We start from the raw sequence: 57,671 nt of genomic DNA on the forward strand, positions 1-57,671 counted from the left end.
TACATAATTTATTTAACTATGCATCATATGACGATTTTATGCTGAAAGGGTGGCTTATCCATGACAATCACACCCACGATACGCGCAGAATTAGAAAAATACCTCAGAAAAAATGGCTTAAGCAAAACTGAATTTGGACACATCGCAGGTTTGAATCCGGGTACAGTAAGCGGTATTGTGACGGGTAATAAGTCCATTTCCGTTCACCAGTTGGATCGTATTACTGGAGGTATGGGTTTAGAACCAGACCATTTTCATGAACGTTACATTGAAGAGTGCATTATGGAAGAACCGCTGAACTGGAAAAGAATTAGGCCTTTTTTGTATAGATGTGTACAGTTTAATCGACTGGATTGCTTGCAGCGAGTTGTAGGCATGTTGCTAGATAATCCGGGCTATTTTCCTCATCTCTTTGTAATAGCAGAGGATGCTTTCAAAAAAGGTTATAATGAAGCAGCGGCTTACCTATACGAGAACATCGCTGAGGGCGAGAAGTACCAACATTCTGATCGCTTGGCAGTCTGCCATTATCGTATATTCATAATTCAGGTTGGTGACGATCAGAATCGTAATCTCAAGGCAGCTACAAAATTTGAGGATTTTGTTGAACGCCTAGATGAAATAGATCAGCTTGACGCATTGAAGGACTTGGCGAACGTGTACAGGTCTTTGCGTCAATGGGACAAAGTTGATGAAACAGCTAAAAAAATGAAGCAGAAAGCGAAAGTTCAATATTCAATGAAACATCAACAGAAGAGCCGAGAGCGTGAGGAACCTGATAAGAAGCTGAGTCGCCCCCTGTTTGTGTACATCAGTTATGCCGATTTACTGCGTGCCAGTGTATGTGAAGCGCAAGGCGATTATCAACAAGCTCTACAATATACATACGCCTACGCTAATTTAGATTGGGTTAGGGAGACCGATGAGGATACCAAACACTGGATCGGTTTGTTTAAACACTGGTCACAAGCTAATATACTTGCATATAGGCTTTTATCTGGAGATGTAGGTGTGCTTCATGAATATCTAAACAGTATTGATGTATCATCTGATACAATTCAAGAAGATAGGGTCACTCAACTACTTAACATTATGACAGCAGCTAACCGCTATAAGCTAGGTGTAAATGATATACTTAAACGATTTGAAACTGAGATTGCGTCTTTCTCTCAGCGACCATCGTCTTCCGACATGTATACCCAGCAAGTAATACCAGACTACTCGGCATTATGTGGATATGAATTGGCTTATTATTATTTAAATCAAGGGATGTACGATGATGGTTTTAATCAGTTGTTTGGTGCAATGGTAAAAGCGCATATACTAAATAATGAAACATATTTTATAAATTGTATAGGTTTGTTTGTGCGCTTCAAAGTCCATGCGGTTCCCGAAACCAAAACAGAGTTTTACAATTTCATTGAAAAGGTGTGGTTACACAATGTTGAAAAAAGTGGTAATGCTGATCGTAGCGAGTAGTTTTTTGTTTACCTTAATAATGCCCATTCATCTGGACAGTCATAATGAGATATTTCAAACTTTTGCAACACATGGAGGAGCTTAAACGTGACTCAAAATTTATATGAAAAAGGTTTTTAATTACTACACTCCTAAAAAGGGTCTAGTTACGAAACAACAGGTCACCACGGGGGAATTTAATCTTTCATAATATGGATCAATGGGAAACAAGGCAGAACACTAAATCATATAAAATTTAAGAGAAGGTTAGATGGGATTGTCCGTCTAGCCTTTTTGATTTGCATGGAGTTAGAGAGGATTTATGGGATTGAACATGGAGGAGATAGGGGAAATCAGTATGTATCAAAAGAGGCAGACCAAAATAATTTTGGTCAGCAAAAAACACAAGCCGATATTGCACAAGAGTTAAACATAACAACTCAGCAACTTAGAAATTACAAAAAACTCCTGACACTTATTCCTGAATTACAGGATATGGTTGAGGAGCAGGATGTGTTTTGAACTTGTTTGCATAATTAACACACCTGAATAAAGGGGGATGTGATTTGCATACACCTTGCTTCAATATCCACCGTGACAAATTGTTGTGCTTGGGTAGGTGATCAAAGCGCCCGATAAAATGGCGAAATGTCCATCTGAAAGACATTGCAGAATCTATTGGCGAAAATGAATAGAGTAGGATCAATTAGACTGAAATAATAGCGGATCAAATTTATTTCTTCATTATAAGTATCTCTGGTTGTACTTGCTGGTAAAACGTAAGTTTCCTCCAATATCTTTTTTTTGAAAAATATTCGTTGACAGTATCGTAGGACAGTGTTATATTATGAATACACCATTTGAACGTAGCGAATTCAGTTGGAATCACAAAGAAATGGAGATACAAAATGAAGCGAAAAGTATTGCGAAGGTAAAACGGAATCGAAGAGTGTGAAAGTTAAGTAGTTGACAATACATATTGCATTACCACGAATACAATTAACACAGCAGATTTAAAACACAGTAAGTAGATGAGATGAATACTAGATTAGATAGTCGAAATAAAATTATTTTTAGGATTGGCAAACTTAATATTGTTTTATTTGTTCTGTCAAATTGGATAGTTAAGTTTATTTGTTGTGCGATCTTTGAAAACTGAAAAACAACGGGAGTGGTTTATATTTCTGCGGAGATAACGGTCATTCATTCGCTAAAATATTCATTTATCTTTGAATGAAGATATTTTTTGTTGAGTGCTGTGACTTATTTAGCTTGAAATATATTTGAATGAATAGATAATAACATATAAAACGAAGGGAGTAGTATGTACTTTTGGCTTTTGTAGAGACGCGAGATTTTATTCAAGTTACTGCTAACAACGGTAAGACTAATTTTTCATACATATTTGAAGGTAATGAAGACGAACGCTTATTTAATAGTAAGATTCATAAAAGTAAAATGAAATACTACATCAAAGAAGCTGTCAATGAATTTGAGGAATGGAATAAAAAGGGCTATGGAATTTATTTTTTGCCTAATGGTGGCGGTTACAAAAATGATGAGATAACAGAATTTCGTGCGTGTTTTATCGACATGGATATCAAGGATGAGATTGAACATGAATTTGTTGCTGCTGGATTTACTGGAACCCCCAATGAATTACATGAGCTTGTAAAATCTAAGTTTTATTCGCTGAATAATACCGAGCAACTTAACTATAAACAGATATTCAGGTGTCGTGTTTCAGAATTAAAAAAACGCGGGATTCCTTCAAGCGCTATTGTAGAGACAAAGAACGGGTTCCATGTGTATTATTTACTCAATAACGACACACAGAGACACCAATTTGAAACGCTAGAAGGATTTTTGATTTACATATTTAATGCAGATATGGCTGTGAAGAATCCAGCCCGATTACTACGAGTACCAGATACTATACACCTGAAAGATTCAAATGACCCATTTACAATAAAACTTGAGGAATGGAATCGAAGTATTCGGTATGATTCAGAAGATTTGATAGTTCGTCTTAGGAAAGTTGTTGAGAAGGTACATGCTCAAAAAGATTCGTTGTTATGCGTCAATTCACGTAAAGCGCCAACACATAATACTAAGCTACTGTCCAAAAAGAATGGTCTTCCCCTCAGAGTAGGAATAGATTATTCTTCAATGACTATCGGGAATATTCCTCTAATCAGTAAAGGGTTCGAAGGACTTTCAGAGCTAAAGAGAAGGCTAGGATTAGACAATCAAGACGATCTGTGCTATATAGACCGGGATGATATCAGACAATTCTTGAAGAAACAAAATTTAAAGCAATTGCTTGGGGTGGAGGCTGACAGGTTTTATTGCATATTCCATAACAGTACCAATTCTACCAGTGGAAATATATACCCTTTTGATGATAAATGGTTTTATAAGTGCCATAGTTCACGGTGTGGTGTTCATTACGATATTGTTCAGACTATAGAGAGAATAACAAGGCTTCCTATACATAAAGCATTCGATTATTTAAAAGAACTCTACAATATAGCTGAGATTAAAACAGATTGGCAATTAGACCAAGAAAGGCTCATTGAGTTCAACATTGAGTTTCTGGAACGTTTTAAATATGATGTGGATTTACAAGAGAACTATCCATATCTAACGAAGTTTCTGAAAACTAAAGGTACGTTAGGATTGCTGATACAAATACATGAAGTTGCAAGGAGGAAGCTTCCCCAACTCGCTAAAATGAGAAATATGGATTCAAGCAATGCTATTGTGTTTGCACCTATGAGGAAGGTCATAGAGGAGTTATTGAGCGAAAATTCTGATATACGTAACATTAATAAGGCCAATACAAAAGTAGTGATCATGATATTTATGTATCTGCTTAATTGTGTTGGAATTGATCAATTACCTGATGAAATGCAGAGGAGAATTGAACAGTATCAAAAGGAGTCTCGTAAGAATAGTAATATCCATTACAATAATATAGCGAGATATTATGAAATAGTCAGCATGGATACTGAACGGCTTATACTGGCTGAAGAGATGAGCAAATTCTTTTATCAGAATCATCTAACAATTTTAAACTTTAATCGTGAACAGTTGATCAGCTTGTGTGGAGTAGAAGAGGGCAATCGTGTCTTCCCTGATCGCTCAGATGAAGAAATACCGGGCTTAAACCAATCCATCTCACAGGAGATTAAACGAGTAGTAAATAAGCTAATTCAGGTCAAGGGATGGACATATGACCATGAAGTTATTGAGAATATAGATATCTCAGATTTCGATATGAAGCAACGATACAAAGACAGCTTCAAGTACATACCTAAAAAGAAGTCAGTTGAATTGGATTCATTAACTGTACTGGATAATGATGTAGGATTTCAGAAGTGGCGTTATGGGTTTCTGGCTAAAAAACTAGCTATGAACATACCAGCAATTATTTCTAATCAGGAGTACCGTAAGGCAAGAGTAAATAAGCTATTGAGAAAGCAGTTTGACATTCCTATACATATTAAAGGTTTCGTTTATCATCAAGAAATTTCAGAACAAGGGATACAATTAGAAGACAAGGCTTCACATATCCTACGATTAAAGCAACATGATTTAAGTCTATCTAATGCTAAGATAGCTTCAATAGTTGGATGTTCAAGACAATATGTATCTAATATTCTTAAATGCAGAGATTAAACTTTATATTGATAATCTGATTATAAAAGTGTCAACTAAATGGTCATCTTTAAGCACCTCATATCATTAGACTAAAGAGTAGTAACATTATGAGGTGCTTTAATAGGCATATTTAGTTGACAGGTGGATAACAGAATAAACAAAGTATTGGTCAAAAGTGGATTATTATTGGCTTGTCTTCAGTACATCCTTTTTCTGAATAATCTATTAGGAAATTAAGATGTTTCTTCATAGACAAGGTATTTGTAAGGGGAAGGACAATAACTGTTATTCATAGATAATAGTACAGAGATTAGAGTGTCAGAATGGATATGAAAGGGGTGATGTGGATTGAGCTAGTGTTGGATTGTCTTCACATGAAGTAAGGCAGATTTATATAAAATAATACATATAAAAAGGAGCGATTAAATGAATAGTACAATAAATATCCCTGCTAAAATGCAGGTCGATGCAGGTGTAATGTACGAAAAATTCTTGAAAACTATTGAAAGAACAGAAGGGATTATGCAAAAGGCTGACTTTTCTATTAACAATGAATTGCAAATGCTACGCAACAAAGGGAAACAAGTGGCAGAAAGCATGACCGTTCAATTGAAGAAGATGACTAAAGGATCAATTGATTTAAATTTGACTCTAAGCGACTTGGAGAATTTCACAGAAGTTTTTGATAATTATATTGATGAACAAGAAAAGCTCATAGATGATTACTTAGATTTAATGAATAAATTTTGTAGAAAATAATTCGATAATCTGAGAAGTACAGGCAAGTAATATATACATAAGGGAGAAATATTAAATGAACAAAAATTTTGAAATCAAAAAACAATTCAACAAGCTTGATGACTGTATGATGCAGATGATATGTGCTTTTGAGGATTTAAAGGCAGATCGAAAGTTCACAGTGTCTCAATCTGGTTTAATCAGAACATCCAAGGAAGCCGTAGAATTAATGACAGATGTATCTTATAGGATACCAAGAATAAAAACAACAAGCGCCATCATTTATCTGAACAACATGGTCAACAAAGTTGATCAATATGAAAGAATTTTTAAAAAGGCTTCAAATGAAGCTAAACGTATTTGTACATATATTCGTGATAATTTGGATGAAGTAACCAAACAGGTTAAGAATGATTTTGAAAATAAGAAGGCCATGATGCTTGATATTGATTCCAGTTTAAAGGAAGCTTTTGAGAAGAATTATCCTAGCCTACAACACTATATAATCTTTTTCGATATGCACCCTCTTACGAAAGACGAATTCCTTGGATTGTTTTCCTTCAATCGGGATAAAGATAGGGACGATTGGAGCAGATTGAACTATAAAGGAACGATTGAAGCAATTGAGGATTTGCCAGATGTAATTGATGGAAGTGCATTCTTAGATTTTGCTGCTACAGATAGTGTTTTATTGAATGACAGTGCTGTATCGGGATACCTCATGCATGAATGTATTAAATTGATGAAGCAACAGGGCTTTGACGTTCTGGATATGGTTCAGGATATTGTTGGACAGCCGCTACCATCATTCACAAGTACAGTGGATGAGCTTGGGAATATCACAGACATGAAATTGAATAAGCCAAATTTGAAGTTAGTGTAAATATTTGCAGAATGATTATGTGGGGAGGTGAATCCGATGTAACATTAAATTGAGTTGGCCTGTCGGATTAGTTGATGAGTTGGTAAAAGTGGAGTGAATGTAAAAAAACTCAAATCAGAGAGGATAAAATGAAATGAAATTAGGGGTACTTTTCAATTTTAAAGATGGAGAGAAATACAAGGCTAATGGCAGTTTTAATTACAACAACACTCAAGCAGAGCAGGATAAATTGTTGGAATGGATAAGTGGCTTTTCAATGGGAATGGAAAATAACTCAGAAATTGATGTCATGCTGGATGATGAGCAGGTAACGAAACGATATTCTAACCTATATTCCGTGGAATTTATTGTAGAAAGTGAGGTACATTAAATTGAAGATTCAGAATCAGCAGCTTGAATGGCTGGTGCAATTTTGCTTGAAATTTGAAATGAATGCTAAGGGCAGTCGTCAGCGTTCTAAGTTTATTAAAATCCTTCAGGATAAGGTAGAAGACTATCGGAATCATCGACAGGAGTTAATTGAACTGTACGCTTCAAAGGATGAGAATGGGAACCCGTTAATAATTCTTGATAATGGAGAGCGTTGTTATGATGTGGAAGATAAGAACGGCTATATGAAAGAATTTATAGAGTTACAATTGGAATATAATTACATAAATCAGACAGAAGAAAATATTAAGATGCTAAAAATAGTAGGAGACGCTTATCTAAACCATGAGGACATGTTCTTGGGTATTGAGGGCGATTTTTATCACTATATTTGCATAGAGTTCGAGGAATTTTTCGAGAAGCAAGGTAAGGAAATTAGCAGCAAGTAGAATATACCAGTAAATTAATACATAACAAAGGTGGATAAAATAATATGAGTTTATGTGTAGCAGCTTCATTTGAAAGAGAGCATTATTTGGCGGTTGATACGGCAGTATCATTTCATAAAAATGGTCTTGTTTATCGTAACGTAGATGGATTTTCGGAGAAGATAAAAATTATTGACGGAGAAGCGTATTTTTTCAGTGGAGACGTTGAATTGTGTTTGATGCTTCAAGTTAATTTTATGGAGCAGAAGGACAGGAACTTTGCTAAGTTAACTGAGATAGCAAAAGATTTGTTTGATAAGTATGCTGATCCCGGCGATAAATTGGCCTTCTCTAAATATGGATTTGATAAAGATGGGAAGGCAACTATGGAGTTCAATAATAGTGAGTTAGGCTTTAAACCTCAGCCAATATATTATGGGAGTTCGAATATTCAGTTTACTACCTATGGATCAAAAATGAGACAAGCTGGAAGTCATATTGATCTAAAAACCACATATATTACTCCTGATTTCTTCATTCCTATTTACGAAGCTGTAGCAGATGAAGGTATCGGAAGATCAATCTACATGTATCATATTAAGTTCGATGAACACGGACGGACAGAAGAAATTCCTATTGCTGACCCTGTATATATTCGTAAGGCAAGTATGAAAAAGGTTAGAAATCATTCAACATTCGTTGGTGAAGGTGAGGACGCTTTTCCCGTAACAATTATGGGTGAAGGTGATGGAGCAAAGAAATTCGACTCATCCAATGCATTCGACCCAGCAATGATTGGTGAGCCAATGAGTAGCAAAGGATTTCTGGTCAAGCCCAAGGGAAGTTACAGTATGATGTACTTCTCCTCCAACACTGGTTTTGAAAGGAGCATTACGCTAAACGATCAAGATATCACTATATTCGCTGATAAGGGGGCTATAACGTTAAAAGGAAAATCCTTTAATTTTATAACTCAAGGAGGGTCATTATTCGAAATGGCAGAGAATGGAGATATTAATTTTAAAACTAAAGGTAAAATTAGCTTTAACGGTACTCGATTCGACTTTAACACCCCTGACACACATTAGTTTATATTCCCCACTCTCCTATCCGATATATATTGTAAGTGTATGTAAATCATATACTAATCGAATAATTGGAGGATATACAATGAAAAAGCGGATTCCAACGTTCCTTGCTGGTGCAATAGTCGGTGCAGCGGTAGTATTAAGTAGCGTAGCAGGTGCAAGTACATACTTAAAAGCAACATTAACTCCAAACACTAAAATTGTGGTTAACGGAGAGCAAGCCACGCTAAGTGATAGTCCCATAAATCTGAACGGCAAAGCCTATCTCCCTCTTAGAGATACAGCAAGTGCAATGGGTTTTAAAGTAGCAAGTGCAAGCAGTGGGAAAATTGAGTTGGTGAAAAGTAATGGAACGGTGTCTACTCCCTCCTCTACCCCATCGACTGCAACAAGTACAAAAAGTGAGCCAGTAACAACAGCGGTTAAGCAAGGAGGTAAAACTTTTAACGTGGATCAATACACAAAAGGAGATAAGCTGGACTCAGAGAAGATTGCAGCAGCCATTGCTAGTGGTGAGTTGACGATTAATTCACAGGATGCAAACGGTGATAGTATTCTGCATTGGGTAATACGCAAGGATGACTACGCAACTTGGTTGATTATTAAGAAGAACGGATTGAACGTGAATATTTTAAATAATAAGAAGCAATCTCCATTACATGAGGCAGCTTTACAAAATAGTAACTTTTATATTGGAGAACTGGAATCACTTCATGCCAATCCTAAATTGATGGATATTGAAGGAAAGAAACCAATTGAATATATCCGTTTAAATTCTTCGAATTATATCTCTTTAGAGGTTTATATGATGAAAACAGATTGAATTGATTTGAGCGTCCATTGTTATTGGGCGCTCTACCCTTCTCCTATTTGAAGAGAACAGCAAATAAAACCAACATTTTACATGGAGGCAGATAATTTGAGTAAAAAATTAGGAAGACCATTTAAAGTTAAGCCAGAGGTTATTGATAAGTGGATTCAAAAATATGGAGATCATAATTATGTGGATTATAAAATTAGGGCAATTAATTTCACTGAAAAGTTAATATCTAAAAAAGTTGTGAAATATGAACATGAATATGCAGCCTACCTTTTACATTGCAGCCTCTATTGCCGAATTGTTAATTGTCGCCACGGTGCTGGTATATATAAGGGTGTACATTGTGACTGGAAATCAGCAGATGAGGCATTCTTACAAGTACTTGAACAGAGAAAAGATTTTTGGGAGGACTGGGTGCGAGTTACAACAGATTTTGTGAAGAATGGTCAGCACAGATCAGATAGACCAACAGTGGATCGAATTCTTGAAGATGGTGGAATAGGGTATACGATTACCAATATTCAGGTGTTAACTTCAGGAGAGAATAGTTCCAAGGCAAAGCGTATTCCCCACTACTTGATAAAAGTGTATGACTCGCATAACCCAAAAGAATCAAAGACCTTTAAAAAGTATGCATCGAAGTCAGAGGCGTTAGCAGCAATTGGGTTAACACAAACAGAATCAGACTGTGGGAATTATTTTGAAATTGAGGGTTGTGCCTATCTCTTGCAATCTGAGGCACTTACGCATGGGGAGAAGGAATTGATTCAGAAAGAAGAAGACGACGATAAAGAGAAGACATATAGAGGATCAATTTTAATAGCAACAATAGAACTTGGTGATGGACGTACTGCAACAATAAGCAAAGAATTTACATATACCCAGTCAGCGGTAATATTCAAGGAACCTATAGCAGATTAATATACATAGAAGTGAAGATTTTTAGATATCTTGTCATAAAATTAGCGCAAATAGCTTAACGGATTAAGTAAATTCCAAGCGCCTACTTTAGGCGTTTTTCTTTTCAATTTTTCACGCTATTTTCAACTCGAAATATCCCACAAAAAATCGTCAATAAAAAGTCATAAGTCATCCAATTTTTCCCGTTGCATATTGTACGTGTTACGTGACACGTGATACAATGGTAATACGTTCTAAGAAACATTCTACGATATAGAGATAGCCCACAACAAACGAAGAACGTCTCGTAGACACATTACACAGTATAAGTTGCACTTTTGGGTGACATACTTTTAAGAAAAAAAGTATTACCTGTGGAGGTGTCTAAAATGTGTGAGGAGGATAAGGATATGAGCATTGTACTAAATAATACACGAGCAAAATTAAACATTTTGAAAGCCAAAGCAAAACAAATAAAAAACGATCCTCATTTACGTCATCAGCCAAATAAAGAACAAATTGAGCGGTACAATGAAATTTGTGGCGATTTTGAAGAACATCAAATGCAAATTATAATTGAAAAGTGAGTGGGATATTGAGTGGAATTATTTCGGGGTGATATTTATCATATTAAATTCCCATACACATTTGATTCACGCTATCCAGACGGGAAAAATAAATTTGTTTTAGTGTTGCAATCTGGAGAATATTTTGAGAAATACAATACAGTAAGTATTCTTTTGATAACTTCCGACGATTCTGAAAAAAATTATGAAACAACTGTTACCATCAAACAAGGAACTACAAGACTAAGGAAAGAGTCATATGTTGTATGTGCTCAACCTTATACTGTGAAAAAGTCATTGTTTGATGGTAATGGGTATCGTGGAAGATTAGATTCATCCGTTTTAGATGAAGTAGATGAAAAGTTGTACATAGGTCTTTGTATGGATAGTCAAAATGAATAGTTAAAAGTACTTAGGTCACTTCTGAAACGTTGAGAGTCAATCCAATTATGGGTTGGCTCTTTTTTTGTAGGACAAAAGTATTAATGACTTTAATAGAGAAAAAGAATTTTATTTAACTCATTGAAATTACTGATTTTTTTATATTAATATGATAACCTTTATATAGATTTTGCATTGTTTATACATGGAGGTTATAACGTAATGGTTAATTTCACTAACAATAAATGTACCATCTATTGCCGTGTTAGTTCAGACCGAGATGAACAAGCCAATTCGATTAATAATCAAACATCAGGCTTAATTGATTATGCTGAACAAAACAATATGATCATTGCTGATTCAGGGGTATTCTGTCGTCGAAATCAAGAAAGCGAACCATTTAGAGGGTATATAGATGAAGGATTTTCAGGCGCTCAATCTGCTAAATATCGTAGAGCATTTCAACAGATGATATTTGACTCAAAAATGGGTTTGTTTAAAACTATTCTTACCAAATCTGTTGCTCGTTTTGGACGGAATGTGAAGGATATGCTAATTACAATTGATGAGTTGGAGAAACAAGGTGTGGGGGTCTGGTTCGAAGATATTAAGGCATACTCTCTAAATGGTGCTGATAAAATTAGGATTCAGTTATTTGCTACATTAGCTGAAGAAGAAAGCAGAGCTAAAAGTGATAGCATTCAATGGGCAAAAAAACAGGCTGCACGAAAAGGAATATGGGCAGGGCGTGAACCTTACGGATATAATATTGAAAAAGGTAAGTTAGTGGTTGATGAGTATGAAAAAAATATTGTGATCATGATTTTTGATTTGTATCTAAAAAAAGGGTACGGAGTAAGTAAAATTGCTAAAGTTTTAGAGGCAGAACTCAAAGTTCCCGGTAAACGAGGAGGAAGATGGACAGGAAGCCATGTTGCTGGAATTCTCCAAAACAGTGTTTATACTGGGCATACAACTTTGCATAGAACACGAAAATCTAATATTAATTTGGGATTAATTGAAAAAATACCTGAAAGTGATCAAATAAAGCTTGACGATGAATCGCTAAGAATCATAACAGATGAGACATTTGAATTAGCTGAAATTGAGAGAAACAAGAGACCGAAAATGAAAGATTGTGAGAAAGGTATTGACACTAGATACTCTAATGCACACTTATTTTCCAATCTAATATATTGCTCCAATTGTGGAGGTAGCATGAGGAAAAAGGTTCAAAAGACCACCCGTACTACACATCATTATTATTATTGTCGCAATCATGAAATATACGGCAACGATATTTGTAAATATCGAAATCTTCAGCGAGAAGAAGATCTTCTAGAATGGGTAAAAGAAGAATTTAGAACATTCATTGCTGATACAGATGATCATGAATTTAACTTCAATTTGTTACTTGAAACTAAATATGAATCAGAGGATTTTGATACCCTTATCAAAGAAGCAAAAACAAAATTACTAGAAGTTGAAAATGAGAAAGAGGTTAATTTTAGACTTCTATCAAAACAGATTATTGATGACGAAGATTTTGGAGCACGGAACACTGCAATCAAACTAGAAATCGAGAAATTAAAAAGTGAGATTAACAGATACTCAAACATCAATAAGGAAATTGAATTGTTCCATACTGAGTATAAGAACTTTATCAAGAGTTTAAGTGAAATTAATCTGGATAATTTAGATAACATGACTTTGAGGAAATTCATTAGCGGTATAAGCATTGCTACAATGTGGATTCCCGGTGAAGGCGATGAAGAGCAGACAATTAGATCAATACATTGGAGATTCATGGAGTGGGATCAGCTAGATATTATTAATGACCATGTTAAAAAGTTTGTTTTGGATAAGCAGCCTAAATAGCTGCAATCAAAGGCAGTGAAACCAATTGGATACTATAAGAGAGAAGCCGCTTATTTAATTATTTCTAAGGGCTTCTCTCTTTATTTTAATGGTTTGTAAGTTCTATTCTTTGTGTCAAAGTTTCCTGATTTTTTAATTTAAGATACTCGTCTTTATCATAACTTGCGCCAAGTTCTTTAGATTGCTCTAAGAGTGAAAGGGAATCCACTATAGCTATGTTTTTTCTATAGAAATAAAATTTCCTGAATTCACTGTGATTGAAGCTATCATTAAGCTCGATACCTACGATGTCACTAACAACAAAAGTCTTTATCTCTCCTCCTATCTCCAAAACAAGTAAAAGACAGTCACCTGATATAGTATCAAAAACTTGATATTCTAAAATCTTTCCTTTCACTTCTCCATATACATTTTCTGGGTACGGACTAAGTTTAGCATGAGAAAATTGCTGAAGAGATTGGATCACTGAATTGATGTTTGCATTAGACATGTTGAACCTCCGTTGTTAGATTAAATTATTCCTATATTATATTCTGTACTATTATTTCACTTCCCTTCTTTTGCACCATATAAATTTGGGTCATTAGGTAGTTTTTTAATTATGGAATAGGCCTTAATGTACGTTGAACAGTTTAGATATAATATTACCTTTTAATAGATTTCTTACAAGCAATGAATACAGGACATGATGGGTCGTTATCGACGGGGCATGCGAATAATATCCGTGATATGGTCAGCAGATTGGAAACGATGGTACTGGGAGGGGCTGATCTTCCGCTTGATGTGGTACGGCAACAGATCAGCTCGGCCATTGATATATTCGTGCATCTGTCACGATTGCGTGACAAATCCAGACGGGTGCTGGAAATTAGCGAGGTAACTGGCTTTGAAAATGGTGAAGTGATACTCAATCCGCTCTATCGGTTTCAGGAGCGGGGTGAAAGTAAAGGACGCATCGTCGGAGGGCTGGAGCGTTGCGGTGAAGGTCTGCAGCATACGTTGAAGCTTCAAATGGCCGGAATGAAGCCGGAAAGCTGGAGCAGGGGGGAAGCTTCGGTATGAAGCCAGGAAAAGCGGCTGTGAAGCCGGAGCAAGCATCCCGTCAGGCTACTTCCCTGCCAGACTACACGGTATATACATTGTCACCTGTGCAAAAAAGCCTGTGTATCCTCATTAGTGGCGTGCTATTCGCAATGATCGGCTATCTTTTTTATCATCAATGGATATTGTCGTTGCTGTGCGCTGCTGGAGCTTTGGTGACGCCTCGTTATTTTCGGCAGTTTTTGCTGCAACGGCGCAGGTCGGCTCTAGGCATCCAATTCAAGCAGGCTTTATATTCGCTCTCGTCTTCCCTTTCCGCGGGAAGGTCGGTGGAGAACGGCTTTCGTGAGGCGGTGGAGGATTTGAGGCTGCTTAGCCCGGATGGAGATCATGATCTGATTTTTGAATTTAACATTATTACAGCCTATCTGGAAATTGGACAACCCGTGGAGACGGCTCTGCAGGATTTTGCTCATCGGGCGCAGATGGAGGATATTACGAATTTTGCGGACGTGTTTGCAGCTTGCAAACGAACCGGGGGTGATCTGGTGGAGGTCGTACGACGGGCTTCAAGTGTTATAGGGGAGAAGCTGGAAATTCAGCAAGAGATCGGTGTGATGATCGCGCAGAAACGTTTTGAATCGAGAGTTATGTTTGCGGCGCCTTTTTTGTTTGTACTGTTTATGACCATGACTGCGGGAGATTACATGATGCCGTTATACAGCGGGACAGGTATGATTTTGTCTACCTTTTGCCTATTGGTGCTTGGTGGCTGCCTCGTATGGATTAACCACATTATGAAAATTGAGGTGTAAGGAGAGATAGGCGTGGTGATGTTGGTTTGTCTGGTCATGCTGGTTCTGCAAGTGGGAGGTTGGGTGGTGCTGAACCGGATATATGGTGCTAAGTATGGGAGCTTTCGTCATATGAAACTGGAAGGACTGCGGCTGCAAAGGCTCTCGGTTCCTTTCGTACACATGATCCATGCTTCACGTGCCGCCCAAAGACTGCCTTTGCTGATGTTCAAGCTACAGCGCTCGGTACAAAAGCTGTACGGTATGCGCAACAGTGGGGAAAAAACGATGCTTTTTCTGGCCGAAATGGTGGGTTACGGATACATGATGGCGGCTGGTGGAGCTTTAATATCGCTCATGATGGGCGGGGATACGACCGGGCTAGTGCTCGGATTGGGGCTGGGTATTCTGGTGCCCATCGCGCTGGTCAAGGATCTGCACGGAAAGGTACAGAAGCGGGATCAGCAAATTTTAATGGAATTGCCTGAATTACTGAGTAAAATCATGCTTTTGGTCGGCGCAGGCGAGACGGTACAGCGGGCATTGCTTCATTGCGTGGAGCGCAAAGGGACGGATACGGTACATCCGTTGTACCGGGAGCTGCGTCAGACGGTGGGGGAATGGGAAAGTGGCTATTCCTTTCAACAGGCATTTGAGCATTTGAGCAAGCGCTGCGGCATTCAGGAAATGACGGTGTTTACGACAACGGTGTTGCTGAATATGAGACGCGGCGGAAGCGATTTTGTGATGGCTTTACGTGAGTTGTCCCAGACGTTATGGAGCAAGCGGACTTCAATTAGCCGCACAAGAGGAGAGCAGGCTTCATCTAAGCTGGTATTTCCGATGGCGCTGATTTTGCTAACGGTTATTGTGCTTGTGGGTGCTCCCGCTTTAATGATGATGAATATGTAGGAGGAATACAACGATGATGACATTAGTAACATGCAGTATTCGTAAATTGTACAAGGATGAGGACGGTTTGGGTACGTTGGAAATGATCTTGATTATCGCGATTCTGATTGCGGTGGCGATTATTTTCAAGGATCAGATCAAGAAGATTGTAGAAGGTCTGTTGAAAAAAGCGGATAAAAAGAGTAACGACTTCATGGATTCATAATGCTGCGCAATTTGGCACACAAAGAGGAAGGGAGCTTCTCATTGGAAGCTTCCCTCGTCTTTCCCATACTGTTGCTGGTCATTTTTGTGATGTTATTTTTTTGCCTGTACATATATCAAAAATCCATCTTGGTGCAGGTCGCTTCTACGGCTTCGGAGCGAGCCGCTTATAGCTGGGATAACAGCTTCAAGGAACCGCGTACAGGCGCATTCACCCAAGGACAACGAGATTCGCTTTATTGGCGCTTGAAGGATGATGCCATGCTGGGTGTTTTGTTTGGGTGGGCTGGAGCCAATAATCAGGTAAGTGTGCAGGTGCCTGGTGGCGGTGGAGGAGGCGATTTGCCCGCTCAGAAGCTATCCCACGCCGAGAGTGGCATGCCTGCCGGTATGCAGGGACAGATGACATATGAGAACAGCCTGATCAGCCGTAAGGTGACGACAGAGCTGAATAAAATAGTGAAAGTGCCTTTGCTGAATCAGTTTCTGGATCAGACGGATTTGCAGGGAACAATGAGCTCGGGTGTGGTAGAGCCTGTGGAATGGATTCGCACCGTAGAGCTGGTTCGATATTACGGAGCAAAATTTATGGGCAGAGGCTCAGGTGAAAAGATAAATCCGGCAGTTGCAGGACAAGTATTAACGCAATATGGACAGAACGGTCCGTAAGAAGCGGAGAACACGAATGGACTGGAAGGGAGGAAGCGAGTGTTTGGAAAAGGACGTAATGCACAGGATGGTGAGTCAGGTGCCGTCACGGTTTTTTTGATTCTGATTTTAGCGGTCATGTTTGGCTTTATTGCTGTTTTTATTGATTATGCGCGAATTGCTGCATTACATGTGCAAACTGAACGGTTGACCCATGCGGCGGTTCGTTCAGTGATGTCTGCCTATGATCCGGCATTACAACAGGATTACGGTCTGTTTGCCTATGGTGAGAGCAGCGGAGAGCAAATTATGGTCAAAGTACTGAACGACAGCGCCAAGCGCACGCCGCGTGCAGACACACTGCCACTTATGAACACGAAGCTGGATTCAAGCTCTTTACACATGGAAAGAGAGCTTGGTAAATATGCCATATTTAACGAGCAGATTCGTGAAGAAATGAAGTATAAAGCGCCTGTCGATTTTACAGTGGAAGTGCTCGAAAAGCTGAAGCCGCTCTCTCAGAATATGAAAGAGGCTTCGCACACGGTCGATTTGCTGAAACGGCTGCAAAAGCTGTATGACAAACGCGAGGCCAAGCTGGATGACATGCTGGAGAAGCAGCGTGAGGCAGGAGCTAATATGGAAGAGGTTCGCAAACGGATCATTAAACAGAGGGGTGCGTATATCCCCAATCAGTATATTTGGGATTCGCTTGAGGTTGTAGCCGATATTGCCGCCCAATATAAGCATTACGTGCATGTGTATGAGGATAATAAAAAGAGTGTAGACGACGTTAAAATCATGCAGATGGAGAAATATGCGAGAAGGGCGAGATCGGCACTTGATCGTCTGGGTCAAGCTATGACCAAGGCAGGAAAAGAACATGATGAGCTGCTTGTAGAGGCTAAGGAGCCGCTGAATGAAGCCAGGCAAATTAACGAAGAGATGCGTCAAGTCATTGCTCAATATAAACAGAGAGCTGCCAATGCAGGGTATGATGAGGTTTCCGCAGCCCCTACTCCGAGTGGAGGGAGCTCCAGTGCTGATCCGTCTGTAGGAAGCGCAAGGCAAAAGGCTGACGATTTATTGATTCCAGATAAGGAATTTGATCAGATGGAAGCGACTATAGAAAAGCAGCGAACGGCTATTCATACGGTTAACAACAGATTAACGAGCATGATCCGCACGCTATCCTTTTATACAGATCCGAATCTTAATACAGATATGTTCAGACAAGAAGTGATCTCAACGCTCAAGGAAATGGATCAATATTTGAATGTGTATGCCTGGTCGGGGCCTTCTAATGTACTCAATGATGAAGCCAGAGCAATGGACACGCGACGTGGACCTGATAAAGAACGCAAAAAAATGGAAAAAGAGGCGAAGAGCAAGCTCAAGCAAGCCTATCAGATCATTGAAATGCTTTCCAAAGGTACGCAAAGTGCCGGACCATTTCAAAAGCTGGAGCAGTATTACAATGAAAGTATCTCTTTTAACCAGTCTGCATCCAGCCCGTCTGTATCCGCTGATTTGTCCTATGATACCTATGATGCGGCAGGAGCTTCCATGGACAGTATGGATGGTCTATACGGGGCGGCATCCGGCTTGCTGACGCAACTTGGGGATGAATTTTTCCAGAATGAATATGCGCTTTCTTACTTTAATCACGTGGATTTTAGCCGATTTGGCAGTTTAGCCGGATCAGGTGGGAGGGTTGGGAATACAGCGCAAATTTTGGGAGATCAACTGGAGTTGAATAATCAGGAGGTCGAGTACATTCTGTACGGTTTCCATAATCCGACCGGAAACCTGGCCTCCGCTTATGGCGAGATTTTTGCTATGAGGCTGGCCATTCGCACGATGGAGGGTTTGGTCAAAAATAGCTCCAAAGGCAATCCGTTAGTCGTTTTGGCGGCAGCTGTTCTATATGGGGTAGAGAAGGCGATTGAAGATATGATTATGCTGGCCCAGAAGGGGTATGTACCTTTGTCTGATTTTCTTAAATTTCGAATGACGTACAAGGATCATTTGCGATTGTTCCTCATGCTCCATAGTAATAATGAACGCAAAATGTCCCGTATGCTGGCCTTGATCCGCCTGAATACAGATGTCAATCCTGCTGAACGGCAAACGTATGCAAGGGGCGAGGTTAAGAATGGGATGAAGCTGTTGTTTTTACCTGGGGTGATGAAGATGCTGGGCCTGGCTTCAGAGGAAGGCGAAAGCATTAAGGGAAGTGTGTACTATGTTACGAAAACAGCGCATTTTTCTTATTAATCGGTATTTACAGCGAGTTGGTGGACGGAGTCGTCGTGAACAAGGAAGTATCGTTTTAGAAGCATCGCTGGTGTTGCCGTTGTTTTTGTTTTTTATTATTTTTCTGATTTATATGGTACAGATGACGCTGGTATCTACGGCCTTACAGACCACCGCTTCTGAAGCGGTCAAACAGGTTTCGGCTAAAATCTATCCGGTGTCTCTGGCTGTGGATGCGGCATCTGCGAAAATAGATGCGGTCCGCCAACCGCTGGATGAGCTGCCCAAGTTATCTGTGAGTGAATATGCAAGCCAATTCGCTGCCCAACTGCCACCTCCCATCGGTGATTGGGTAGAAAGCGCTGTGCAGGGGGGAAAAAAGCCCATGGAGGAGCTACGTGGGCGCTTGACAGAAGCCGCGCTTGATCCTGTTCTAAAGCCGCTGTTAAAGCCTTTTATAGAGGAAAGCATTCTGGAGTATGACCGTATACATGTAACGAGCGTGCATGTGCCGTCTCTTACGGGAACTAAGGACCCTTATTTTAGGGTGGAACTGTCTTATGAGCTGCCGATGAAGGTTCCTTTTCTGTATCGTAGTATTGTACTCCAGACAGCGGCAGAGGAACGTCTCTGGATCGGTGATACGGGAGAGGGAGCAGGTACAGGAGATGCTACAGCAGCTAACAATGCCCAGAGCTCCATACAGTTGCTTGCCAAGCCTGAGCCTGCCGTGAAGGGTGTATATAACTTGATCAAGGCCAAAGTGGAACCTGGTACGTCAGCTAATCTTTCTGTACTTTATAAGTCGGGCCAAAGCACGGCTCAACACTTGGGCTGGACCTCTGCCGATGCGGACGGGATTATTGAATGGAACTGGTTTGTAGGTACAAACACGACACCCGGTCAATGGAACTTTGTGATCGAAACGGACGATGGACAACGTATCGAGGTTCCATTTTCGGTAGAGAAGACGACCGACGGGGAGAGGAACACGGATGGTTCGCCATAGCACTTTTATATGGGAACGATGCGAATAGATAGAGAAAATAACGATGGAAAAGGTTTGAAACGCTTCGTGCTTATCATTAAGGGGGAATTGCATTGACGTGGATGTATATCGTATGTGGTGTTTTGCTGGCGATTGCGCTGGTCACGGATTTACGTAGTATGAAAATTCCTAACAAGCTTACGCTGCCCGGCATGGCGATGGGCTTGCTGTTTAATACGATGTTTGGGGGCTGGCATGGATTTTTATTTGCAGCGGCTGGATTGGGGACGGGATTCGGCTTCATGTTGATTCTGTACTGGATGGGAGCTGTAGGTGCTGGCGATGTGAAGCTGTTTGGCTTGATCGGAGCATGGACGGGGGCTGCTTTTGCATGGCAATCGGCTCTCTATTCGATTTTTTTCGCGGGTATTATTGGAGTGGTGATCCTGCTGTGGAGACGGGAAACCATAATGAGATTGCGGCGTGTGGCTTTTAATCTGGGGGGATTCTTTCTGTTTCGCAGCGGCAAGGCGCTGACGAACGGGAGAGAGGCACACCTCAGGTTTCCTTTTATGACCGCCGTCATTCCGGGAGCGATCAGTGCTTATCTTTATTTTTTGCCATAACTTACGCAGTTAGGTAAATATGATGGTACTCACGGGAATCGGGAAAATGCTAAGGAGGTCATGAATTGTTTGGTTTAAGCAGGGATTTTGCCCGCAACGGCGGGACATTTATGATTTTGAACAAGGAAGGCGGGCTTAAGACCGATGATTTAAATTCCGTGCAAACTGGAATGATGACTGGCAATCGGATTCCCGGTCTTCTGGAGCTAAGAATCAAGGATGTCGATTTTCAGGTGGAGCTGCACTACGATATTTCGGGTCAACGTATGCTGTCTCAGATATGGAAGGGAGGGGGAGTGTCGACTTCCGATTTCTACCGGATTCTTTTTGAAGTGGCGGATGCCCTCCATCGTAGTCCGCAGTATATGCTGGATATGCGCCAATTTATTTTGCATGAGGATTATATCTTTATGAGCGGTTCAGGCTCAAGGGAAAACGTCAGTTTAACCTATGTTCCTTTGCAGGGGGTACTGTATGAAAGACAGGCTGGGAGCCAATTTAAGCAATTGGTTATTCGCTTGATGACACGTGTGGTTCATTTTCAAGGGGACCATATGCAGCGCATATTTGAACTGTGCGACAGGAATGAATTGGATCCGGGGGCGCTGAAGGAGCTGCTGCTGCAAGGGATGACAGTCGGTGCAGACAGCGTTAGCGTTCAAGGCGAAGCTGGAGAAGCACGCAGTAGAGATACTCATGCTCGAATGGGAGTTCAAGGAGAGCGTGATGGATTGCATTCAACAGCATATCGGAAAGATTTTCCTTATGCTGATCGATCCTTACCCGCTCATTCGTCAACGCGTGATCATTCAACGAGCCGAGCGGGATATGGGCAAGGAGAAGAATCTAAATTTTTCGCCTCAAGGGACCAGAGATCTCAGGAAAAAATGCATGAGGATCAGGAGATGCTTCAGGAAATTCAGGAGCTTAAACGGATCAATCGACTCAAGCAGTCCATAAAGCCACAGGAGAATGATGAGGTAGATACAGATATAGAAGAATCGAAGTCTGCGTTGCAGAAGTATAAAACGTACATTGCTTTAGGCTGTCTTCTCGCTTCGGCTATCGTGTGGCGATATATTTATCTGGACCATCCAGAGACGGTGCCGCTTGGTATTTCTGTAGTGCTTACCTTGGTACTCGCAGTCGTTGCTCATATGAGCTGGACGGGAAAATGGGGGCGCAAGGGCGCTTCGTCGCATACCTATGCCGACTCAGTCCCTGTGCTGGATTCGGAATGGCTTGGCGAAGCTTCTCCTGCACAGCGGAAAAATGACCGTTATCAGGTCGATAAGCTAACCGGATTCGTAGCAGGGCGTCAGAATAAGGATAAGCGCTTTTCCGATTCAGGTGATCAAGGACAAGAAAGCTGGCGCTGGTCTTTTCCTGACCAGAAATCTGAAAATATGAGTAGCTGGGATACGGGCCAAGGAGATAAAGCTTCTGCACGTCACGACTTGCACGAGCCACAGGGGATAGGTGTGGCTCGAAGAAATGATTTGGAAGCTAGTGATACCAGCGAGGCATATTATAAGTCCTTGTCTGGTGTGACGGAGCTGCTAAATGCTACATCAAGGCAGGAAACGGTGCTGCTTCGTGCAGATCAGGGGATGCATATTCCACACGTTCAGCAATCACCGATTGCTTGTCTGGAGCGCAAGCCGCCGGGAAGTGGAGCGGCCGAGCGCATTCGATTGCAGCCGGATCAATTTGTTGCAGGCAGCTTTTTCATCGGGAGAGACCCGCAATTGGTCCAGTTTGTAGAACAAACGGAGGGAGCGTCCCGTTCTCATATTGAGCTTTGTGTAGACGCAGAAGGACAAGGCCACATCGTCAAGGATTTGTCCTCGACGAACGGAACCGTTCTGAACGGAGAGCCGATGGTGCCTTACAAGGAGTATGCAATGAAGGACGGAGATACTTTTAAAATAGCCGGAGTATCCTATACTTATCGACTGGAATCTTTTAAATCTTCCTCCAACGCTTCTTGAGTGAAGGGTAGTTTGATATGTATAAAGAAGAAGCCCGATTAATGTTATGGGCTTCTTTTGAATTTTGATAGATTGGAGGTTTATTCAGTTTCTTCCATTTGAACAACGTCAAATAATTCCCCTAAAGTAATTCCTAAATATCCACAAATATTGGCTAGCAATGAAGTTGAAAGGCGTGAATTATCCATTCCCTGATTATTCACTAATTTATATATCGTTCCGATTCTCTCTCCTGTATCTTTTGATAGCTTATAAGGTGTAATGTTTTTTTCTTTAAGAATTCTCTCCAAGTTACAGGTTAATTCGAATTTAATATTCATGACAATGGATAGCCTCCAAGAACATATTAAATGATTACTGACAACGGATGCATATAGTCTTATATTGTTTATATAATCAACAAATGTTCATGTTCATTAAATGATTTTATCATTTTAGTAAAGGGATGTACAACATACACTTAGCTTTGCTATGGACATTTTACCAAAAAAGTGGAGTTATTATAGGCAGAATCTTGAGGCTGTACGTGAATCTGATGTTTTGGTTATCACGCATTCACGCTATAAAAAGTTGTGTGAAGACGATGAACTAAGGCGATGGTTCACAGAGGGCAGAACGTTAAAATTTAATCCATTTCTACCAAAAAAATCATTGGAAACAATTGACTTTTTCCAAGCGTATACCGATAATACTAATAAGGGGTTATTGCTGTTCTACTAGAAAACGTCATCCTTTTGAAAATAGGTCTTTATGCTAGGATAGCAATTCATACCACCTTAATAATATTTTTTGGAGGTAAAAAAGTATGAGCATGAAAAAACGTTTAGGTGCAATGTTACTGGCGGTATCCATGAGTGCCGCAATGTCCGTGACTGCATTTGCAGCGGAGCCGAATGTTAAGGTATCCACCAATGTGGCTGGTGAAACTGTCTATACACAGACAGTGGATGTACAGTTAAGTGCCGCTCCCAATGCTTCCAGCAGCAGTAAAACAGTGAGCGCAGGCAAAAGCCTAGGGTTGGCATTAGCCCCTGGCAAAAGCGGTTTTTCCGATCAGGTTAGCTTCCGGTTTACGTCATTGCCTCTTAATGCCAAGGTAAAGTCGATTGAGATTGACCCAGGAAGAGGAATTATCAACAACAACAATAAAAATCTGCTAGGGGCAGTTGTTTTTTCTAAGTTGGATGTAATCTCTCCTAGCGGCAAATCTGCTACTATCGCATGGAAGCCCAGTGGAATGACTGAGAGAGCAAGTTTTCTAGATCAGGAAGCACGTGGTACATGGACAGCACAGGTCTTTGGAACAAACATTGCAAGTTCTACCGGAGATAGATGGTTCGGCAGCCTTTCTTATAAATCTGTTGAAATGACTATTTCCTACGTTTTGGAATAATCCGTTAGGCTAGGGCGGGGTAATCTCTTTGGATTGCCCCGCTTCATTTTTTCTGTCATTCATCTTTACTTTTCCTAAAAAACTGACAATGAATTGTGGTGTACGAAAACATATATTTCCTCATTACAGAATTAGGAGGAAAGCAATGAACATTTCACGTATGCCGACATTTACAAGCAGTTACGGCCGGTTGCAAAACACTGATATGGGAAAAGACGAAATCAAAAAGACGGATAAAAGTTCCAACGCAGAGAGCAGCACGGCCACATCATCAAGGATTTGTCCTCGACGAACGGAACTGTTCTGAATGGAGAGGCGATGGTACCATACAAGAAGTTCATCCCGAATGCTGGAGACACTTTTAAGATTGCCGGAGTGTCCTACGCTTATAGACTGGAGTCTTTTAAATCTTCCGCCAACGCCTCTGAGTGAAATAGTTTGATATGTATAAAGAAGAAGCCTATTAATGTTATGGGCTTCTTTTTTTATATAGGTGTACGCAATCACGAAAGCCGTTCTCTAGACTCCCCGCTGGTATATATACAAACTAAGAAACAGACAATGGCCTTTGACCACCTGGAGAGATTTGATCATTAGCCCCCTAACCGAAAACCATAAGGAGGTCGTCCGCCCAAAGATCGTCGTTAGATGCTGAATGCCGTACTTTGGATTGCTCGTACTGGCGCTCTATGGCGAGATTTGTCTGCCTATTATGGTTCCTGGTCTTCCGCCTACAGTTTTTTCTGGCGCTTACAAAAGGCGGGGATATGGGACATCATTTTGGATCATGTTTCGATAGAACCCGATTGGAGCCAGGTCATGATCGACACGACCGTAGTCCGTGTCCACCAGCATGGATCGGGCGTAAAGGGGCAAGCTAAGCAAGCAATCAAGTAGATTTTGAAAATGAACTGCTTATTTTGAAAACACAATTTTATGATGATGAAGAGGGGGTGTTTCTTGATGACGAATAGTAGAATGAATTCTATGGTTGATGAATATTTAAGTAAAGCTAAAAAGTGGCAGGAAGAATTTGAGAAATTGAGAATGATCATTCTTGACTTTCAGCTGACCGAAGAATTGAAGTGGGTTGTTCCTTGTTACATGATGCCCACGGTATTCTAATCCAACAAACGGAGAATGTACAGGCGGGGCGCCAGATTCGGTTCACCAATGTTCGGGAAATAGTTGCAATGGAAACCATCTTGAAGGCCTATATTTATGAAGCCATTGAGGTTGAAAAAGCTGGTTTGAAAGTCGATTTAAAAAACAATATAGAATTCATAATTCCTGAAGAACTTCAAAATAAATTCGATGAAATCCCTGCCTTGAAAACTGCTTTTGAAGCATTGACGCCCGGACGGCAAAGGGCATACATTCTTTATTTTTCTGAACCCAAACAATCCAAAACTCGGGAGTCAAGGGTTGAAAAATATATGCCGCAAATTCTCATTGGAAAGGGATTAAATGATAGAAAATAGCATCTTGTGTGAAAATATTTCATTAACTGAGGAGTTTGCACAATCCTGACCTAAATAAAAGAGGAACCCTAGGCTAATAAGGATATTATCAGTCCAGAGTTCTTCTTTTTTAATTCAATGCTGCTTATGAGGAGAATGTAGTTCCTCCAGTGCTTCCTTCAGTGAAGGGTAGTTAAACTGAAATCCGTGCTCCAGCGCCTTGCGCGGGATTACTTTTTGACCGTCTAAAACGAGGGTACTCATCTCGCCGACCAGCTTTTGTACGAGAACGCCGGGAACGGGGAACCAGTGTGGGCGGTGGTATACCTCAGCCACGGTTTTACCAAACTGGTCGTTCGTCAATGGATGTGGTGATGAAGCGTTCACAGCCCCGGCGATATTCGGCGTATGGATGCAATGGGTGATCAGGCGGACGATATCCTTAATATGAATCCAGCTCATCCATTGATGGCCGCTGCCTATTTTGCCGCCGAATCCGAAGCTGTAAGGCAGCTTCATCAGTGGAAATGCACCGCGTTTGCTGTCCAGTACGAGACTAATGCGCAGCTTGATTAACCGGGCATTGGAAGGGTAGGCGTTGGCGGCCTCCTCCCACTGCTCGACCACTTGAGACAGAAAGTCTTCCGAACGGCGCGGGCTGGTTTCATCGAACGTTTCAGTAAGAGATGTACCGTAGGCGGCGACAGCCGAAGCCTGAATGATAACTTCCGGCTTTTTTTGCAGAGCATTTAGTGCTTGGGCTAATTTGGCAACAGACAACAGGCGTGATTGGAGAATCCTTTGTTTGGACTTGTCCGTCCAGCGCTGGTTCAGCGTCTCGCCTGCCAAATTAATGGCCACATCTGTGCCCTCTAATGATTCCGGTTTTTGTTTCAGCTCGTTCCAGCTCATATATTGCAAGCGTGGGCTAGCTTCGTGACCTGCCATGGGTTTACGGGTGATTATCTTCACCGTATGCCCGTCGTTGAGCAAGCTTTTGGTCAGCGCACACCCTACTAATCCAGTACCTCCGCATATGACGATGTTCATGGAGTTCGACTCTCCTTCCGATTCGCAAAAAATATGTATGTTATAGAATATAACCCTTTTTAAGAAAAAAACCTCATTCGAATGTACCTGTATACGCTAAAGGATGTCAATCCATGCCATCATTTACCTCGTTTCCCTTCGTGTATTCCTGATTTGTGTGTGCACTACCATAAAAGCCATGTTGTTTGATTTCAATAATCACGTTAAAATGATTAAATCAAAATAAGATAAGCATAACAGAATAACAAGGATAAGGGGATGAAACCGAATCATGCTGAAAATTGGTTCTCATGTGTCCTTCTCGGACAAGGGTCTGCTCAGCGCTACAAAAGAAGCGTCTTCATACGGGTCCAGTTCGTTCATGATATACACGGGGGCACCGCAAAACACGCGTCGTAAGCCGATGGAATCCATGTATCTGGAGGAAGGCAAGCAGTTGATGGCTGAAAAAAGGATGGATGATATCGTGGTGCATGCCCCGTATATTATCAATCTCGGCTCTTACAAAGAAAATACCTATGAGCTGGCAGTCAGCTTTCTTCAAGAGGAAATTCGTCGCACCCACGCGATTGGCGTGAAAAATATCGTGCTTCATCCGGGCGCTTTTACCGATAAGGATGCTGAATATGGAATTGGGCGTATCGCCGACGGTTTGAATGAGGTACTGAACGGCGTGAAGGAGACGGATGTTAACATTGCGCTGGAAACGATGGCAGGCAAAGGCACCGAAATGGGCCGCAGCTTCGAAGAAATTGCCTCCATTATAGATAAAGTAGAGCACAACGAGCGTCTTACCGTTTGTATGGATACCTGTCACATACACGATGCCGGCTATGACATTGTGAATGATCTGGACGGCGTGCTGGAGCAATTTGATCGTATTGTCGGGCTGGATCGCATCGCAGTGGTTCACGTCAATGACAGTAAAAATGCGGTTGGCGCCCATAAAGACCGTCATACTCCGATTGGATCGGGCTGGTTAGGCTATCAGACCATTCATAACGTGGTGCATCATGATGCGCTTCAAGGCCGCCCGTTTATTTTGGAAACGCCATGGATCGGGAAGGAAGCGAAAACCCAGCGTCCAATGTATGAGGTTGAAATCGCTTTGCTTCGCGGGAATGTGAAGGAGCGTTTTGGCGATGAATTTTTGGGTCAGGTAGAGCAGTTGCATTCGTTTTTCAAAAAGCAGGATGTGGATGTGCGTAACTTTGTACTGGATACCTGGACGCTGCTGAAAAATGATGCCAAAGCGAAAAAAGCCGATCCACGCGAACCGCTGGAACGTCTGTATGACATGGTAACGGAAGCAGCACTATTTCCGGAGTTGAGCGAAGAACATATTAATCATCGTCTGATTGCCTGGTTTGCCGGCAGTCATTTGCCAGTGACGGTATAAGCCAAGGGGGAATTGTAGCCACATGGAACTTCACGTAAAACATCAGCCAAACAGCACTCAATCTGCGCATGAAAACCGTGCGCGTATGCTCGTATCCTGTCCTGATGGCCCGGGTATTGTAGCGGCCGTGTCTCGCTTTTTGTATGAGCATGGCGCCAATATTGTTCAATCTGATCAATACACGATGGACCCGTCCGGCGGTATGTTTTTTATGCGGGTTGAATTTGATCTGCCATACTTGAGTGAAACCCAGTCTCAACTGGAGCAGGATTTTGCCGCGGTTGCAGAACAATTCCGAATGGAGTGGACGATTTCAGCGGTCAGCCGCAAGAAAAAGCTCGCTATTTTCGTTTCCAAAGAAGATCATTGTCTGGTGGAGCTATTGTGGCAATGGCAGGCAGGGGATCTGGATGCGGATATTTCTTTGGTCGTCAGCAATCATCCCGATATGAAGGAGTATGTGGAATCTTTCGGCATTCCGTATCACCATATTCCGGTGACAGCCGATACCAAACCGGAGGCGGAGCGCTGTCAACTGGAGGTTATTGGTGAGGATATCGACGTCATTATCTTGGCCCGTTACATGCAGATTATTTCACCCAAGTTCATTGAGCATTATCGCAACCGGATCATTAATATCCATCATTCGTTCCTGCCTGCATTCGTGGGTGGAAAGCCATATGCTCAAGCCTATAATCGCGGTGTGAAAATTATTGGCGCTACTGCGCATTATGTAACTGAGGAACTGGACGGCGGCCCGATCATCGAGCAGGATGTGCAGCGGGTAAGCCATGGTGATGACGTCAATGAGTTAAAACGGATCGGTCGCACCATTGAGCGGGTCGTTTTGGCAAGAGCCGTGAAGTGGCATGCGGAGGACCGAATTTTGGTTCATGAAAACAAAACGGTCGTTTTTAACTGATTTTTATATTTGAAGCTCATACATCTTCCAAGCAAAGCCCGTCGAGATGACGGGTTTTTTCTTTTTTTTATGCGGAAATTCAGTGTCAAAACCGGACAAAATACGTTATTTTTCGCGATTCTATGATTTTTAAACAATTTTCTAAATTAAGTCACCATCTTCAAGCGTGTTAAGGAACGATAGTTTCAATGGTAAGGTGGAGATGAATTTCAGTTTGGCGTAGCCAAAAGGTTTGCTTATTATTTGGGTTGGTTTATAATCAGTCGTATCGAGCATAAGGGTTGGTATATCAATGAAATTAGATAGTAATAATCATTCAGTATTCTTATTGTATTATCATCTCGTACTTGTCGTGAAATATAGAAGAAATGTATTTGATGATGAAATATCCGATTATGCAAAAGACATGTTTGTGCGACTTGCGGAGGGTTACAACATAACTCTGATGGAATGGAATCATGACAATAACCATGTTCACGTTCTGTTCAAAGCACATCCGAACACTGAAATGACAAAGTTCATAAATGCGTATAAGAGTGCAAGTTCTCGACTCATCAAAAGAGATTTTCCGCAAGTCAGAAAGAAGCTTTGGAAAGAAATGTTTTGGTCAAGAAGTTTTTGCTTACTTACAACAGGTGGCTTGTCTGTTGAGGTAATAAAGAAGTATATAGAAAATCAAGGCCAAAAGTGAGATAAGAATATATGGCTAAATATAATAAAGCATATAAGTTCCGTTTGTATCCAACAGAGGAACAAGCCCACCTTATGCGTAAAACTTTTGGTTGTGTTCGTTTTGTGTATAACAAAATGTTAGCTGAACGCAAGGAAGTATACGAACAGTTCAAGGACGATAAAGAAGCCTTGAAAAAGCAAAAGTTCCCTACCCCTGCTAAGAACAAAGATGAGTTTGTGTGGCTGAAAGAAGTCGATTCTTTGGCATTGGCTAATGCCCAATTAAACTTGCAGACTGCTTACAGAAATTTCTATAGTGGAACGACTGACTTCCCTACATTTAAGAGTAAGAAGGCAAGAAAATCATACACAACCCATGTTGTGAACGGAAACATTATGCTTATGAATGGCTATATCAAATTACCAAAGCTCAAACGGGTGAAAGTAAAACAACATAGAGAAATCCCTGCTGAACATATCATGAAGTCATGTACGATCTCGATGACATCCACTGGGAAATACTACGTGTCTATTCTCACTGAATATGAGATGGAACGTATTCAAAAACAAGTTCAAACCGTTGTTGGGTTAGACTTTACAATGGCTGAACTATATGTCGGTAGTGAGGGTGAGAAAGCCAATTATCCTCGTTTCTACCGTCAAATGTTAGATCGTTTAGTGAAAGCACAACGTACCTTATCCAGACGTGTGAAAGGTTCTTCTCGTTGGAACAAGCAAAGGATGGTAGTAGCAAAGATTCATGAAAAAATCACCAACCCACGAAAAGACTTTCTACATAAGGAATCACACAAATTGGCCAAACGGTATGATGGAGTGGTCATTGAAGATCTCAACATGAAAGGAATGTCGCAAGCCCTGAACTTTGGCAAAAGCGTTGCTGACAATGCTTGGGGAATGTTCACGACATTTCTCCAATACAAGTTAGAGGAGCAAGGAAAAAAACTGATAAAAATAGACAAGTGGTTTCCATCGTCTAAGACTTGCTCGTGTTGCGGTAAAGTAAAGGAATCTCTATCCCTTTCTGAACGTATATTCCACTGTGAATGTGGTTTTGTGTCAGATAGGGATGGGAACGCTTCTATCAATATCAGAAGCGAAGGATTGCGGCTGTTAGAGCAATTATAGCCCACAATAGAGCATGGTTCAGGCTTGATAGCTAAGTAAATTTCGTACCGTTAGGTACGATTACCTTAGAAGCCCTCACCTCTAAGCGTTAGTGTAAGTGGAGGGTAGTTCACATGAGGTTAATACTTTGCGGGTATATTTAAATGAGGACCTGGTACGATATTTCGACAATCAACTTTATAAACGATCTGGCAAACCTGCACGGCAAATGGTACAATGTTTAAGGATGTATAAGTCATATTGAAACATTCAAGCAGATTCACTCACTTCAATGGGCGTCGTTACTATAGGAGACGGCGGTATTGGAGAGCATGACCTAATGCAATTGGATACTTTTTACAATATGAGGAGGCTAACCATGACTGACCAGAATCAAGCGATTCAAAAGGATGAAAACTCCACGATCGACAATTTGTCCATTACGACAATCCGTACGTTGGCAATTGATGCCATCGAGAAAGCAAACTCGGGACATCCCGGCATGCCGATGGGTTCCGCGCCGATGGGCTACCAACTATTTGCTAAAACGATGAATCATAACCCGAATCACCCTACATGGATTAACCGTGACCGTTTTGTACTGTCCGCTGGACACGGCTCCATGCTGCTGTACAGCCTGCTGCACCTGAGCGGCTATGATCTGCCTATGGAAGAACTGAAACAATTCCGTCAATGGGGCAGCCTTACACCAGGTCATCCTGAGTTTGGACACACCGCTGGTGTAGACGCTACAACCGGACCTCTGGGACAAGGCGTAGCTATGGCCGTAGGTATGGCAATGGCTGAAGCTCAATTGGGCGCAACCTATAATAAAGATCAATTCAAAGTTGTGGATCACTTCACCTATGCAATCTGTGGCGATGGCGATCTGATGGAGGGCCTGTCTCACGAAGCGGCTTCGCTGGCTGGACGTTTGCAATTGGGCAAGCTGATCGTATTGTTTGATTCCAATGATATTACACTGGACGGCAAGCTGAACCTGTCCTCTTCCGAGAGTGTTGCCAAACGCTTTGAAGCTTACAACTGGCAAGTGCTGCGCGTAGAAGACGGTAACGACCTTCCAGCGATCCAAAAAGCAATTGAAGAAGCGCAAGGCGACTCCACACGTCCTACGTTGATTGAAGTGAAAACAGTCATCGGCTACGGAAGCCCGAACAAACAAGGTAAAGGCGGACATGGCGGTACTCACGGTTCCCCACTGGGTGCAGATGAAGCCAAGCTGACTAAAGAATTTTACAAATGGGTATACGAAGAGGACTTCCACGTACCGCAAGAGGTTCGCGAGCATTTTGCTAAAGTAAAAGAGCGCGGCATCGCAGCTAACAAAGCATGGGATGAACAGTTCGCGAAATACAAAGCGGCTCACCCTGACCTGGCAGCTCAGTTCGAAACAGCGGTAAACGGCGATCTTCCAGAAGGATGGGACCGTGACCTTCCGAAGTACACGACTGAAGACAAAGCAGTTTCGACTCGCGTGGCTTCCGGTAATGCACTGAACGGATTGGCTCCAAACGTACCGTTCCTGACTGGCGGATCTGCCGATCTGGAAAGCTCCACGATGACACACTTGAACAACCTGACGAACTTTACGCCAGAAGACTATGCTGGCCGTAACATCTATTTCGGTATCCGTGAGTTTGGTATGGCTGCTGCGATGAATGGTATGACATTGCACCAAGGGGTAAAAGTATTCGGCGGTACATTCTTCGTGTTTACGGATTACCTGCGTCCGGCCGTTCGTCTGGCAGCTCTAATGGGATTGCCTGTAACTTACGTTCTGACTCACGACAGTATTGCTGTTGGTGAAGACGGCCCGACTCATGAGCCGATCGAACAATTGGCTTCCCTGCGTATTATCCCGAACCTGACGGTTATTCGTCCGGCGGATGGCAATGAAACTTCCGCTGCTTGGGCTTACACGCTGGAAAACAAGAAAAACCCGGTTGCTCTGGTATTGACTCGTCAAAACCTGCCAATCCTGGCTGCTACTGCTGAACATGCACGCGAAGGTATTAAACGCGGTGCTTATGTCGTTGCAGATGCGACAGACGGCAAGCCGGTTGCTCAAATTCTGGCTACGGGTTCCGAAGTACAACTGGCTGTTAAAGCTCAGGAAGCACTGGCGGAGCAAGGTATCCAAGTACGCGTTATCAGCTTCCCAAGCTGGGATTTGTTCGAAAAACAAGACAAAGCATACAAAGATTCCGTTCTGCTGCCTGAAGTAAAAGCACGTTTGGCTGTAGAAATGGCTTATCCACTGGGCTGGGAAAAATATGTCGGCGACCAAGGCGACATTCTCGGTATCAGCACATTTGGCGCATCCGCACCTGGCGACCGCGTCATTAAGGAATATGGTTTTACGGTAGAGAACGTTGTTAATCGTGTAAAAGCTTTGTTGAAATAAAACAACCTATTAAACAGACAGTCGTAACCTGAGTAAGGCTTACGGCTGTTTGTTTCGTACATTGAGGAACTTTGCGGCCGTGTGTATTTTCGTACTGAGGCTTGGAACAAATATATGTTATGATCCATAAATATTCATTCAACCATTGATGAGCAGATGAGGGGATAACGAATGACACAGTTTGATGGAGTCAGCGTAGTTAAAAAAGCAAATATATATTACGACGGTCAGGTTACAAGCCGTACGGTTATTTTGGGTGACGGCAGTAAGGTAACATTGGGAATTATGCTGCCTGGAACGTATGAATTTGGCACGGATTCTCGTGAGATTATGGAGATTTTGGCAGGGGATTTGAAGGTGTTGCTTCCAGGTACTGAGGAATGGCTGGAAATACAGGGAACGGCAACGTTCCACGTGCCTGCGCAATCTTCCTTCAAGCTGGAAGTACGAAGCGTAACGGATTACTGCTGTTCTTACCCGGAATAAGCAGTGAAAAAAGGGCAAGCACCACTTGATTTTAAGCCAAGTGTGCTTCCCCTATAAGCTATGCGATATGTACAAAGCACAGCAACATGGATAACAAAGAAGGATGCGGCTTATTTGAGTGGCTTACCGCCAATAGTGTGGCCGATCCAAGCCTCATAGGTCTTCACGACAGCGGACAAGTCCTCATCTCCGTAGCCTTGCGTTTGCCCGGCTTGAAACAGGCTTTTGGCAATGGACAGCATAGGCGCCGGAATGGACTGGCTATCCGTCAGCGAGGCAGCAAGCTTCAAGTCTTTGAGCATCAAGGCCAGTGAGAACTGGTTGCTGAAATCATGCTCGATGATTTTGCGTCCTTTCAGGTCAGCAGCCTTGCTGCCTGCCGATCCGAGCTGTACCAGCTCAAGGAAGCTTTCCGCCGGAATACCGGATTTGGCGGCGATGGCAAAGCCCTCAGCCAGAGCGAGATTGTTAATACCGACCATCGTGTTATGTGCGAGCTTGGCTACGGCCCCGCTGCCATTCGGTCCCATGTGAAGCACCTTTTTGCCCAGCGTATCAAAAACGTCCGACTGTGCGGCAATGGCCTCCGCGTCACCGCCGACCATGAACACGAGCGTACCGTCCACAGCAGCAGGCTTACTGCCCGTTACCGGAGCATCAATGAAGGAACATCCCAGCTTGTCCGCTTCGGCGGCCAGTTGTTTGACCAGCTCAGGTGAAATGGTGCTGTTGTCCATCACAGTTACACCAGGCGTAAGACCGGCAAACACGCCGTCCTCGCCGTAGTAGATATCGTGGATCGAGTTATCATCGCTGACCATGGTAATGACCAGCTGTTGACCTTCAGCCGCCTCACGGGGCGTTGAAGCCGTACGAGCGCCTTGTTCTACCAGTGGTTCGCAGCGTGAAGCGGTGCGGTTGTAGACCGTGACTCCATATCCCTGCTTCAACAGATTGGATGCCATCGGGGCGCCCATGGTGCCCAGTCCGATAAATCCGATGTTTTTCATAGCTAATCACCTTTCTTGTTGGAGGTTGCCGTCCGATGCAGATACACGAGTTCGGCTTGAATTGACTGTTTATATATAGGTTGATCTCTATTTATTGTAGCATGGGTATCCTACCCTATCTACACCAGGGCCTGGCAAGGCACCGGACACACAGGTAACGCAAGCTTGTCAGGCCCTGCAAATTAAAGTATCCTATTCCTAAGTCCTTATGTTCGTATTCATGGTCTTAGCAATACAAAACAGGAGGTTCCAAACATGTCTAAAAAAGTTATTTTCGATTACACCAAAGCGCTCTCCTTTATAGGACAGCACGAAATTGATTATTTTGCAGAACCGATCAAGCTGGCTCATGAGCAGCTGCATAACCAAACCGGTGTAGGTTCCGATTTCCTGGGTTGGATTGACTTGCCTACCAATTATGATAAAGAAGAATTTGCACGCATCCAAAAAGCTGCTGCAAAAATCCAAAGTGATTCCGAAGTGCTGATCGTCATCGGCATCGGCGGTTCTTACCTTGGCGCACGCGCTGCGATTGAAATGCTGTCGCATTCCTTCCACAATGCACTGCCTAAGGACAAGCGCAAAGGCCCGGCTGTTTATTTTGCAGGCAATAACATCAGCTCTACATATGTGAATCATCTGTTGGAACTGATTGAAGGAAAAGACTTCTCCGTGAATGTCATTTCCAAATCAGGTACAACAACAGAGCCAGCTATCGCTTTCCGCGTATTCCGTGCGGCTCTGGAGAAAAAATACGGTAAAGAAGAAGCGCGCAAACGTATTTATGCAACAACCGATAAAGAACGTGGCGCTTTGAAAAAACTGGCCAACGAGGAAGGCTACGAATCCTTCATTATTCCTGATGATGTAGGTGGCCGTTACTCCGTGCTGACAGCAGTAGGCTTGCTGCCGATTGCTACAGCAGGTATTAACATTGAGGAAATGCTCCAAGGGGCGGCAGACGCTTCCAAGGAATACAGCAATCCGAATGTAGCTGAGAACGAGGCTTACCAATATGCAGCCGTTCGTAACGCGTTGTACCGCAAAGGTAAAGCTATTGAAATTCTTGTGAACTATGAGCCGTCCCTGCATTTCGTTTCCGAGTGGTGGAAACAATTGTACGGCGAAAGCGAAGGCAAGGATTACAAAGGGATCTACCCTGCTTCCGTTGACTTCTCGACAGACCTGCACTCCATGGGACAATTCATTCAGGAAGGTAGCCGCAACATTTTCGAAACGGTTATCCAAGTGGAAAATGTACCTAGCCACATCACCATCGAAGCAGATGAGGATGATCTGGATGGACTGAACTTCCTGGCAGGCAAAACGGTGGACTTTGTAAATAAAAAAGCATTCCAGGGTACATTGCTGGCTCACACAGACGGACAAGTACCAAATCTGATCGTGAACATTCCTGACCTGAGTCCTTACTCCTTTGGGTACCTGGCTTATTTCTTCGAAAAAGCTTGCGGCATCAGCGGCTACCTGTTGGGTGTAAATCCGTTCGATCAACCAGGCGTGGAAGCTTACAAGAAAAACATGTTTGCCCTGTTGGGTAAACCAGGCTTCGAAGAGCAAAAAGCGGAGCTTGAAGCGAGATTGTCCGAATAAGGAAGCTGTAGACTCCTGAATGAAACAGGATTTCAGATAGGAGCGTTATAGCGTATAGCACCAAATAAAGTACAGGAAAGCAGTTCACCGGCTGCCAGAAGCGGGGGACTGCTTTCTTGTAAAATGAAGTAAGGAAGGTTATTTGTGATATGTTGGAACAATACCGAACTGTACGCGGCTCCGGCAGCAAGGAAATTGTGATCCGGAAATCCCGTTTTATCGGTCACATCCAGCCTGTTCAGACCGAGGAAGAAGCGGCGGCTTTTATCGAGCGCATTAAAAAAGAGCATTGGAACGCAACCCATAATTGTTCTGCCTATATGATCGGGGAACGAGACGAAATCCAGAAGCAATCGGATGACGGTGAACCGAGTGGTACGGCGGGCAAGCCTATTTTGGAGGTTATCCGTAACCAGAAGCTGAAAAATGTGGCAATTGTCGTTACCCGTTACTTTGGGGGGATTTTGCTGGGAGCAGGCGGTCTGATTCGTGCCTATTCAGACGGTGCTGTTGCAGCCATTGAGGCAGGGGATGCGATTACGCGTGTGCTGCGTCGTGAAATTTTTGTGGAATTGGATTACACCTGGTTGGGCAAAGTGGAAAATGAATTGCGAAATCGCAGCATCCGTACAGGAGAAACCATGTTTACGGATAAAGTTACCTTAACCTGTCTGCCGCTGGCTGGTGATGCGGAATCCTTCAGCAACTGGATAACAGACTTGACACAGGGACAATCGCTTGTGTCGGAGGGAGAGCAGCTTTACTTTATTGAAGGGGAATAAAAAATATGGCTAGAAGAGCAGTAGAACAGGAGTTGTCAAGAGGGCGGATTCTGGAAGCGGCCAGGCACTTGTTTATTACCAAGGGCTACCGTGCTATTTCAATGCGCAGCATTGGCCAGCATCTGGGTTACAGTCATGGTTCATTATACTATCATTTTAAAGAGAAGGCTGAACTGTTCTACGCCATTGTGATTGAGGATTTTAATACGTTACGCGGGATTTTACTGCAAGGAGCAACAGGCACGCTGGAGGATGGTCTGAACAGACTGGAGCACTTGATGCTGGAGTTTATCCGTTTTGGCTTGGAAAATCCTTATCAATATGAAATTATGTTCATGATGCATGATGAAGAACTGTTCGCATACTGTCGCACGGAGCAAAACCGTTGTGTGGAATTATTTGCGTCCATGATTCGTCAGGAATTAAGTGGTCAGGGACATTCAGAGGAAGATTGTTCACGAGTACCGCAAAGTCTGTTTTTGTCTATGCACGGCTTTGTGTCCTTTTACATTCAGGATGGTTTAACATTTGAAGAGATCAGGCCCGCTGCTTTGGCACATGTAAAGCTGCTGTGCAGAAACCTATGAGCGTACCTGCAATCACACGCCTCGGCTATGAATCTGTAGGACGCTTTTCTGGGTATATTCACTTCATGACGGTGCCTTATCATTACGGTAATTTGCGAAAGCGACTAAGATTGTAACAGACGATGATGCATCCAGCAGGAGAACATCATGGTCTGTTTTTTTACATGGTCAGCCCTTTATGACTTTTACATGATACTGGCGCAGCGTGTAATATCACGTATCTCATCTCGTCCGCTAGTGGATAATTCTAAAGTATGCAACATTATTCCCCTCTCCCTTCTTCTTATTACTTTACCCATTTTACTTTACCCAATGAACACCTGACGTAATATATAGAGTTGACGACGAAAGCTTTCCTTTGATAAAGTATCACATAAGAAAAACATAGTATATACATTGGAATAATAATATGATTTCAAATGAGGTATGCGCTTTGCCGTAAGCAAGGTTGCTGCTCCTGCACAGGTTCAGAAGCGGAAAGGAAGTGTACGGTTATGCATGTAGAAGTAAGGGGTTTAAACAAGCATTTCGGTAATTTTCACGCGGTTAAGGACGTATCCTTTGATATTCAAGCGGGTCATTTGATTGGTTTACTCGGTCCGAGTGGTGGCGGTAAAACGTCCATTCTTCGGATTTTGGCGGGTCTGGAGCAACCGGATGCGGGCGAAATTCATTTTCACGGAAAAAGGGTAAACGAGCTGGCCCCGCAGGAACGCGGAATCGGATTTGTATTTCAAAACTATGCTTTGTTCAAGCACATGAGCGTGTATGACAATATTGCCTTTGGTCTAAAAGTGAAAAAAAGCTCCAAAGCCCGCATCAAGGAACGCGTCACAGAGCTGGTCGAGCTGACAGGACTCAAAGGCTTCGAGCATCGTTATCCGCATCAGTTGTCCGGTGGACAACGGCAGCGGGTTGCTTTTGCACGCGCCTTGGCACCAGAGCCTCAATTGCTGCTGCTGGATGAGCCTTTTGCAGCCATTGACGCCAAGATTCGCCAAGAGCTGCGTACCTGGCTGCGGGAGTTGATTGAGCGGGTGGGGATCACTTCGATTTTCGTCACGCATGATCAGGATGAGGCTATTGAAGTAGCCGATGAAATTATGGTGATTAATCAGGGACGGCTGGAGCAGAAGGGAACACCTTGGGATATCTATAAAAAGCCGGGGACGCCGTTCGTAGCTTCCTTTATCGGGGAATCGACGGTGATCGAGCAAGCGGACAGTCTCAAAGGCTTCGAGGAAGCTGCCGGAACGGGAGCGCGTGCCTTGATCCGTCCGGAGTATATTGATGTCGGGCCAAGCGAGGAGTTTGCGCTTTTGTCGGCGACCGAGGAAGGCATTGTGAAGCATTTGCATTTTCGGGGGAGTGAATGGATGGTTGAAGTACAGGTCGGGGATCATCGACTCATGACGTACCGTTCGCTGGAGAAGTCCATGCTGGAGCCTGGTCAGCAGGTGCGCGTGCTAGTGCATCGGGCTTATCTGTATAACGACCAGTCCAGTTGGATGGTGGAAAACCGTCTCAAGAAGGATCCAATGCCTGTTATGATTTAAAATTTTAACGCGATCAAACATAAAGGGGATGTCCGCCTGTATTTAGGGGTTTGGGGCATGCTCTTTTTGGCGTTGGGAGTGGAGGATTTACGCAAGGTTGGTGTGTTCGATATAATAGTAGTAAAAACAACCAGTATAGATAGGAGTTAAACCATGAATCGGCTTATTTTTCTTGGCACGGGGGATGCGATGGGTGTTCCGCGTGTGTATTGTGATTGTCTCGTATGTACGGAGGCCCGCACGACAGGGGCAAATGTGAGGCTGAGGTCGTCTGTACTGATCGAAAGCGAGACGGAGGACTTTATGATTGATTGCGGCCCGGACTGGTCCGAGCAGATGGAAATACGCGGGCTTCGCTTCATCCGTACGATTCTCGTGACGCATGCACATTTTGACCATATTGGAGGACTGCCGGAATGGGCGGACGCCTGTCGCTGGACCGGGAACAGAGGTCGTTTGTACGCTCCACAAGAGGTCATCGACACGATCCTGCGTCAATTTTCCTGGCTTCCGGGGCATATTGACCTTATCCCTGTCGATCAGGGAGCCTTGCTTGGTGGATGGAATATCCGGGGTTGGCGTGTGAATCACGGGAAGAACGGATATGCTTACGCTTATCGATTGGAAAAGGACGGCTTCTCGTGGGCCTACTGTTCGGATTCAATCGGACTAAATGATGCGGAAATTCTGCCCCTGCACAATCTGGATATGCTCATACTGGGAACGAGCTTTTATCATGAAGAGGCCGAATATGCAACCCGCTCGGTATATGACATGCTGGAGGCTCAGGAGCTTATAGAGAGACTCCAGCCCAACAGCACCGTGTTTACACATATGTCCCATGATGTGGATGTCACACGCAACTACGGGCTTCTGGAAGGGATCAGCCTGGCACGGACTGGAATGAGCCTGCCATTGGAATAATGCTGTCCCTTACATCGTTCGGCTGATGCGGAGAAGGGTCGCGATGCCTTCTTTGATTTGCAACTCATTGGCATACGAATAGGACAATCTCACATGTGTTTTGCCTTCCTCGCCAATCGGATCGAATACATTACCCGGTACGAAGGTGACCGACTCCTGTACGCATTTGGCGAGCAGTTCATTAGGTTTCAACGTAGAAGGCAACTGGAGCCACAGACTGAGGCCGCCTGCCGGGCTGGTCCATGTCCAGCCGGAATCGCGGAGGCTGTCTTCCATCGTTTCCTTACGGATCTGGAGCGCGATACATATCTTTTTGAGATGCTGCTGCATGCGTGGAGATTGAAAGTATTGCAGGAACAGCTTTTGATTCAGCAGTGGCGAGCCGTTATCTACCAGCGCTTTGACGTTCAGCAGGCTGTTCATAAGCTGTGGCCGGCAAGTCACGGCTGCGATTCGCAGACCTGGCGCGACATATTTGCTATAGCTGCGAATGTAGACGACGCTTCCCGAAATATCATAAGCAAAAATAGGTAACGGCGGCTTTTGCCCAAAGCTGATGTCATAGGTACTGTCGTCCTCGACAATAAGGCAGCCGTAGCGCTCGGCCAGCTCGGGCAGACGTTTGCGCTGTTCATCGGGTACCGTGAAGCCAGTCGGGTTATGAAACGTTGGATTGATATAGAACGCACGTGGCTTTTCTGTCTTCATGCACCATTCAATGTGTTCCATATCATAGCCTTCCGGTCGGATATCGGTCATGGTCAGGCGCGCACCTTGTCTGCGGAATATTTCCATAGCAGGGCCATAAGCGGGACGCTCGGTCAATACGCGATCCCCTGTCTGGATCAGAGAACGGGAAATCAGGTCGATGGCCTGCTGTGCTCCGGAAGTAATCAGTACTTCGTCTGGTGACAATGCAAAATGCTTATCGACGCTAAAATGCTGCGCCATCGCATCCCGAAGCTCGGAATCGCCCTGTACAGAGGAATAAGTGGCCGCTACTTTCGGATGCTTTTCAAATACCTGCATCATCAGCTCACCCCAATATCGGTTGGGCAGGAGAGACGGGTCAATCAGCGCTTTGGAAAACTGAAAATTCGCATTCACCGATTGAACGCGGCTAAGTCCATCCATTCCCCTCCAGGCTGAAACAGACGGATCATCTGCCGCATGGGCGGATTCGGAGTGAAACGTAAGGTCAATGGATGAATGCCCCGGGTAGCCAGCATATTTCGCATGGCCGGTCGCTGGGGAAGCATGAACATAATATCCAGATTTGTCCTTTACATAAACCAGCCCCCGTTGCTTCAACTCCTGATAGGCCCGGAAAACGGTTAGCCGATGTACACCCAACTCCTGAGCCAGGCTTCGTACGGATGGCAGCTTCGTGTCTGCTTGCCAATCCCCGCGATCAATCCGCACAGTCACATAATGGATGACCTGCTCATACAGCTTTAAGGCATGATCGGCTGGAAAAAGTAATTCGCTGTTGTTCTTGCCCACTCGCTCCACACTCCTTTTGTGTATTTTACTATAAAACATTTCAAAACCGCATACAACTGTTCTGTAGGTATACATCTGTTCTGTTCGTCTCCCTGTATGCTTGAAAGCAACTGAAGGGAGAGGGACGTATCATGATTGGTATCGCGTTTACGATAATGTGTCTTATTTTTGGTACAACGTTTTTGGCAATAAAAGTGGGAGTAGAAGCGGGACTTCCTCCGTTTTTTTCGGCAGGCGTACGTTTTTTCGCGGCAGGAGCTATTTTGTTTATCGCCATGAAGATGATGGGGAAAGTTCGCTGGTCGTTATTATGGCAGAAGGAAATGGTACTCATTGGAGCGGGAACGACCTTTGGTACGTTTTCAGCCTTGTATTGGGCAGAGCAATATGTCAGTTCGGGGATCGGAGCTATTTTGTCAGCTACCGGACCGATGATGATTGTTATTTTGCAATCAATGCTGCTAAGGCAAAAAACGTCGCGGATTACAGTCATTGGCTGCATGATCAGCTTTCTTGGCGTGGTGCTGGTGGTGCTGCCCGGATTGGCGGTTCAGATTAGCGGCCTGTGGCTGGCGGGATGCCTTGTCATTTTGCTGGGGGAGCTGTGTTATTCCGGGGGTGCTCTTTATTCCAAGCGGGTGATGGATGTATTTCGTGAAACCAACCCGATTGCTCTGAATGCGGTGCAAATGCTCCATGGGGGATGGATGCTGCTGTTACTGTCTGCGATTACGGAGCCGTGGAGTTCTGAGGGGTGGCAGTACCTTCCTGCCATGGGCTCTTTATTGTATCTGATTCTGTTTGGTTCGATGATTGCACATACACTGTTTTACTGGCTCATGGAGCGTACAAATCCTCTTTTCCCGACGACGTGGTTGTATATTTCACCGCCGATTGCGGTGGGATTGGGAGCCTTGGTGTACGGAGAGCATGTAAGCTGGTGGATGCTGGCGGGAGTGTTGCTCATTGTGACCGGATTAATGCTTATGAACAATGGAATGATCCGTCTGGTGAACAGGCGAAAGGTGCGTTCTGCTGCCTGATATTCAGAAGCTGTTAGGCACCCTATGATAGGACAGAAAAAACCTCCAAGCTGCCGCGTGTTACTGAATATGCGACGTTTGGAGGTTTTGTTGTGTTGCTATTTCATTAGCACAAATTATTCAGCATTCAGCACGAATTTGTCGATGGCGTGCTTAACACCGTCTTCGTTATTGCTGCTAGTGATGTAATCAGCCAGCTTTTTCAAATCAGGAATGGCATTCTCCATCGCTATGCCGAGGCCTGCGCATTCGAGCATTTCGTGATCATTCCAGGAGTCGCCGATTGCAATCGTTTCGGACAGATCACAGCCGTAATGGTTAGCAAGGAACGTAAGAGCGTGACCCTTAGTGCCTTCATGATGCATGATTTCCAGAAAATGAGGCTTGGATTTGGTAATATGCACTTCATCACCAAGCAGCTCGCGCAGTTCTGGAATCAATTTGTCAAGCACTTCCGGCTCGTCAATAATCAGCATTTTAGGCGTAGGAAGTTCTACCAATTTGCTGAATACAGGCTCAACAAAATATTCCGTATTGTTTAGCGCGGTGTAATCTTTGATTTTCTGATTATCTTCACGTGTGTACAATTTGTCATCTATATACGTTTGCAGATGCAAATTGCGTTCCACGCAGAATTCATACAAGCGACGTGCAGCCACGAGTGGAACATAACGCTCATACAGCACGTTTTCGTCCAGCAGGTTTTTAATCAAGGCACCTTGGTACGTAATGATCGGAACGTTCAAGCCAGTTTGGCGGGCGAGTTGTTTGGCAGATGCATAAGCACGTCCTGTTGCAAGTGTAACCACGACACCTTTGGCTACAGCAGCTTCAAGCGCCAGTTGCGTTGCAGGAGTAACTTCTTTCTGGTCGTTAATGAGTGTATCATCAATATCAATGGCAATTAATTTATACATATCGGTATTCTCTCCTTTATCTCTATCATGGGGCAATGTCCAAATTGTATCTTATAATATTCAAAATGACAATATCACAATGAAAAGGGGACGACTCCCTTAAGAGCCTGTCCCCTTATAACCACTGAAGAATTGGATTGAATCAATGGGAAAAAGTGGCTGTTAGTCTTCCAAAAATACGAGTCCTACAAAATCATCCAGCTCAATATTTCCGAAATAATGCTTCAAATCAAGAGGGGACAAGGCTTGACGAACCTCACCTTCATCGTAGCGTTTGCCGCGCAGAATATTTTCAATATCAGCAACGTCACCCACACCGAAGAAATCGCCGTAGATTTTAATATCACGGATGTGGCCTTCCTTGAGATCCATGCGGATATCAATAATGCCAACCGGAAATTTACGTGTGTGCTTGATATTGCTTTCAGGGGATTGACCGTAATTCCAATCCCACGATTGGTAGCGTTCAGCGGAAATTTCATGGATTTTGGCCCAATCGGCATCGGTTAGCTTATATTGGGGTACCTGGTCCACCTCTGCACCGAATATGTGACGCAGCAGCTCCTCGCGGAATTGCTCAATGGTCATCTCGCGGTCCATCAGCTCGCTGATGTTAGCAACGCGGCTGCGGACAGATTTGGTACTTTTGGATTTAAACTTTTCGGGATTGGCGTGCAGTGATGCAGCCACATTGTCCAGATTCAGGTTAAACATCAATGTACCATGGCTGAACATGCGTCCGCGTGTGGCAAATTGCGCGTTCCCTGAAATTTTGCGCTCACCGACCTGAAGATCGTTGCGTCCAGTCATTTCGGCTTCCACACCCATTTGGCGCAGGGCGTCTATGACAGGCTGCGTGAATTTGAGGAAATTATGAAAGGACTCCCCGTTATCCTTGGTAATGAAGCTGAAATTTAAATTACCGAGGTCATGATATACAGCCCCGCCGCCGGACAGGCGACGAACGACTTGAATGTTGTTGTCTCTGACAAACTCGGCGTTGATTTCTTCAATGGTATTTTGATGCTTGCCTATAATAATAGAAGGCTGATTAATGTAAAACAGCAGATAGCTGTCGTCCAACTGAAGATGCTTGAGCGCGTACTCCTCAATGGCAAGATTAATGGCTGGATCGTGTATGCCCTGGTTGTCGATGAACAGCATGTCCATTCCTCCGTATATACAAACTGTGTAGTTTTATGTGTAGCTCTTTCTATTGTAACCCAAGTCAGCGACGTACACAAAAGCTCATTTGCATTGACGGGACGCAAAAAGCAGTCCCATAATGGAGCTAAATGATTCGGAACGGTCGGAAAGGATGATAGGCAATGATTGAGGTTTACGGTCACGGCGGGGACAGGGAGACGGCTGCGGCGACATTCGGCGGGGCGGCTGCGGATTTTGTAGATTTTAGCGCAAATATTAATCCGCTGGGTCCGCCACCGGAGGTGCTTGAGGTGCTGCAAAGTGCGTTGGACACTGTGGTTCGCTATCCAGATCCCGGGCACCGGAATTTTAAAAATATGCTGGCGCGGCGACTGCATGTTCCACCAGAGTCGCTGAGTATCGGAAACGGCGCGGCTGAGAGCATGGCGTTGCTGTTACTGGGACTGGCTCCCAAGCGTGTAGGCACAGTGGAGCCGTGCTTTTCGGAATATGCCGAGCTGGCGGGTAAATTCGGAGCCGAGGTAAGCCGGGTGTACGGCAAGGCCTCGCTTCAATGGAAGGCGGACGTGGAAGACATACTTCAGCTCATGGAGCAGGTGGATGTTCTGTTCCTCGGTCAGCCGAATAATCCGAACGGTGTACAATACGGCGATCAGGAGCTGCGGGAGCTGGCAGAGGCAGCGGGGAAAATGGGCACCGTGCTGGTGGTGGATGAAGCGTTTATTGATTTTATCCCGCTAGAGCGGCAAATTTCACTGCTGCCTGTGCTGGATCGGTATCCCCATGTGATTTTGATCCGGTCGATGACGAAATTTTATGCCATTCCAGGCTTGCGCTTGGGCTACGCGGTTGCTCATCCGGATTATATCCGGCGAATGACGGCCAAGCAGGTAACCTGGAGCGTGAACGGACTGGCGTTGCTGGCTGGTGAGGCATGTTTGCGAAGCGGTGAGGCGTATGAGCGCCGCACGCAGGAGCTGATTGCTACGGAGCGTAGTCGTCTGCTGACCGCTTTGGCGGAATGGGGCTGCGGTGTCATCCCCGGTGAAGCGAATTACGTGCTGGCACGGGCGCCGGGGACGTGGAGTGCATCGGCCATTCAACAGGCGCTTGGACAGCGCGGGATTCTTATACGAAGCTGTGCCATGTACCCGGGGCTGACGACGAGCCATTTTCGAATTGCGGTCAAGGACGCGGAAGCCAACGGCACGCTGCTGTCGGTATTGGGCGAAGTGCTGGAGGAGGAACGGCGGCGTGATAGTTAGCTTGATCATAATGGCTGCATATCTTCTGGACAGGCTGATCGGCGATCCGAGGTGGTTGCCACATCCGGTCATCGGCATGGGACATGCCATTTCTGCCTTGGAAAAGGCGATTCGCCGCCGGGTTCACAGTGACCGTGGTTTGAAACGCGCTGGCTTGCTGCTGCCACTAATTGTGGTGGGCGGCTCCTTCGCGCTTGCCTGGGCGCTACTGCGCTGGTTTGCCTGGATTCATCCGTGGCTGTCTATCGGCGCGGAAATGGTGCTGATCGCCACCACGATTGCTTCCAAAGGACTAAAGGACGCGGGAATGGCAGTCTATCGGGAATTGAAGGCGGGTGACCTGCCTGCGGCACGCCGGGAGTTGGGGATGATCGTTGGGCGGGATACGCAGCAGCTTGATGAGCCTGAGATTGTACGCGGTACCGTCGAAACAGTGGCTGAAAATATCGTGGACGCGATTATTTCCCCGCTTTTTTATGCCCTGATCGGGGGAGCACCCTTAGCTCTTGCTTATCGTGCCGTGAATACCCTCGATTCCATGGTTGGCTACAAAAATGAAAAGTATCTGCATTTGGGCTGGGCCTCGGCACGTCTGGATGATGTCGCTAATTACATCCCGGCACGCCTGACAGCGGGGATGCTGGTAGTAGCGGCGTGGATTTATCGGCATGATGCTGGACGTAGCTGGCGTACGGTAAGGCGAGATGCGCGGCTGCATCCCAGTCCGAACAGTGGTTTTCCAGAATCAGCAGTTGCGGGTGCGTTGGGAATTCGCCTCGGGGGCTATAATGTATATCATGGCGTGCGCTCCTTCCGTGCATATATGGGAGAGCAGGTACGACAGATGGAGCCGGATGATATCCGACATACGATCCGGCTGATGTTTGCCGTGTCCAGCATGTTTGCGGGATTGTGTCTGTTCGTGTCCGCCGGATGCTATGCATTGGGGTGGACGCAGTGATGAAGCGTGACGCACCGAACACTGGGAATAGAGCAGGAAGTGAGATGACCTTGAAGCATGATTTTACAGAAAACCCGCCATGGGATTTGGAGCTTGTGCTGGTACGTCACGGCACAACCTTATGGAACAGGGAACGTCGATATCTGGGGCACTCCGATCTGGGCTTGCTACCGGGAGCAGAGCAGGAATTAGAGCCTTTGCGGGAACAATTACAGAGATATTCCTTTGCCCGAATCTATTGCAGTGACTTGATACGTTGTCGTCAGACCTTGCAGATCATTTTGCCAGAATCGGAACTGAAACCAGATAATATGTCTGCTTGGTCTGCCATCATGGAGCCACGTCTGAGAGAGCTTCATTTTGGGGAATGGGATGGAAAAACGTATGATATGCTCAAGGATGAGGCGTTGTACCGCGCGTGGATTGATGAGCCGCAACGGGTTACGCCGCCGGGTGGAGAGCCCTGGAAAGACTTTGTGAACCGCCTTGGTGAATTTCTAGACTCTTTGTATGAGTGGCCTAAAATGATGGAGATTCAGAAAACAGGTTTGTCTGATGCTCCGCCTTCCGTTCTGGTCGTTACGCATGGGGGAGTGATTCGTCAGTTGGCTTGTATGCTGGTGCCGAGGCATGATTTTTGGAGCCTGAATCCGAAGCCGGGAGCGGCCATTACGATTCAGTTGAGGTTGGAGCAAAAGCTGCTTGAAGATTTAACCACTACCCGTTCTACAGCATCGCATCTGGATTTGGTTACAGGGCACAAATTCACCGGATGGTTGGTCGAGCAGACATGATGTTTATAGCTCTTCTCCGCATTCGCTACTCTTGAAAAACCGGGATAAATTAACTACCTATATACTTCTCATAATCACAGACATAGGGCAGGTTAACAGGCGGTTTGGGTTGTAAGCCAGTCTTTTTTAACCTATAATCATCAAGTAAAAGAACGGCTTGACCAGCACTACATCAAATATCCAGCAGACGAGGTCGGCGCAGTGGAATGAAACCCTCGGGTTCTTTCCGGTGCGCTGTTAAAAGGGAAGCCGGTGTAAATCCGGCGCGGTCCCGCCACTGTAAATGGAAAATTGCCAGCCCGCTCTGCTTTATGTGCCACAAGCTTATGAAGGAGCAGCAGGCTGTCGCATGTTTCTGTAAGTCAGGATACCTGCCCGTCCGCCTGTCACCATAGTCCTTCGAGGAAAGGATGACGTGTTCGCAGTGACTGTCCATGCGGAAGAAACTGCCGCCTGCGTACGATCTGCGCTAACGTGACCCCTGTGTCCTTATCTGAGGATGCAGGGGTTTTTTGAAAGGAAAAGAAGGCTGGATTTTGCAGATATCGGATGATGTTCAAGTGACGCTCTTAAAAGAATTTATATGGAGGGGTGTAAATCATGGCAGGGAATAGAATAAAGGTCTGGACTACAGGCTTATTGGCTCTGGTCTTGGCGGTTGTGCTGAGTGCATGTGGAGCTAACGGAAAGAACGCTGAAAATAAAGGGGATCAAGCCTCACAGCAACCGGGACAGACGGCAACCGCTCAGGAGCCTCCGGGCAAAACGGTCTACCCGCTGACCATTAAGGATGCGACCGGGCAGGAGTTTACGTTCAAAAAAGCGCCGGACAAAATCGTTTCCGTCTCCCCGGCTGAAACCGAGGCGCTGTTCGCCATCGGACTGGATAAGGAAATTGTCGGTGTATCGGACTATTCGGATTACCCGGAAGCAGCTACGAAGAAGCCCAAAGTGGGCGGCATAATGAAGCCGAATGAAGAGGCGATCATTGCTGCGAATCCGGAAGTCGTTTTTGCAGGGATATCACTCAGTGAGCAGGCGACAACCAAGCTGCGTGACCTGGGAATTATGATTTTTAAAACCGAGCCGAAAACGGTTGAAGATGTCATGGCTAACATCGAACTATATGGGAAAATTACCGATCATCAGAAAGAAGCGAGAGCGGTAACCGACAAGATGAGAGCCGATGTAGCGGAAGTGAAAAACGGTGTTAAAAATATCGGTAAAGGGCAAAAGCTGAGAGTCTACGTCGAATTTTCACCCGGTTGGACGGTCGGCAAGGGCGAGTTTATGGACGAGCTGATTTCTTTGGCGGGCGGGGAAAATGTCGCTGCAACCCAAAAGGGCTGGTACCAGATCAGTGAGGAAAATATTATTGCGGCCAATCCGGACGTCATTTTATACAGCAAAAATGTCAAGGACGACAAAACAGGCCAGACACTGGGCGATATCATCAAAGCCCGTAGTGGGTGGGATCAAATATCGGCTGTTCGTCTCAACCGGGTGTTTGCGGTGGATGATAATTTGATCAGTCGTCCGGGTCCGCGGGTAACGGAAGGTCTCAAGGAAGTGGCCAAGGGTGTGTATCCTGAAATTTTCAAATGAATCGTAGGCTGATCGGCTTTGGAGGGGCAGGCCTCGCCTTATTGCTGCTGACGCTGCTGCTCTGTCTCGGCATCGGTTCGGCCAAGCTTCCCGTCAGCCAAATCGCGGGTATTCTGGTCAACCATCTGCCGTGGTTAGGTGAGACGGTTACACCGGATTGGAATACATCTACAGAGCAGATTATTTTGAAGGTCAGACTGCCGCGTGTGTTACTGGGTATGCTGGTAGGCGCAGCGCTTGCGCTGGCGGGAGCCGGATTTCAGGGTGTGCTGCGCAATCCGCTTGCTGATCCTTACACGCTGGGGGTATCCTCGGGGGCTTCGGTAGGGGCAGCAGTGCTTATTTATTGGGGGCTTCAATTTTCGTTTGTAGGCGTATGGACACTGCCGCTGGTGGCGTTTACGACCGGAATGCTGACGTTGTGGATGGTGCTGACACTGGCGAGGGAAGGCGGCAAAATTCCGACGCAAAGCCTTATTTTATCGGGTGTGGTGATGCAATCTTTTTTGGGAGCCGTCGTTTCCTTTCTGACAGCCATGTCCAGGGAGACGGTCAATGAAATATTGTACTGGACAATGGGAAGCCTCAGTCTGCGCGGTTGGTCGTATACAGGCATCCTTTTGCCTTATGTGGTCATTGGGCTGGTGTTTCTGTGGAACCGGGCACGAGTGCTGAACATTCTGGCCTTGGGTGAACGTCAGGCGGCTCATATGGGGGTTAATGTAGATGCAACGAAGTTATCTGTTCTGATCATATCCACGCTGCTGACAGCCTCGGCTGTCTCGGTATGCGGAGTGATTGGCTTTGTGGGACTTGTTGTACCGCATATCATCCGTTTGGTGACGGGTCCCGACTATCGGATGATTGTTCCGTTATCCGCGCTGGGCGGGGCTATTTTTATGGCTTGGGCCGATACTGCGGCACGTACGCTACTGGCTCCGACGGAAATTCCGCTTGGTGTCATGACAGCCTTTGTCGGTGCTCCGTTCTTCGCATATCTCCTGTACCGGAACAAGAAGCTGCGCAGGGGGGGATTGCTGTGAAGGAGCTAGGTGGACCACAAAAGCTGCGGGTCCGTGCCTTGGAGATTACCAGTCTGAGTCGTGATTTCGGTGAGTTCCATGCGTTAAAAAATATTAGCTGGAGCATAGACGAAGGAGATTGGTGGGGGATCATCGGTCCGAACGGAAGTGGAAAATCGACGTTGCTGCATCTGCTTTCCGGTGTGGATCACCCGACTTCGGGCAACGTGCTTGTATATGGTAAAAAGGTCAGCAGCTATGGCAGAAAAGAGCTTTCCCGCCTCGTAGCTGTACTCCAGCAGGAAGGGCTTCCCCCGGTCGGTTACACGGTAAGGGAAGTCGTGGAAATGGGGCGATTTCCCCATCAGGACTGGTTTGGCAGAGAAAAGTTGGAAAAGGAAAAAGGGATGGACCCGGGAGTCATCACGGATCGTGTGCTGGAGAGGCTGGGTCTTACCAGCTTGGCGGACAGGCCGTTAGACCGTTTGAGTGGGGGACAGCGGCAGCGCGTGGCTTTGGCGAAGGTGATGGTGCAGGAGCCGCAGATTTTGCTGCTGGATGAGCCTACAACCTATCTGGATCTGCGCTATCAGCTTGAATTTATGGAGCTGCTGGCGGAATGGCGCCGGGAAACAGGTGTGACGATTATATCTGTTCTGCATGATCTCAATTTGACTGCCCAGTTTTGTGATGATTTGCTTGTGCTCAAGGATGGGATGGTTGAGGGGTTAGGAGCTTCATCAGAGCTGTTAACAGAGGAACAAATACGCCATGTGTATGGTGTTGAGCCAGTGATGCTGCCTCACCCGGATAGTGGTGTGCCGCAGCTTTTACTGCGAAGACGTGCAAGGGATGTATCTGGTCAGGGTGAACGACTTGAGTAGCTTGCTTGAGCCAAGTGCTGAAGCAACAGAATTTATGATGAGATCGCTAAACACATATAGGGAGCAGGGAGTGAAGGGCATGAACGAAAAATTACAGCAGTTGATCGCCAGCATTGCACAGCAGGACGGGGCGGCAGCCTTGGCGGCCTCGGAGCATCTGGATCAATTAACGAAGCCACCGGGAAGTCTGGGAAAGCTGGAAAGTCTGGCTATACAGTTGGCAGGCATTACGGGGGTGGACAAGCCTGAGTTTAACCGCAAAACGGTTATGGTCATGGCAGCGGATCATGGTGTGTGTGAAGAGGGGGTCAGCGCCTTCCCGGCTGAGGTTACACAGCAAATGCTGTATAACATGCTGTCCGGTGGCGCGGCAATTAACGTGCTGGCACGTCATGCAGGCGCAGATGTCAAAGTGGTAGACGTGGGTGTGAACGCAGATGTCGCTCATGCGGATCTGGTGAACCGTAAGGTGCGTATGGGTACCGCAAACATGGCGAAGGGGCCGGCGATGCTGCGTACGGAAGCCGAGCAAGCGATTTTGGCTGGAGCTGAAGCCGTGGCGGAAGCAGTCAAAGGCGGCACACGACTGTTCGTAACCGGAGAGCTGGGCATTGGAAATACGACGGCCAGCGCTGCGGTCGTATGTGCTCTTACCGGGCTGGAGCCAGAAATAATCGTCGGCCGGGGCACAGGTGTGGATTCGGCTGGGCTGACCCGTAAAATAGCGGTCGTCTGCCGCGCATTGGACGTGAACCAGCCTGACGGAAACGACGCCCTTGACGTACTGACCAAGGTCGGCGGTCTGGAGATAGCCGCCTTGGCAGGCGTCATCCTCGGCGCAGCCGCTCATCGCTGTCCGGTCGTGCTGGACGGCTTTATCTCGGGCGCTGCTGCGCTGGCTGCGCGTACACTTGCGCCTGCAAGCGCAGCGTATATGCTCGCTTCGCACGCCTCGGACGAGCGCGGGCACGCGGCGGTGCTCCGCGAGCTCAAGCTGGAGCCGATGCTTCATCTGGACATGCGGCTCGGGGAGGGCACAGGCGGTGCGCTTAGCCTGCACCTGATTGATGCGGCGTGCCGCATTATGCGCGAAATGGCGACCTTTGCCGATGCAGGCGTATCGGACGGTCAGGGAGCCGCGCAGCGATGAAGGCGCTCGTGACCGGCGGCGCACGCAGCGGTAAAAGCGGCTTTGCCGAGCGATTGTGCATGTCGCGCGCCCCGCGCGCCTGCTACATTGCAACGGCGCAAGCCTATGACGTGGAGATGAAGGAGCGTATCGCCCTTCATCGGCTCCAGCGCGAGTCTGCCGGGTACGACTGGCAGACGCTGGAGGAAGCGCAGGCGCTGCCGGAGCTGCTGTGGCGCCTGGGCAGCGGCGTAGAGCCACGGCTGGCTGCGCAAGGCGACAAGCCTGCCGACGAAGCCTCCGCGTCGGGGGCATCTGCTGCGTTCTCAGTGGCGCAGCCTGCCGACGCATCGCCAACAGGCGAAGGCCGCAGCGTTTTGCATTCTGCGGCGCGGTCTGCCGCTGCGGAACAGCAGATCGGCAATGGCACTGTCGATCTGCACGCCAGCCAAGCACCGCAGCCAGCGTCCGCACCGATGGTGCTGGTCGACTGCCTGACCTTCTGGCTGTCGAACGTGCTGCTGGCCGCAGGCAAGGACGGCGATGCTGCGGCCCGTGCCGCCATGGATGAACTGGCGATAGCTGTGGAGCAGTATCCGGGGCCACTTGTCATCGTGACCAATGAGGTCGGTGATGGCATTGTGCCCGAGTATCCGCTTGGACGGCTGTATCGGGATTTAAGCGGGGTGATGAATCAGCGGATCGCCCGCCTTTGTGATGAGGTATTTTTGGTGACGGCTGGCATTCCCGTAGAATTAAAACAGTTGGAATACAAGCTATGAGTGGCGAACGTCAGGCGATTGCGGCTGCTTTTCAATTTTTGTCCCGTCTTCCAGTTAAGGCAGAGCTGGATTTTTCGCCAGAGCTGCTAAAACGTAGTGCAAGCTATTATCCGTTGGTAGGGATGGTCATCGGCCTCATCGTATGGTGCTTTGCAGCGCTTGCCTCTCTGGTATTGCCACCGTTGCCATGTGCAGTTCTTACTCTTGCCGTTTGGGTGTGGCTCACGGGTGGACTGCATCTGGACGGCTGGATGGATGCGGCTGATGCTTTATTCAGCTACCGTTCCCGTGAACGGATGCTGGAGATTATGAAGGATAGCCGTGTAGGAGCGATGGGCGTCATTGCTTGTGTGTTGTTGCTTATGCTCAAGGCTTCTTTGCTGTATACGGTGCTGGCTGAACGGGATCTGTCCGGTTTATTGCTGCTTCCGATGGTTTGGAGCCGCTGGTTTATGGTAAGCGCGATGAAGCGCTGGCCGAAAGCTCGTAATGATGATGGACTGGCAGCGCGTTTTGCCGATATGAGTAGCAGACGTGCCGGATTGGCTGTGTTCTGGGCTGTACTCATCACGTTGGGTGCCGCAGCAGGGCAATGTATCATTGCCGGATGGTTCACAGGAACAGGCGGCATGGACATGGACAATACATCTTTTACAGCGTATGGGCATTCAATCTTTTCCCATCCGGGCGAATTAGCCATCTGGACAGGCTTTTTGCTGCTGCCGCTGCTGGCCAATGCTGTTGGAAGCTTCACAGCAAGCCGTATTAACCGCCGTTTGGGTGGACTGACAGGGGATATTTACGGAGCTTTGAACGAATTGCTGGAGACCGTTTTATTGCTGTTTATTGTGATTTTGTGCGGACTGTAAGCAGATTTTTAAATGAATTGGTAAAAGGAGAAGAGGCAATTGTCAACTTTCGAACCGTCCCGCACGAATCCCGCAGCAGTGCTTATGCTTCAGGGCACAGCATCGGATGTGGGCAAAAGCGTGGTGACCACTGCACTGTGCCGTATATTCACGCAGGATGGCTATCATCCCGCACCGTTCAAGTCACAAAATATGGCGCTAAATTCTTATGTCACCGAGGACGGCAAAGAAATTGGACGCGCTCAGGGTGTGCAGGCAGAAGCCTGCGGTATTGAAGCGACGACCGACATGAATCCGATTCTGATCAAGCCGGTCAAGGATATGCATTCACAAATTGTTGTTCACGGTGTGCCTTATGCATATATGAGTGCTTCCGATTATCGAAAGGAATTTTTGCCGCAAGCCAAACAGACGGTCATGGACGCGCTGAATCGGCTGCGTGATACCTATGATATTGTGCTTATGGAAGGGGCAGGCAGTCCGGCAGAAATTAATTTAAAGGACCGCGATATTGTAAATATGAATCTTGCAGGTTGGGCGGACGCTCCAGTGCTGCTTATTTCGGATATCGACCGGGGTGGTGTTTTCGCTTCCCTAGTAGGAACGATTGAGCTGCTAGAGCCGCATGAGGTGCAGCGTATCCGTGGATTTGTCATTAACAAGTTCAGAGGGGATCTGTCCCTGCTTCAGCCGGGATTGGACTGGCTGGAGGAACGAACCGGTATTCCTGTACTCGGCGTGCTGCCCTATCTACCGGATATCCGCATTGAGGCAGAGGATTCTGTGGTGCTGGACAAGAAGCCCAAGCTGTCTGCAAAGGATAAAGCGCTGGACATCGCGGTCATTCGTTATCCGCGTATTTCCAATTTTACAGACACGGATGCTTTGGCCGCAGAGCCGGATGTGAGTGTACGTTATGTCACGGAGGCCGGAGAACTGGGGGTACCTGACGCTATTATTTTACCGGGGACGAAGGACACGATTGGCGATCTGCTTGAATTGCGGACAAGAGGTCTGGAGCAGGACATTCGGGAGGCTATGAACGCGGGACGCACGCAGTTGGTTGGCATTTGTGGAGGCTATCAGATGCTCGGCACAGCCTTGTTTGATCCCGAAGCGGTCGAATCTGGGTTGCCGCAGCAGGCAGAAGGGTTGGGCTGGCTGGCTCTATCCACGACCTTTTTAAAGGAAAAGCAAACGGTACGCGTACAGGGAACCTTGTCTGATCACTGCCCATTGTTGCTAAATGCACCCGATTCGGATTCTGCTCCCACGACGATGATTGAAGGCTATGAAATACATATGGGCGTCACGGAGTGTGTTACGGAACTACACGCGCCTTCAGATGGCACCGAGGGAATGAACCCAATGCACACCTTATTCCATATCCGTCGCGGCGAGGGAACAGCTTTTGAGGAGGGTTGGGGAACAGCGGATGGTAAAGTATGGGGTACCTATTTGCATGGTGTGTTTGATAATGATCGTTTTCGCCGTTCCTGGCTGGATGGATTGAGACAAGCCAAGGGCTTGGCAGGGCTGGATAGCACCTTTACCGTACGTGAAGCCAAGGAACGTGAGTTTGACCGTGTTGCAGAGGTGGTGCGGGCTCATTTGGACATGGACCGAATCTACCGCATTATGGGGATGGACTTTTAACCTTTATAGATGATCGTATAACATCACGCTTTAAAAAAATAAAGAGGTATCTCCACAGCCGTGTTCGTGGCCGCGAGATACCTCTTTCATTGTAGTTCAGCTTACTTGATTTTGAATTTTTGTACGGCTGTTTGCAGTTCGGTCGCTTGTTTGCTTAATTGGCGTACGACCTCGCTGTAGCCTTCCATTTCATTCAGTTGCTCATCGGAATTTAAACCGATTTCCTGAATCATAAGCTTGGCATTGGCAGCGATGAGAGCTGTCTCTTCCACGGAAGCCGATACTTCCTCCGAGCTGGCGGATACCTGCTCCGTTGCTGCGGATACCGTCTGAATCGTCGCGTTGATCGTCTGCATGAGCTGACTTAGCTGATTAAAGGCTGTACTCGCTTGCTGCACCATTTCCGTTCCCGAATGAATTTCACGGCTGACCCGGGTCACAGAGTCAACGGACTGTTGCGATACTTCCTGAATGGTTACCAGGTAATCGGAAATTTGCTGTGTCGCTTCTTTCGACTGCTCGGCGAGCTTCCGAACTTCTCCGGCTACAACGGCGAAGCCGCGTCCATGCTCACCCGCACGGGCAGCCTCAATGGAGGCATTCAGGGACAACATTTGGATCTGCTTCGTAATATCAAAAATAGCTGAAACAATGCTACCAATGGCTTCGGAGCGCTCATTCATACTATGGATGTATCGAAGCGACTCATCGGCAGCCAGTCCTACCTGCGACATTTGGGCAACAGCATTTTGAGCGAGCGTATTACCGTTCACTGTTTCTTCAGTCGCTTCACTGATCTGATCGGATACATCATTGGCAGAGGAGGCGATATGCTGAACACCTTGAGCGATTTCCTCCATAGCCTGTGCATTTTCCGCAGAAGCGGAAGCTATGCTGGTACTGCCCTTTGCCACTTCCTCTGCAGCAACGGTGGAGTCCTGTACTTTTACACCCATGGCTTCAGTTCGGCGAAGCAGCTCGTCCGAGCCTTTTACAACTGCATTGGATGTGGAAAGCACATGACCGATCATTTCTTTCAGATTATGGGACATGGATTGGAAGCTACGGGCAAGCTGCGCAATTTCGTTGTTACCGATAACCTTCGGTTCCTGTGACAGGTCACCTTGAGCAATTTTTTCACTATGACGAACCAGTTCAGCAATAGGCTCTACAACCTTGCGTATGATAAGCGTAGAAATAATTCCTCCCAGCAGGAGTGTTGCAATTGTAATACCTATGCAAATCCATAAAATTTGTTGGGATTTATCCTGCACAAACCCCACATCCTCGTTCACACCCAAGACCAGATTACTACCCGCTATGGCAAAGAAGGCGGTTTTGTGTATTCCGTATGAATCGCTGTAAATATCGCTAACATTCATCTCGCCTTGTTTTGCTTTTTTGATATCCTCCACAGGAACAAGTACATCCTTAACCTTATATACCGATTTTTCATTTCGTGCGACAACTTCGGCCTTATCGTCTTTCACCACTGCGATATATGCCGATTCAAGCTTAAGTGTGTTGACCTTATCCTGAAGATAAGATTCCATCTGCATACCAGACCCGGAATCCGAACCATTTCCTTGCTGTGCCTGAACTGCCAAAGAAATATTAAGATCCTGATACACACTCTTGGCCCCGGTTTCCAGCATTTGATCCACCTGAGGCATGACACTGTTATTAATGATACTCATGGAAACTGCATAAAAACTGACACTGAACAGAAGGGACGCAAAGAGCAGAATCAATAAAATCATAATCCGTAATTTTGCGCCAATGGAACGATTTAAACGCTGCATGAAAAATCTCCTCTCACATGATAACACGTTATGATCTACTTATTTTCCTTTTCTGCTTGAAGAAAAAACTGAAAACGTTCGGATTCTATGTATATTTCAGTTGTATTCAAGGGGCAAGAACAAGAAAGGGAAGCAATTCATGAATTACTAAAAAGTAGGTTAGACCTATTTTACATAATTAACAGGCGGTTGAATAGTCATATTTGCCCAAAAACAAACAAAAAAATGTAACTATGGT

Annotated in this window: 53 protein-coding genes, 3 pseudogenes and 1 riboswitch; of the genes and pseudogenes, 48 read left to right on the forward strand and 8 right to left on the reverse strand. The window is 45.4% G+C overall.

Going from position 1 to position 57,671, the window contains the following annotated elements:
- The first annotated feature begins 60 nt into the window (after window positions 1-60).
- From C1I60_RS12810 to C1I60_RS12865, 13 genes are all read left to right on the forward strand, one after another.
- Window positions 61-1,479, forward strand: coding sequence for a helix-turn-helix domain-containing protein (locus C1I60_RS12810; protein WP_137062040.1), 1,419 nt, complete (start codon window positions 61-63; stop codon window positions 1,477-1,479).
- A gap of 282 nt (window positions 1,480-1,761) precedes the next feature.
- Window positions 1,762-1,980 (forward strand): hypothetical protein, encoded by a 219-nt coding sequence (locus tag C1I60_RS12815; protein ID WP_137062041.1) that lies wholly within the window; start codon window positions 1,762-1,764, stop codon window positions 1,978-1,980.
- A gap of 810 nt (window positions 1,981-2,790) precedes the next feature.
- A complete protein-coding gene (locus C1I60_RS12820) occupies window positions 2,791-5,139 on the forward strand; it encodes a hypothetical protein (RefSeq protein WP_137062042.1) in 2,349 nt (782 codons plus the stop codon).
- A 408-nt stretch (window positions 5,140-5,547) separates the two neighbouring features.
- The gene (locus C1I60_RS12825; protein WP_137062043.1) at window positions 5,548-5,880 is read left to right on the forward strand and encodes a hypothetical protein; all 333 of its coding nucleotides are present in this window, start codon (window positions 5,548-5,550) and stop codon (window positions 5,878-5,880) included.
- Between the two features lie 55 nt (window positions 5,881-5,935).
- Window positions 5,936-6,742 (forward strand): hypothetical protein, encoded by an 807-nt coding sequence (locus C1I60_RS12830; protein ID WP_137062044.1) that lies wholly within the window; start codon window positions 5,936-5,938, stop codon window positions 6,740-6,742.
- A gap of 133 nt (window positions 6,743-6,875) precedes the next feature.
- Entirely contained in the window at window positions 6,876-7,112 is a 237-nt protein-coding gene (locus C1I60_RS12835; RefSeq protein ID WP_137062045.1) for a hypothetical protein, read from the forward strand.
- A gap of 1 nt (window position 7,113) precedes the next feature.
- A complete protein-coding gene (locus tag C1I60_RS12840) occupies window positions 7,114-7,560 on the forward strand; it encodes a DUF1617 family protein (RefSeq protein ID WP_170970793.1) in 447 nt (148 codons plus the stop codon).
- A 44-nt stretch (window positions 7,561-7,604) separates the two neighbouring features.
- Entirely contained in the window at window positions 7,605-8,627 is a 1,023-nt protein-coding gene (locus C1I60_RS12845) for a hypothetical protein (RefSeq protein ID WP_137062047.1), read from the forward strand.
- An 82-nt stretch (window positions 8,628-8,709) separates the two neighbouring features.
- On the forward strand, window positions 8,710-9,450 hold the full coding sequence (locus tag C1I60_RS12850; RefSeq protein WP_137062048.1) for a stalk domain-containing protein: 741 nt from the start codon (window positions 8,710-8,712) through the stop codon (window positions 9,448-9,450).
- A gap of 96 nt (window positions 9,451-9,546) precedes the next feature.
- Complete coding sequence (locus tag C1I60_RS12855; RefSeq protein ID WP_137062049.1) at window positions 9,547-10,368, forward strand: hypothetical protein; 822 nt, start codon at window positions 9,547-9,549, stop codon at window positions 10,366-10,368.
- A gap of 389 nt (window positions 10,369-10,757) precedes the next feature.
- Window positions 10,758-10,934, forward strand: coding sequence for a hypothetical protein (locus C1I60_RS24485; RefSeq protein WP_170970794.1), 177 nt, complete (start codon window positions 10,758-10,760; stop codon window positions 10,932-10,934).
- A 12-nt stretch (window positions 10,935-10,946) separates the two neighbouring features.
- Entirely contained in the window at window positions 10,947-11,315 is a 369-nt protein-coding gene (locus tag C1I60_RS12860; protein WP_137062050.1) for a type II toxin-antitoxin system PemK/MazF family toxin, read from the forward strand.
- A 201-nt stretch (window positions 11,316-11,516) separates the two neighbouring features.
- A complete protein-coding gene (locus C1I60_RS12865; protein ID WP_137062051.1) occupies window positions 11,517-13,172 on the forward strand; it encodes a recombinase family protein in 1,656 nt (551 codons plus the stop codon).
- Window positions 13,173-13,257: 85 nt separating this feature from the next.
- Here C1I60_RS12865 and C1I60_RS12870 read toward each other — a convergent pair whose 3' ends face one another.
- A complete protein-coding gene (locus C1I60_RS12870) occupies window positions 13,258-13,662 on the reverse strand; it encodes a hypothetical protein (protein ID WP_137062052.1) in 405 nt (134 codons plus the stop codon).
- Window positions 13,663-13,826: 164 nt separating this feature from the next.
- Here C1I60_RS12870 and C1I60_RS12875 point away from each other — a divergent pair.
- From C1I60_RS12875 to C1I60_RS12915, 9 genes and pseudogenes are all read left to right on the forward strand, one after another.
- A pseudogene (locus tag C1I60_RS12875) lies at window positions 13,827-14,234 on the forward strand (ATPase, T2SS/T4P/T4SS family); the annotation flags it as partial.
- Window positions 14,231-15,028: a type II secretion system F family protein gene (locus C1I60_RS12880; protein WP_137062053.1), complete on the forward strand. Its 798-nt coding sequence runs from the start codon at window positions 14,231-14,233 to the stop codon at window positions 15,026-15,028. The pseudogene C1I60_RS12875 and the gene C1I60_RS12880, both read left to right, overlap by 4 nt.
- A gap of 18 nt (window positions 15,029-15,046) precedes the next feature.
- Window positions 15,047-15,919 (forward strand): type II secretion system F family protein, encoded by an 873-nt coding sequence (locus tag C1I60_RS12885; protein ID WP_170970807.1) that lies wholly within the window; start codon window positions 15,047-15,049, stop codon window positions 15,917-15,919.
- A 13-nt stretch (window positions 15,920-15,932) separates the two neighbouring features.
- Entirely contained in the window at window positions 15,933-16,124 is a 192-nt protein-coding gene (locus tag C1I60_RS12890) for a Flp1 family type IVb pilin (protein WP_137062055.1), read from the forward strand.
- Window positions 16,124-16,792, forward strand: a complete 669-nt coding sequence (locus C1I60_RS12895; protein ID WP_137062056.1) for a TadE family protein — start codon at window positions 16,124-16,126, stop codon at window positions 16,790-16,792. The genes C1I60_RS12890 and C1I60_RS12895 overlap by 1 nt, the downstream gene beginning before the upstream one ends.
- A 39-nt stretch (window positions 16,793-16,831) precedes the next feature.
- Window positions 16,832-19,048: a hypothetical protein gene (locus tag C1I60_RS12900; protein ID WP_137062057.1), complete on the forward strand. Its 2,217-nt coding sequence runs from the start codon at window positions 16,832-16,834 to the stop codon at window positions 19,046-19,048.
- Window positions 19,017-20,036 carry a TadE/TadG family type IV pilus assembly protein gene (locus tag C1I60_RS12905; RefSeq protein ID WP_137062058.1) on the forward strand — a complete coding sequence of 340 codons (1,020 nt, stop codon included), beginning with the start codon at window positions 19,017-19,019 and terminating at the stop codon, window positions 20,034-20,036. The genes C1I60_RS12900 and C1I60_RS12905 overlap by 32 nt, the downstream gene beginning before the upstream one ends.
- Window positions 20,037-20,128: 92 nt before the next feature.
- Window positions 20,129-20,641 (forward strand): A24 family peptidase, encoded by a 513-nt coding sequence (locus C1I60_RS12910; protein WP_137062059.1) that lies wholly within the window; start codon window positions 20,129-20,131, stop codon window positions 20,639-20,641.
- A gap of 65 nt (window positions 20,642-20,706) precedes the next feature.
- On the forward strand, window positions 20,707-22,632 hold the full coding sequence (locus tag C1I60_RS12915; RefSeq protein ID WP_137062060.1) for a DUF6382 domain-containing protein: 1,926 nt from the start codon (window positions 20,707-20,709) through the stop codon (window positions 22,630-22,632).
- An 80-nt stretch (window positions 22,633-22,712) separates the two neighbouring features.
- On the opposite strand, the gene C1I60_RS12920 is transcribed toward C1I60_RS12915, so the two are convergent.
- The gene (locus C1I60_RS12920) at window positions 22,713-22,952 is read right to left on the reverse strand and encodes a helix-turn-helix domain-containing protein (RefSeq protein ID WP_137062061.1); all 240 of its coding nucleotides are present in this window, start codon (window positions 22,950-22,952) and stop codon (window positions 22,713-22,715) included.
- 485 nt (window positions 22,953-23,437) lie between these two features.
- On the opposite strand from C1I60_RS12920, the gene C1I60_RS12930 reads away from it, so the two are divergent.
- The 4 genes and pseudogenes from C1I60_RS12930 to C1I60_RS12940 all read left to right on the forward strand — a co-directional run bounded on the left by C1I60_RS12930 (window position 23,438) and on the right by C1I60_RS12940 (window position 25,506).
- Window positions 23,438-24,025, forward strand: coding sequence for a hypothetical protein (locus C1I60_RS12930; protein WP_137062063.1), 588 nt, complete (start codon window positions 23,438-23,440; stop codon window positions 24,023-24,025).
- A gap of 255 nt (window positions 24,026-24,280) precedes the next feature.
- Window positions 24,281-24,457: pseudogene (locus tag C1I60_RS26325) on the forward strand (FHA domain-containing protein); the annotation flags it as partial.
- 216 nt (window positions 24,458-24,673) lie between these two features.
- The gene (locus C1I60_RS12935; protein WP_137062064.1) at window positions 24,674-24,922 is read left to right on the forward strand and encodes a transposase; all 249 of its coding nucleotides are present in this window, start codon (window positions 24,674-24,676) and stop codon (window positions 24,920-24,922) included.
- 66 nt (window positions 24,923-24,988) lie between these two features.
- Window positions 24,989-25,506: pseudogene (locus C1I60_RS12940) on the forward strand (YdeI/OmpD-associated family protein).
- Between the two features lie 114 nt (window positions 25,507-25,620).
- On the opposite strand, the gene C1I60_RS12945 reads toward C1I60_RS12940, so the two are convergent.
- Window positions 25,621-26,535 (reverse strand): TIGR01777 family oxidoreductase, encoded by a 915-nt coding sequence (locus C1I60_RS12945; RefSeq protein WP_137062065.1) that lies wholly within the window; start codon window positions 26,533-26,535, stop codon window positions 25,621-25,623.
- Between the two features lie 271 nt (window positions 26,536-26,806).
- Between C1I60_RS12945 and C1I60_RS12950 the strand changes: the two genes are divergently transcribed.
- From C1I60_RS12950 to ppnP, 6 genes are all read left to right on the forward strand, one after another.
- Complete coding sequence (locus tag C1I60_RS12950; RefSeq protein WP_137062066.1) at window positions 26,807-27,934, forward strand: deoxyribonuclease IV; 1,128 nt, start codon at window positions 26,807-26,809, stop codon at window positions 27,932-27,934.
- Window positions 27,935-27,956: 22 nt separating this feature from the next.
- Window positions 27,957-28,856, forward strand: a complete 900-nt coding sequence (purU, locus tag C1I60_RS12955; protein ID WP_137062067.1) for a formyltetrahydrofolate deformylase — start codon at window positions 27,957-27,959, stop codon at window positions 28,854-28,856.
- Window positions 28,857-29,148: 292 nt separating this feature from the next.
- Window positions 29,149-29,547 carry an IS200/IS605 family transposase gene (gene tnpA / locus C1I60_RS12960; RefSeq protein ID WP_137062068.1) on the forward strand — a complete coding sequence of 133 codons (399 nt, stop codon included), beginning with the start codon at window positions 29,149-29,151 and terminating at the stop codon, window positions 29,545-29,547.
- Between the two features lie 11 nt (window positions 29,548-29,558).
- Entirely contained in the window at window positions 29,559-30,674 is a 1,116-nt protein-coding gene (locus tag C1I60_RS12965) for an RNA-guided endonuclease TnpB family protein (protein WP_137062069.1), read from the forward strand.
- Between the two features lie 358 nt (window positions 30,675-31,032).
- Window positions 31,033-33,078, forward strand: a complete 2,046-nt coding sequence (gene tkt, locus C1I60_RS12970; protein ID WP_137062070.1) for a transketolase — start codon at window positions 31,033-31,035, stop codon at window positions 33,076-33,078.
- 171 nt (window positions 33,079-33,249) lie between these two features.
- Complete coding sequence (gene ppnP / locus C1I60_RS12975) at window positions 33,250-33,564, forward strand: pyrimidine/purine nucleoside phosphorylase (RefSeq protein ID WP_044644689.1); 315 nt, start codon at window positions 33,250-33,252, stop codon at window positions 33,562-33,564.
- Window positions 33,565-33,674: 110 nt separating this feature from the next.
- On the opposite strand, the gene C1I60_RS12980 is transcribed toward ppnP, so the two are convergent.
- Window positions 33,675-34,574 (reverse strand): NAD(P)-dependent oxidoreductase, encoded by a 900-nt coding sequence (locus C1I60_RS12980; RefSeq protein WP_137062071.1) that lies wholly within the window; start codon window positions 34,572-34,574, stop codon window positions 33,675-33,677.
- A 255-nt stretch (window positions 34,575-34,829) separates the two neighbouring features.
- Between C1I60_RS12980 and C1I60_RS12985 the strand changes: the two genes are divergently transcribed.
- The 5 genes from C1I60_RS12985 to C1I60_RS13005 all read left to right on the forward strand — a co-directional run bounded on the left by C1I60_RS12985 (window position 34,830) and on the right by C1I60_RS13005 (window position 40,034).
- Window positions 34,830-36,185 carry a glucose-6-phosphate isomerase gene (locus C1I60_RS12985; protein ID WP_044644687.1) on the forward strand — a complete coding sequence of 452 codons (1,356 nt, stop codon included), beginning with the start codon at window positions 34,830-34,832 and terminating at the stop codon, window positions 36,183-36,185.
- 149 nt (window positions 36,186-36,334) lie between these two features.
- Window positions 36,335-36,967 carry a YigZ family protein gene (locus C1I60_RS12990; protein ID WP_137062072.1) on the forward strand — a complete coding sequence of 211 codons (633 nt, stop codon included), beginning with the start codon at window positions 36,335-36,337 and terminating at the stop codon, window positions 36,965-36,967.
- Between the two features lie 5 nt (window positions 36,968-36,972).
- On the forward strand, window positions 36,973-37,554 hold the full coding sequence (locus C1I60_RS12995) for a TetR/AcrR family transcriptional regulator (RefSeq protein ID WP_137062073.1): 582 nt from the start codon (window positions 36,973-36,975) through the stop codon (window positions 37,552-37,554).
- 494 nt (window positions 37,555-38,048) lie between these two features.
- Window positions 38,049-39,110, forward strand: a complete 1,062-nt coding sequence (locus C1I60_RS13000) for a sulfate/molybdate ABC transporter ATP-binding protein (protein ID WP_137062074.1) — start codon at window positions 38,049-38,051, stop codon at window positions 39,108-39,110.
- A 153-nt stretch (window positions 39,111-39,263) separates the two neighbouring features.
- A complete protein-coding gene (locus tag C1I60_RS13005) occupies window positions 39,264-40,034 on the forward strand; it encodes an MBL fold metallo-hydrolase (protein WP_137062075.1) in 771 nt (256 codons plus the stop codon).
- Between the two features lie 9 nt (window positions 40,035-40,043).
- On the opposite strand, the gene C1I60_RS13010 is transcribed toward C1I60_RS13005, so the two are convergent.
- Complete coding sequence (locus C1I60_RS13010) at window positions 40,044-41,537, reverse strand: aminotransferase-like domain-containing protein (protein WP_137062076.1); 1,494 nt, start codon at window positions 41,535-41,537, stop codon at window positions 40,044-40,046.
- A 131-nt stretch (window positions 41,538-41,668) separates the two neighbouring features.
- Between C1I60_RS13010 and C1I60_RS13015 the strand changes: the two genes are divergently transcribed.
- Window positions 41,669-42,580 carry a DMT family transporter gene (locus C1I60_RS13015; protein WP_137062077.1) on the forward strand — a complete coding sequence of 304 codons (912 nt, stop codon included), beginning with the start codon at window positions 41,669-41,671 and terminating at the stop codon, window positions 42,578-42,580.
- 116 nt (window positions 42,581-42,696) lie between these two features.
- Here the strand turns inward: C1I60_RS13015 and C1I60_RS13020 are convergent, their stop codons facing one another.
- Together C1I60_RS13020 and lplA are read right to left on the reverse strand one after the other, a co-directional pair.
- The gene (locus tag C1I60_RS13020) at window positions 42,697-43,497 is read right to left on the reverse strand and encodes a Cof-type HAD-IIB family hydrolase (protein WP_044644680.1); all 801 of its coding nucleotides are present in this window, start codon (window positions 43,495-43,497) and stop codon (window positions 42,697-42,699) included.
- 162 nt (window positions 43,498-43,659) lie between these two features.
- Window positions 43,660-44,661 (reverse strand): lipoate--protein ligase, encoded by a 1,002-nt coding sequence (gene lplA, locus C1I60_RS13025; RefSeq protein ID WP_137062078.1) that lies wholly within the window; start codon window positions 44,659-44,661, stop codon window positions 43,660-43,662.
- Between the two features lie 164 nt (window positions 44,662-44,825).
- Between lplA and cobD the strand changes: the two genes are divergently transcribed.
- The 10 genes from cobD (at window position 44,826) to C1I60_RS13075 (ending at window position 55,631) form a co-directional block, all read left to right on the forward strand.
- A complete protein-coding gene (gene cobD / locus C1I60_RS13030; RefSeq protein ID WP_137062079.1) occupies window positions 44,826-45,929 on the forward strand; it encodes a threonine-phosphate decarboxylase CobD in 1,104 nt (367 codons plus the stop codon).
- Window positions 45,919-46,890, forward strand: coding sequence for an adenosylcobinamide-phosphate synthase CbiB (gene cbiB / locus C1I60_RS13035; protein ID WP_137062080.1), 972 nt, complete (start codon window positions 45,919-45,921; stop codon window positions 46,888-46,890). The genes cobD and cbiB overlap by 11 nt, the downstream gene beginning before the upstream one ends.
- A 44-nt stretch (window positions 46,891-46,934) precedes the next feature.
- Entirely contained in the window at window positions 46,935-47,684 is a 750-nt protein-coding gene (locus C1I60_RS13040; protein ID WP_252361713.1) for a histidine phosphatase family protein, read from the forward strand.
- A 200-nt stretch (window positions 47,685-47,884) separates the two neighbouring features.
- Window positions 47,885-48,077: riboswitch (cobalamin riboswitch) on the forward strand.
- A gap of 207 nt (window positions 48,078-48,284) precedes the next feature.
- Window positions 48,285-49,289 carry an ABC transporter substrate-binding protein gene (locus tag C1I60_RS13045; protein ID WP_137062082.1) on the forward strand — a complete coding sequence of 335 codons (1,005 nt, stop codon included), beginning with the start codon at window positions 48,285-48,287 and terminating at the stop codon, window positions 49,287-49,289.
- Entirely contained in the window at window positions 49,286-50,332 is a 1,047-nt protein-coding gene (locus C1I60_RS13050; protein ID WP_137062083.1) for a FecCD family ABC transporter permease, read from the forward strand. Before C1I60_RS13045 ends, C1I60_RS13050 begins: the two co-directional genes overlap by 4 nt.
- Window positions 50,329-51,195 (forward strand): ABC transporter ATP-binding protein, encoded by an 867-nt coding sequence (locus C1I60_RS13055; protein WP_137062084.1) that lies wholly within the window; start codon window positions 50,329-50,331, stop codon window positions 51,193-51,195. Before C1I60_RS13050 ends, C1I60_RS13055 begins: the two co-directional genes overlap by 4 nt.
- Before the next feature lie 79 nt (window positions 51,196-51,274).
- Window positions 51,275-52,345, forward strand: coding sequence for a nicotinate-nucleotide--dimethylbenzimidazole phosphoribosyltransferase (gene cobT / locus C1I60_RS13060; RefSeq protein ID WP_137062085.1), 1,071 nt, complete (start codon window positions 51,275-51,277; stop codon window positions 52,343-52,345).
- On the forward strand, window positions 52,342-53,106 hold the full coding sequence (locus C1I60_RS26440) for a bifunctional adenosylcobinamide kinase/adenosylcobinamide-phosphate guanylyltransferase (protein WP_137062086.1): 765 nt from the start codon (window positions 52,342-52,344) through the stop codon (window positions 53,104-53,106). The genes cobT and C1I60_RS26440 overlap by 4 nt, the downstream gene beginning before the upstream one ends.
- Window positions 53,103-53,975, forward strand: a complete 873-nt coding sequence (cobS, locus tag C1I60_RS13070; protein WP_137062087.1) for an adenosylcobinamide-GDP ribazoletransferase — start codon at window positions 53,103-53,105, stop codon at window positions 53,973-53,975. Before C1I60_RS26440 ends, cobS begins: the two co-directional genes overlap by 4 nt.
- 39 nt (window positions 53,976-54,014) lie before the next feature.
- Window positions 54,015-55,631 carry a cobyric acid synthase gene (locus C1I60_RS13075; protein WP_137062088.1) on the forward strand — a complete coding sequence of 539 codons (1,617 nt, stop codon included), beginning with the start codon at window positions 54,015-54,017 and terminating at the stop codon, window positions 55,629-55,631.
- Between the two features lie 101 nt (window positions 55,632-55,732).
- On the opposite strand, the gene C1I60_RS13080 is transcribed toward C1I60_RS13075, so the two are convergent.
- Entirely contained in the window at window positions 55,733-57,433 is a 1,701-nt protein-coding gene (locus tag C1I60_RS13080) for a methyl-accepting chemotaxis protein (protein ID WP_137062089.1), read from the reverse strand.
- Between the last annotated feature and the right edge of the window lie 238 nt (window positions 57,434-57,671).

The sequence above is a fragment of the Paenibacillus terrae genome, assembly GCF_005217525.1.
In the GTDB taxonomy this organism is placed as follows: domain Bacteria; phylum Bacillota; class Bacilli; order Paenibacillales; family Paenibacillaceae; genus Paenibacillus; species Paenibacillus terrae_C.

Bases quoted from the DNA above. Each gene is read 5' to 3' on its own strand.
- C1I60_RS12810 (WP_137062040.1), top strand. From the start codon at position 61: ATGACAATCACACCCACGATACGCGCAGAATTAGAAAAATACCTCAGA.
- C1I60_RS12815 (WP_137062041.1), top strand. From the start codon at position 1,762: ATGGAGTTAGAGAGGATTTATGGGATTGAACATGGAGGAGATAGGGGA.
- C1I60_RS12825 (WP_137062043.1), top strand. From the start codon at position 5,548: ATGAATAGTACAATAAATATCCCTGCTAAAATGCAGGTCGATGCAGGT.
- C1I60_RS12830 (WP_137062044.1), top strand. From the start codon at position 5,936: ATGAACAAAAATTTTGAAATCAAAAAACAATTCAACAAGCTTGATGAC.
- C1I60_RS12835 (WP_137062045.1), top strand. From the start codon at position 6,876: ATGAAATTAGGGGTACTTTTCAATTTTAAAGATGGAGAGAAATACAAG.
- C1I60_RS12845 (WP_137062047.1), top strand. From the start codon at position 7,605: ATGAGTTTATGTGTAGCAGCTTCATTTGAAAGAGAGCATTATTTGGCG.
- C1I60_RS12850 (WP_137062048.1), top strand. From the start codon at position 8,710: ATGAAAAAGCGGATTCCAACGTTCCTTGCTGGTGCAATAGTCGGTGCA.
- C1I60_RS24485 (WP_170970794.1), top strand. From the start codon at position 10,758: ATGAGCATTGTACTAAATAATACACGAGCAAAATTAAACATTTTGAAA.
- C1I60_RS12865 (WP_137062051.1), top strand. From the start codon at position 11,517: ATGGTTAATTTCACTAACAATAAATGTACCATCTATTGCCGTGTTAGT.
- C1I60_RS12870 (WP_137062052.1), bottom strand. From the start codon at position 13,662: ATGTCTAATGCAAACATCAATTCAGTGATCCAATCTCTTCAGCAATTT.
- C1I60_RS12880 (WP_137062053.1), top strand. From the start codon at position 14,231: ATGAAGCCAGGAAAAGCGGCTGTGAAGCCGGAGCAAGCATCCCGTCAG.
- C1I60_RS12885 (WP_170970807.1), top strand. From the start codon at position 15,047: ATGTTGGTTTGTCTGGTCATGCTGGTTCTGCAAGTGGGAGGTTGGGTG.
- C1I60_RS12890 (WP_137062055.1), top strand. From the start codon at position 15,933: ATGATGACATTAGTAACATGCAGTATTCGTAAATTGTACAAGGATGAG.
- C1I60_RS12895 (WP_137062056.1), top strand. From the start codon at position 16,124: ATGCTGCGCAATTTGGCACACAAAGAGGAAGGGAGCTTCTCATTGGAA.
- C1I60_RS12905 (WP_137062058.1), top strand. From the start codon at position 19,017: ATGTTACGAAAACAGCGCATTTTTCTTATTAATCGGTATTTACAGCGA.
- C1I60_RS12920 (WP_137062061.1), bottom strand. From the start codon at position 22,952: ATGAATATTAAATTCGAATTAACCTGTAACTTGGAGAGAATTCTTAAA.
- C1I60_RS12930 (WP_137062063.1), top strand. From the start codon at position 23,438: ATGAGCATGAAAAAACGTTTAGGTGCAATGTTACTGGCGGTATCCATG.
- C1I60_RS12935 (WP_137062064.1), top strand. From the start codon at position 24,674: ATGCTGAATGCCGTACTTTGGATTGCTCGTACTGGCGCTCTATGGCGA.
- C1I60_RS12945 (WP_137062065.1), bottom strand. From the start codon at position 26,535: ATGAACATCGTCATATGCGGAGGTACTGGATTAGTAGGGTGTGCGCTG.
- C1I60_RS12950 (WP_137062066.1), top strand. From the start codon at position 26,807: ATGCTGAAAATTGGTTCTCATGTGTCCTTCTCGGACAAGGGTCTGCTC.
- purU (WP_137062067.1), top strand. From the start codon at position 27,957: ATGGAACTTCACGTAAAACATCAGCCAAACAGCACTCAATCTGCGCAT.
- tnpA (WP_137062068.1), top strand. From the start codon at position 29,149: ATGAAATTAGATAGTAATAATCATTCAGTATTCTTATTGTATTATCAT.
- C1I60_RS12965 (WP_137062069.1), top strand. From the start codon at position 29,559: ATGGCTAAATATAATAAAGCATATAAGTTCCGTTTGTATCCAACAGAG.
- tkt (WP_137062070.1), top strand. From the start codon at position 31,033: ATGACTGACCAGAATCAAGCGATTCAAAAGGATGAAAACTCCACGATC.
- ppnP (WP_044644689.1), top strand. From the start codon at position 33,250: ATGACACAGTTTGATGGAGTCAGCGTAGTTAAAAAAGCAAATATATAT.
- C1I60_RS12980 (WP_137062071.1), bottom strand. From the start codon at position 34,574: ATGAAAAACATCGGATTTATCGGACTGGGCACCATGGGCGCCCCGATG.
- C1I60_RS12985 (WP_044644687.1), top strand. From the start codon at position 34,830: ATGTCTAAAAAAGTTATTTTCGATTACACCAAAGCGCTCTCCTTTATA.
- C1I60_RS12990 (WP_137062072.1), top strand. From the start codon at position 36,335: ATGTTGGAACAATACCGAACTGTACGCGGCTCCGGCAGCAAGGAAATT.
- C1I60_RS12995 (WP_137062073.1), top strand. From the start codon at position 36,973: ATGGCTAGAAGAGCAGTAGAACAGGAGTTGTCAAGAGGGCGGATTCTG.
- C1I60_RS13000 (WP_137062074.1), top strand. From the start codon at position 38,049: ATGCATGTAGAAGTAAGGGGTTTAAACAAGCATTTCGGTAATTTTCAC.
- C1I60_RS13005 (WP_137062075.1), top strand. From the start codon at position 39,264: ATGAATCGGCTTATTTTTCTTGGCACGGGGGATGCGATGGGTGTTCCG.
- C1I60_RS13015 (WP_137062077.1), top strand. From the start codon at position 41,669: ATGATTGGTATCGCGTTTACGATAATGTGTCTTATTTTTGGTACAACG.
- C1I60_RS13020 (WP_044644680.1), bottom strand. From the start codon at position 43,497: ATGTATAAATTAATTGCCATTGATATTGATGATACACTCATTAACGAC.
- lplA (WP_137062078.1), bottom strand. From the start codon at position 44,661: ATGCTGTTCATCGACAACCAGGGCATACACGATCCAGCCATTAATCTT.
- cobD (WP_137062079.1), top strand. From the start codon at position 44,826: ATGATTGAGGTTTACGGTCACGGCGGGGACAGGGAGACGGCTGCGGCG.
- C1I60_RS13040 (WP_252361713.1), top strand. From the start codon at position 46,935: ATGACCTTGAAGCATGATTTTACAGAAAACCCGCCATGGGATTTGGAG.
- C1I60_RS13045 (WP_137062082.1), top strand. From the start codon at position 48,285: ATGGCAGGGAATAGAATAAAGGTCTGGACTACAGGCTTATTGGCTCTG.
- C1I60_RS13050 (WP_137062083.1), top strand. From the start codon at position 49,286: ATGAATCGTAGGCTGATCGGCTTTGGAGGGGCAGGCCTCGCCTTATTG.
- cobT (WP_137062085.1), top strand. From the start codon at position 51,275: ATGAACGAAAAATTACAGCAGTTGATCGCCAGCATTGCACAGCAGGAC.
- C1I60_RS26440 (WP_137062086.1), top strand. From the start codon at position 52,342: ATGAAGGCGCTCGTGACCGGCGGCGCACGCAGCGGTAAAAGCGGCTTT.
- cobS (WP_137062087.1), top strand. From the start codon at position 53,103: ATGAGTGGCGAACGTCAGGCGATTGCGGCTGCTTTTCAATTTTTGTCC.
- C1I60_RS13080 (WP_137062089.1), bottom strand. From the start codon at position 57,433: ATGCAGCGTTTAAATCGTTCCATTGGCGCAAAATTACGGATTATGATT.